The organism is Planobispora longispora (genome assembly GCF_016863135.1).
In the GTDB taxonomy this organism is placed as follows: Bacteria; Actinomycetota; Actinomycetes; order Streptosporangiales; family Streptosporangiaceae; genus Planobispora; species Planobispora longispora.
Genome location: NZ_BOOH01000042.1, coordinates 113,306 through 162,355, shown reverse-complemented (window position 1 = coordinate 162,355; position 49,050 = coordinate 113,306). Strand labels below are relative to the sequence as shown.

Sequence of the window (49,050 nt, the reverse complement as noted above, 5' to 3'; positions counted from 1 at the left end):
CTACGGCTTCGCGGAGGGGGCGCGGCGGATCGCCTTCGGGCTGCTGGACGCCGCCAAGGCGCTCGGCGGGCGGCTGCCGGAGCTGTTCTGCGGGTTCGACCGCACGGAGTTCGGGGTGCCGGTGCCGTACCCCACCTCCTGCTCCCCGCAGGCGTGGGCGGCCGCGGCCCCCATCCAGCTGGTCCGCACCCTGCTCCGCCTCGACCCGTGGGCCCCGCACGACCAGGTGTGGCTGGACCCCGTCGGGCTGAAGAACCTGCGGATCTCGGGACTGCAGATCGGGAGCTCCCGGGTCACGATCGAGGTCGGTGACACAGGTGTATCCGTCACAGGTCTCCCGGAGGGGGTGACGCTGTTCCACGAACCGCGGAGTCCCGTGACCGCCGCGCTGCGGTAGGTCTTGTCGAACGCTGTGCCCGGACCGTGCCCGAGCCGTGGCTGAGGGGCCGGCGGGCCGTAGGTGAGGGTGACAATGGTTTCCACGAGGGATCTGCCGAAGCGGCGCGCCGGGCTGCGGATCGCGATGATCGCGCCTCCCTGGTACGAGGTGCCGCCCCGAGGTTACGGGGGAATCGAGTCGATGCTCGCCGAGCTGGTGGACGGGCTGTCCCGGCGCGGGCACGAGGTCACTTTGATCGGGGTGGGCAGGACGGAGACGAGCGCGCGCTTCCTGCCCACCTACGAGCGGCCGCCCTCCGAGCGGATCGGCGAGGCGCTGCCCGAGCTGGTGCACGCGGCCAGGGCGCACGAGCTCGTCTCGGACCTCGACACCGACATCGTCCACGACCACTCGATGGCCGGGCCGCTGATGGCGGCGGCGCGGTGCGTGCCGACCGTGATCACTTGCCACGGCGACGTGGACGGCGAGCTGGCCGACTACTACCGGGCGCTCGGCGGCGAGGTCTCGGTGGTGGCCATCTCCGAGGCCCAGCGGCGGGCCGTGCCCGACCTGAACTGGGCGGGCGTGGTCCACAACGCCGTCAAGACGGACTCCTTCCCCTTCCGCGAGGACAAGGAGGACTGGGTCCTGTGGCTGGGCCGCTTCAACCACGACAAGGGCGCCCACCTGGCGATCGACGTCGTCCGTGAGACGGGCCGGCGGATCCTGCTGGCGGGCAGGATCACCGAGCACGTGGAGCAGGAGTACTTCGACCAGCAGATCAAGCCGCGCCTCGGCCCGGACGCCGAGTACGTCGGCGAGGCCGACGCGGTGCGCAAGCGCGAGCTGCTGTCGGCCGCGAGCTGCCTGCTCTTCCCGATCCTCTGGGAGGAGCCGTTCGGCATGGTCATGATCGAGGCCATGGCCTGCGGCACCCCGGTCGTCGCCCTCGGCAGGGGGGCCGTTCCGGAGGTGGTCGTGGACGGGGTCACCGGATTCGTCCGGGACGAGGTCGACGACCTCGCCGAGGCCGTCCGGGCCGCCGCCGGGCTCGACCCGGCGGCCTGCCGGGCCCACGTGCGGCGGAGCTTCGACGTCGAGGTCATGACCCGCGGGTACGAGCAGATCTACCGCGAGGTCCTGGCGGGCCGGTCCGCCCCCCGGGAGCACGCGGTGCGGGACTGGGGGACGACGCTGCCCACCGGCCGGGACGGCTCTATGTTGGGGTGACGATGTTCGGGCGGCGCCCCGGTCCGCGCGGCGGCCGAGGGCGCCCACGGTGGAGAGGACGGCCATGGGTGAGTTCGTGCGAGTCGAGACGGCCGACGGGGTGGCGACGATCAGGCTCGACCGGCCGAAGATGAACGCGCTCAACGGGCAGGTCCAGCGGGAGATCGGCGAGTGCGCCCGGCAGGTGGACGCCGACCCGGAGGTCTTCGCCGTGGTGATCTACGGCGGTGAGCGGGTCTTCGCGGCGGGCGCCGACATCAAGGAGATGGCCGCCATGTCCTACGCGGACATGGCGGCGCACTCCAGGGTGCTGCAGGACTGCTTCACCGCGGTCGCCCGGATCGGCAAGCCGGTCGTCGCGGCGGTCACCGGGTACGCGCTCGGCGGCGGGTGCGAGCTGGCGCTGTGCGCCGACATCCGGATCGCGGGCGAGTCGGCCAAGCTCGGCCAGCCGGAGATCCTGCTGGGCATCATCCCCGGCGCGGGCGGCACCCAGCGGCTGCCCCGGCTGGTCGGCCCGGCCAGGGCCAAGGACCTCATCTTCACCGGCCGCCACGTGAGCGCCGCCGAGGCGCTGGAGATCGGGCTGGTCGACCGGGTGGTCCCCGACGCCGACGTCTACACCGAGGCCCTCGCCTACGCCGCGAAGTTCGTCGGCGGCCCGGCGGTGGCCCTGCGCGCCGCCAAGCAGGCGGTCGACCACGGCCTGGAGGCCGACCTGGACACCGGCCTGGAGATCGAGCGGCTGGCCTTCTCCGGGCTGTTCGCCACGGACGACGCCAAGATCGGGATGAGCGCCTTCGCGGAGAAGACCCAGGCGAAGTTCACCGGCCGCTGACGGTTGACCGCGCTTTCTTGATATGTCCTGGTAGATCAAGCTTTACCGGTATCGTGCCCGATTATGGTGCGGTTGGTGAAGCGTGCGCTGATTCCGGCACGCCTGCGGCGGATCGTCCGTGGGTGGTTCGACTCCCGGTACATCTCCCGGGCCGACCATCGCCAGGACATCAGGGACGCCCTCTGGGAGGTCCAGACGCTCCGCCGCGAGGTCGCCGCGCTCGGCGCGGAGGTCGAGCGGCTCCGCGCCGGGGCGGGCGGGACCGGAGCCCGCGCCGGTCAGGACAGGGCCGGGGTCCGGGTCACCCAGGACCAGGTGAGGCGCTGGGACGACGCCCACCGGCTGGCGCAGGAGACCGCGGCCGCGATGGACCGCGTGCTCCAGAACGAGGTGCTGCTCTGGCAGGCGGTGGACCGCCTGCCGGAGGGAGCCCTGTCCGAGGGAGCCCTGCCCGCCGGGGGCGCGGTCCCGGTCCGGGCCGTGCCCGAGGGGAACGGGGCGCCCAAGGGGACCGTCTCCGCCGACGGCAGGGTGTGAGGACGCGGCGGCGTGAGAGTCTTCTGGACGGCCGACGGCGGTGACCGGAGCACCGTCCGGCACTGCGCCTTCCGGCTGGACGCCGAGGACGCCATCATCGGGTTCTGCGCCGACGGCCAGGCCCTGAAGCTGGCCACCAACACGTTCCGGGTGGAGCTGCCGCGCGGGCCGTACGAGATCCACCCGGATCTGCTCGCACTCGCCGCGTGGACCGTCGTCGCGCCGTGGACGCGGCGGCGGGTCGTCTTCGACCGGCCCGTCTCCGCGGAGCTGGCCGGGGCCATCGAGGAGGGCTGGGGGATCGAGGCCGGACCGGTCGGCGGCTCCCCCCGCGCCGGGAGCAGGCTGGCGATCTCCTACAGCGGCGGGGCGGACTCCGCCGCGGTGGCGGCGATCCTGCCCGACGCGCCGTTCGTGCACTTCCAGCGGGTCTCCCACCCGCGCGTGCCCAACCGCTGGTCCCACTACCGGGCCGACGTGCTGGCCCGGCTCGCCGCGGAGACCGGGCGGGAGCTCACGATCGCCCGCTCCGACCTGGAGTTCACCCTCGCCGAGCCCCGGCCCGGTTACCCCGAGCACCACGCGGTGGCCGCCGGGGCGCTGCTGCTGGCCGACGAGCTCGGGCTGGGCGGACTGGCCCTCGGCTACGAGCTGGGGTCGCGCTGGCTGGGCGGTGATCGCTATCTGCACAGGTACACCCCCGACAACCCGATGTGGGCGCCGCACGGCGCCTGGGGGCAGGCGTTCGCCGCGGCGGGCGTGCCGCTGGTCCTGCCGGTCGGCGGCGTGAGCGAGGCCGTCACGATGCGCCTGGCGCTCGCCTCGGACCTCGGGGAGCGGGTCCGCTGGTGCCTGCGCGGGATCGACGGCCCCTGCGGGACGTGCGGCAAGTGCCTCTACAAGGAGCTCATCCACGCCGCCGTCGAGCGCCGCCCGCTGCGCACCGGGGTCACTCCCGAGCGCGGGGTGGCGCGCAAGTGGCGGCGGCCTCCGCCGTACGGCGGGCAGGAGATGGTCGAGTACGGCTGCGCCCGGGTGCCCGGCATCGAGGACACGGTCTTCGGCGAGGCGGCCGGGTTCCTGAACGCGACCGAGGAGTCGACCGCGTGGCTGGAGCGCTGCTACCCGCCGGCGGTGGAGGAGATCCCCGGGCCCTGGCGCGGGCGGGTCCGCGACTTCATGGCCGCGGAGGTGGGTTTCATGAGCGACGATGAGGCACGTCGCGTCGAGACGTGGGGGATCGGGACGGCGGAGGCGACGCCGGAGCTGACGGCGGAGACGGCGTCGGGGGTGTCGTGAAGGTCGTGGAGGTGCTGTCGTGAAGGTGCCGCGGTGAGGGGTTTGCGATGAAGGTGCTGTCGTGAAGGTGTACGTGTCGGTGGACATGGAGGGCGTCACCGGGCTGACCGACCCCGAGGAGATGCACGCCGGGGGCCGCGGCTACGAGCGCGGCTGCGAGCTGATGACCGGCGACGCCAACGCGGTGATCCGGGGCGCCTTCGAGGCCGGGGCGGAGGCGGTGCGGGTCAACGACGCCCACGGGTCCACCAAGAACCTCAGGATCGACCTGCTCGACGAGCGGGCCACGCTGATCCGGGGGCCGGGCAAGCCGCTGCGGATGGGACAGGGGCTGGATGAGACCTACGCCGCCGCGTGCTTCGCCGGCTACCACGCGCGGGCCGGGGTCCGGCACGGCGTGCTCAACCACACCTGGATGGGCAAGGAGATCCAGAACGTCTACCTCAACGGTGACATCTGCGGGGAGACCCGGCTGGTCGCGGCGTTCGCCGGGTCGCTCGGCGTGCCGGTGGCGCTGGTGACCGGGGACGAGGCCGTCTGCGAGGAGGCGCACGAGCTGCTCGGCGACGTCGAGACGGTCGCGGTGAAGAAGGGCATCGACCGGTTCTCCGCCGAGCTCCTGCCGCCGTCGGTCGCCCAGGCCCGCATCCGCGAGGCCGCCGCCCGGGCGCTCGGGCGGTTGGAGGAGCTGCGGCCGTACACGGTCCGGCCTCCCTACACGCTGGGCGTGGAGTGGAACTCCACCGCCATCGCCGCCGGATGCGCGCTCATCCCGGGCGTGCGGGCCGCAGGCCCCCGCCACACGGAATTCGCCACCGACGACTTCGGGCAGATCATGTCCCTGTTCGGGATCTTCGCCATGATCGGCGGCCAGGTCGCCTGCGGCAGCGGGGTCTATGGGTGATCATGGACGAGTCTGGCATGGGCGACGAGAGCGCCGGGGAGAGAACCGCGCGCGCCGGATCGGCCGGGGGGATGACGCGGCGGGCGCTGCTGGTCGGCCTGGGCGCGGCCGGGGGCGCCGGGGCGATGTTCGCCGCCATGGGGGCGCTGGGGCTCGCCCCCGACTCCCAGGAGAGGTCCTTCACCCCGCCGCGGCGGTCCGACTTCGCGCTGAGCGGCAGGGCGTCGGCGGAGGTCGTGGTCCTGGGCGCCGGGGTCGCCGGGCTGACCTGCGCCTACGAGCTGGGCAAGGCCGGATACGAGTGCACGGTGCTGGAGGCGGCCGACCGGATCGGCGGCAGGAACCTCACGCTCCGGGGCGGGGACCGGCTGCCCGAGCTGGGCGGGCGGACGCAGGTCGCGGAGTTCGGGGAGGGCGTCTACTTCAACGCGGGCCCCGCCCGGATCGCGTCGTGGATGGTCACCATGGACTACTGCCGCGAGCTGGGCGTGCCCGTCGAGATCTTCGTCAACAACAACGCCTCGGCGTACATCTACACCCAGGGCATGGCCGCGCCGGTCCGCGCCCGCACCGCCCGCGCCGACATGTACGGATATATCGCTGAATTGCTGGCCAAGGCCACCGACGCGGGCGCGCTGGACCGGACCCTCACCGGGGACGACCGGGAGCGGCTGCTGGAGTTCCTTCGCCACTTCGGCGACATCGGCCGGGACCTGTCCTACCGCGGTTCGGACCGCCGCGGCTTCGCCGTCTATCCGGGCGCCGCCGCGGGCACGCCCCTGCCGGGGCCGTCCTCCCTGGGCGAGGTGCTCGCCGCGGGGACGGGGCGGGCGATCACCCTGGACTTCGGCGTCGACCAGGCCATGCCCATGTTCCAGCCGGTCGGCGGGATGGACGCGATCGTGACCGCGCTGGCCCGCGCGGTGGGAGAGGACCGGATCAGGACCGGCGCCCGGGTCACGGAGATCAGGAACCTGCCCGACGGCGTGGAGGTCGTGCACTCCGGCGGCGTCACCCGCGCCGACTACTGCATCGCCGCGCTCCCGCCGCACCTGCTCGCCGGCCTCCGGCACAACCTCGGCGCCCAGGTCACCGCCGCTCTGCGCGAGCCCGTGGCGGACGCCGCGGGCAAGATGGGCCTGGAGTACGGCAGGCGCTGGTGGGAGATCGACGATCGCATCTACGGCGGCATCACCGAGACCGACCTGGACATCACCCACATCTGGTACCCCTCCCACGGCTACCACGGCGAGCGCGGCCTCGTGGTGGGCTACTACAACATCGGCGCGGAGGCCGAGGCGTACGGCGGGCTCACGCACGACGAGCGCCGTGACCGCGCGCTCGCCCGGGGGGAGAGGATCCACGGTGAGAAGTACCGCACGGAGCTGCGCTCCAGCGTCTCCGTCGCCTGGAGCCGCCAGCCGCACATCGAGGGCGCCTGGGCCCGCTTCCCCTTCCACGGCGGCGGCTTCGCGCTGCTCCAGAGTCCGGCCGGGCGGGTGTACTTCGCCGGGGACTGGCTCAGTCACCTGATCGCCTGGCAGGCGGGCGCGATGGAGTCGGCCAGGAACGCCGTCACCGGCCTTCACCGGCGCGTTCTCGCCACGGAGTAGAGAACCTTCCACGGAGCGGGAAACCCGTCGGCGAGCGGGGAAGGGACGCGGCGGCCGGTCGCGCACGGCCCGCGGACCGCGCGGGTTTACGGTCGCCATAGGGTTCCCCGGCTAGGGTTTCCGGCGCGAGCGTGAGGAGACGGCGATGGGGATCGGGACGCTGGAGTGGACCGGGGCCGGGGAGCGGCTGGACCTGCTGGCGGAGCCGGTGGCGCGGGCGGTGAAGGGGCTCGCCGCGGACGCCGGCGTGCGGGTGGCGGAGATCGACCCGGCGCTGGCGGACACGGCCGCCTTCTGCGAGCGGTACGGCGTGCGCCTCGACGAGTCGGCCAACTGCGTGATCGTGGCGGCGAAGCGGGGCGGGGAGGTCCGCTACGCGGCGTGCATGGTGCTCGCCACCGCGCGCGCCGACGTCAACGGCGTGGTCCGGCGGCGCCTGGACGCCCGGAAGATCTCGTTCGCGCAGCAGGAGGACGCGGTCAGCCTGACCGGGATGGAGTACGGAGGCATCACGCCGCTGGGACTGCCGGAGGGGTGGCCGGTCCTGGTGGACGAGGCGGTGGCGGCTCACCCGGGGGTCGTCATCGGCAGTGGCGTTCGTCACTCCAAGCTCGCCGTCGCGGGCGCGGTGCTGGCGGGCCTGGAGGGCGCCGAGGTGCTCCGCCTGGCAAACTGACGCCGAAATGAGATTGCCTGTTACCCGCCCTTGGGAAACCGTTGAGGCGTAGCAGACGTTATTCGGACGGGGAATGTGGCCTGATGGTTCATCTCATAGGCGGGGATTAAGCCGGTATGGTGCTTCATGCCATGAATCAGGACGACCGACTGGGGCCATACCGACTGCTGAGGCGGCTCGGTGAGGGTGGCATGGGCGTGGTCCACCTCGCCGTCGATCCGCAGGGGCGGCAGGTCGCGGTGAAGGTGCTGCGCGCGGAGGTCGCGGGGGACGACGTCGCGCGCCGCAGGCTCTCCCGTGAGGTCGAGACCATGCGGAGGGTGCGCAGCGAGTACATCGCCGAGGTGCTCGACGCCGACGTGACCGGCCACCGGCCGTACATCGTCACGCGCTACGTCCCGGGCCAGCCGCTGGACGAGGTCGTCAAGCAGGACGGCCCCCTCGGCCTGCCCGCGCTGCTCAAGATCGCTCACGGGGTGGCCGCGGCGCTGGCCTCCGTGCACTCCGTCGGAGTGATCCACCGCGACCTCAAGCCCGGCAACGTGCTCATCCTGGACGGCGAGCCGGTCCTCATCGACTTCGGCATCGCGCAGGCCGTGGACGCCACCCGGCTCACCCAGACGGGCATGTTCATCGGCACCCCCGGCTACCTCGCCCCGGAGATCATCGAAGGTCACGAGGCGGGCCCCGAGGTGGACGTGCACGCCTGGGCGGGCACACTCGTCTTCGCCGCCACCGGCGAGCCCCCGTTCGGCAAGGGCACGCTGGAGATGATCTTCTACAACATCACCGCGGGCAAGGCGAACGTGGCCGGCGCGCCCCGGGAGCTCCAGCCGGTGCTGCGCGCCGCCCTCCAGCGCGACCCCGCCAGGCGGCCCTCGGCCGCCGAGCTGGTCGAGCAGGTGACGCGCCTGATGCCGAGGGCGAGCCAGCCGAACCGGCACCGTCCCCCGGACGAGATCACCACCGTCCCGCGCTTCGAGGACTCCGGCGGCTTCACGGGGTCGCGCGGCCCGGCGGGATCCGGCGTGCGGCCGGGGCCGGGCGTCCCCGGCGTCCCGGTCGCGGGACCCGCCACCGGGTCGCTCCTGCCCCCGGATCCGGGAGAGGTGGCGACGCCGGTGGCGTCGCGCCCGGCGGGGACGAACCCGGCCACCCCGTGGCCTCCGGCCCCCGCCACCCCGCCGCGCGAGTACGTCTCGCTGCTCGGCGAGCAGTCGCCGGCCGACAACTGGCCCACCCGCCGGGTGACGGCGGAGGAGCTGCGCCAGGTGGCGGCCGAGCAGGGCCACAAGAGCCAGCAGGCCCAGCCGGCCTCGCACGAGCTGCCCACCGGCATGCTCGGGGAGGAGGACATCCCCACGGGCAGGGTCCGCGACCGGGCGACCGGTCAGGGCCGGTCGGGGCAGGCACGGCCCGCGCAGGGCGGCTCCGGCGTGACCGGGGAGCCCGGCGCCACCGCCCCGGTGGCCGACGGGGACATCCCGACCCAGCGGGTCCGCCCGCACGAGCTGCCGGAGTACATGCGCGGCCGCACGCCGTCCCAGCAGCAGTCCCCGCCCTCCCAGGCGGGACGCCCCGTCGCGCGTCCGCAGACGCACGGGCAGCAGGCGCACGGGCAGCAGGCGTCCGGACGGTCGCCGGGGGCCTTCGATCAGCAGACGCCGCACGTGCGGCCCTCCGCGGCGCCGCCGTCCCCCCACGGGTACGCGTCGCCGCAGCAGTCTCCCTACCAGCAGTCCCCCTATCAGCCGCCCGTCCAGCAGGCCCGTCAGGGACAGCCGGCGGGGCAGCCCACCGGGGCGCACAGCGCGGTGAGCCTGCTGCTGCTCGCCATCATGACGGTCGCCGCCGTCATCTCCCCCGTGCTCGTCGCGGCCGTGGCGATACCGGTCGCGATCCTGCTGCGCGCGGCCGACATCGCCCAGCCGGGCCTGAACACCCGGCTGGGAGTGGGCCGCCCGGCCGTGGGCGACGTGTTCCGGGTGTTCTCCCACCCGGGCGCGCTGCTGAAGTCGATCGGGGCCACCGTCGCGCTGGTGCCGTACGCGCTGATCCTCGGCCTGCCGGTGACGCTGCTGCTGGCCGTGCTGGTCCCGGCGATGCCCGAGGCCAACGCGCTCGCCTGGGGGGCGGCGATCGCGCTGTGGACGGTCTGCGCCGGACCCGGTGTGGAAGCACCGGGACGACAAATGCGACGTACTCTGGCATCACTGCTTCCCTCCCGGGGCGCGGCCGTGGGGACGGCCGCGGCGCTGGGGGCGGTGGCCGTGCTGATGGCCTTCCTCGTCATGGGCACCGTGGGTGACCGGGCGCGGGAGACGACGTGGGCACCGGTCGACGTCGGGACGGTGGTGGACGAACTGGAGAAACTACGGGAGCGAGCGCGATGACGGGGGACACGCGGGCGCCTGAGCGGCTGGGACCGTACCGGCTGCTCAGCAAGATCGGTGAAGGCGGCATGGGAGCCGTCCATCTCGGGCTCGACGAGAACGGGCGGGAAGTGGCCGTCAAGGTCCTGCACTCGCACGTGGCCGCCGATCTCAAGGCCCGCGACCGGCTCACCCGCGAGGTGGAGACCATGCGCCGGGTGCGCAGTCCGTACGTCGCGGAGGTGCTGGACGCGCAGCTGACCGGGGCGCAGCCGTACATCGTGACCCGCTTCGCCCCCGGCCGCACGCTCGAGGACACCGTCCTGCAGGACGGCCCGCTCCCCGACGACCAGGTGATCAGGCTGGCCCGGGGGCTGTGCGCCGCGCTGGTGGCCATCCACGCCGCCGACGTCGTCCACCGCGACCTCAAGCCGGCCAACGTGATGCTCGTCGACGGCGAGCCGCTGGTCATCGACTTCGGCATCGCGCACCTGGTCAACGCCACCCGGCTCACCCAGACGGGCATGTTCGTCGGCACCCCCGGCTACCTCGCCCCGGAGATCATCCGTGACTCCGAGATCACCCAGGCGGCCGACGTGCACGCGCTGGCCTCGACGGTCTTCTTCGCCGCGACCGGCAAGCCGCCGTTCGGCACGGGGGCCTTCGAGGTCGTCTGCTTCAACATCATGGAGGGCCGGGCCAACTTCGACCTGGCCCCCGCCTGGCTGCGCGGCTGGCTGCGCCAGGCGCTGAACGTGGACGCCGCGGCCCGGCCGGGCGCGCAGCAGCTGCACCGCATGGCGCGCGCCCTCGACCCGGCGGTGACGGCCTTCCACGAGGAGCCGCCGCCGACCGCGGTGCTCGACCCCGGCACGAAAGTGCTCGACCCCGGCACGAAGAGGTTCGGCGACGGGCCCCCGGACGGCGCCCGCGGGCGGGGCGGCGAGGCTCCCGCGTCGCCGAACGGTCACACCCCGCCGCCCGGCGTGCCGGCGAACGGCACCCGCGTGCTGCCGCAGGACGGCGGCTACTCCGACCTGCTCCCGCCGGTGGAGTACGCCAAGCCGGAGCGGCGCGAGCGCAAGCCCCGCGAGTCCCGGAGCGAGCCGAAGCAGAAGGGGCGGGCCGCCGCCGCGCCCCCGCCGCCGTACGTGCCGGCCGGACCGCCGCCGCCGTACGTCCCGGCCCCGCCGGCGGCCCGGCAGCCCGGGTTCGCGCCGCCGCCCTACCCCGACCAGCGGGTCGCCGGATACCCGGCGCCGCGGCAGGCGGGTCCGGCGCAGCCGGTCGCGCCCCCGCCCGCCCGGCCCCGGCCGAACACCCCGCCGGCCGCGCAGGCCCCGGCACGCGCGCCGTACCGCGCCGCCCACCCGCTGGCCGGGGCGCTGCTGCTGGCGATCGTGGTCGCGCTGGCCTGCGTGCTGCCCGTCATCGTGAGCGCCTCCGCGCTGGTCGCGGTGGTCTGCCTGCGGGTGGGGGAGTACCTCTTCGGAGACCTGGCCGACCGCCGCTCCGCGCGGGGCAGCAGCGCCTCCGACCCGCTGCTCGCCGTGGTCGGCACGCCCTGGGCGCTGATCAAGGCGGGGGCGGCGACGCTGATCACCGCCCCGGTCGCCGCGATGTTCGGCATGTGCGTGTGGGGCGCCCTGGTCTACATCGGCCAGATGGGCACCGACAAGGCCGCGGCCTACGCGGCCGGGGCCTTCGTGGCGGGGCTGTTCGTGCTGCCCGGCGGCGGCAAGCCCCGAAAGGCCGTCTCCCGCGTGCTGACCGGGGCGATCCGCAGCCCCGGCGCCGCCATGGTGACCACTCTCATCCTGGGGACGATCGCCTTCTTCACGGTGATGGCCGCGATCGGCATGATCCCGTCCTTCACCCCGTGGGATCCGCCCTCCGAGGTGGTGGCCCGGCTGACCCGGGAGTGGAAGGCCCAGGCCCACGAGAGCGCCATGGGCGTGATGGACCTCATCGGCGGCCTCGTGGACGACCTGCTCAACAAGCTCGGCCTCGGGTTCCTGACCTTCTGGAAGTGAGTCCCCCGCTGGAGGCCGGGCTGGTGGGCGACGGTCATCTGCTTCTCCTTCGAGCTCCTGTGAGACCTGCGGGATCCTCCGGGGCGCTGCCAGGTTGGCCCGGACATCTTGGGCGATTCTTGGCAACTCACCCCAAGCCCGCTTCAAGTCCGGTTTCCGGGAGGGGAGAGCGGGACCGCTCACGGTGCGTTCCGTGTCCGTGAATGGGTGGGTTCTTGCAATCTCTCAGTGCGAGACGGCCCGGTCTGGGGCACGATGAAGGAGACAGGCCGGAGGGAGTCGCATGGGAGCGCCGGACGGTGATTGTCTTGGCCCGTACCGCCTGCTCTCGCCGTTGGGGGCGGGAGGCTTCGGAGAGGTCCACCTCGCACTGGACCCCGAGGGCCACACGGTGGCCGTCAAGATCCTGCATCCGCACGTCGCCGCCGACGAGGTGGCCCTGACCCGCCTGGCCCGCGAGGTGGAGGCGATGCGCAGGGTCCAGGGGCCGTACGTCGCCGAACTCATCGAGGCCTCGCTGCAGAGCGAGCGCCCCTACCTCGCCACCCGTTACGTGCAGGGCCGGCCCCTGTCGGCGGTGGTCTCCGGGGACGGCCCGGTCGGCGGCGAGGTCCTGGTGCGCCTGGCGCGCGGCCTGGCCGAGGCCCTGGCCGCGGTCCACGCGGCGGGGGTGATCCACCGCGACCTGAAGCCGGGCAACGTGATCCTGACGGACGGCGAGCCGGTCCTCATCGACTTCGGCATCGCGTGCCTGCTCGACTCGGCCACGGTCACCACCTCGGGGGCGGTGCTGGGCACGCCCGGCTACCTGGCCCCGGAGATCCTGGAGGGCGGGGAGACGGGCCCGGAGGCCGACGTCTTCTCCCTCGCCGCCACGCTCGCCTTCGCCGCCACCGGACGCCATCCGTACGGCACCGGCCCGGCCTCGGCGATCGGCTACCGGGTCGTCCATCACGAGCCGGACCTCGACGGCGTCCCGCCCTGGCTGGAGCCGCTGCTGCGGGAGTGCCTGGTCCCCGATCCGGCGGCGCGTCCGCCCGCCGCGGCGCTGCCGGCCCGGCTGGCCGCCGTGGCGCCGGTCGGACGGGTCGCGGGCTCCGAGGGCTCCGCGACCGTCCCGAGCTCCGCGAGCTCCGCGGGCTCCGCGGGCTCCGCGGCCCCGGTGGGCCCGGGGGTCTTCGCGAGCCCTCCGCCGCCTCCCGCGCCGCCGCGGCCGCGTCCCCCCTTCTCCTCCTGGCGGGGCGGACGCCCGCGGGAGGACCGGGAGAGCCGGCGGAGCCGGGAAGACCGCGAGAGCGGCGTGCACGGCCTCACCACCCGGGAGTGGCGTCCCGGCCGCCGCGGCCGCTCGCGGCTCGACGCCTCCCTTCCGGAGTCCGCCCGCGAGCACCGCCGCGCCGTGATCCACCGCCGCTGGGTGATCGGCACCGGCCTGCTGGTGGCGCTGGCGGCCGCGGCGGCCAAGAGCCCCCTGCCCGAGGTGTCGCTGCTGCTGTTGACGGTCTACGGCGCGGTCATGATCATTGATGGGGGCGTCGCCCTGTTCGCCCGGCAGAACCGCCCGCGGCTGGTCGTGGACCTGGCCGGCGCCGGGGGCTCGGTCGCGCTGTGGGCCGTGCTCGGCGCGTTCTTCAGCCCGCTCACCCTCGGCCTGGCCCTGGGGACGGTGGTCTTCGTCCTGGTCGTGATCCTGCTGAGCAGCTGATCCCCGCCGGGAGGGGATCCGCCCGCCGTCTCCGGAACATAGTTCGGTATGGTGGGGGAGTGGTTGTCGGGATGGCGCGGCCGCGGGCCGTACGGCCTGGTGGTTTGCGCCTAAGCTACCGATGGGTAACATGTTGCCGGGGGACCAGGGAGGGCATATCCCGACCGGGCCACCCGCTGTCATAACGCCCTCGGGCACCTGGCAGTCTTGGCATCACGCGCACGTGCCCCGCGTGCGCGTACCGAGCATCCGGCGCCAGCCGTGAACGGTGGCGCACGCGAACACGGGAGGTCGGCCACCGGCCATGAACATCGTCGTCTGCGTGAAGCAGGTCCCCGACACGGCGACCGAGCGCAAGCTGAGGTCCGATGACAAGACGCTCGACCGCGACGCCGCCGACGGCGTCGTCAACGAGCTCGACGAGTACGCGGTCGAAGAGGCGCTGCGGCTCAAGGAAGCCCACGGCGGTGAGGTGACCGTCCTCACCATGGGTCCCGACAAGGCCAGCGACACCATCCGCAAGGCCCTGGCCATGGGCGCCGACAAGGCCGTCCACCTGGTGGACGACGCCCTGCACGGCTCTGACGCCCTGGGCACCTCCCACGCCCTGGCGCAGACGCTGAAGAAGATCGGGTTCGACCTGGTCGTGCTCGGCTCCGAGTCCACCGACGCCCGCACCGGCGTGCTCGCCGCGATGCTGGCCGAGCGCCTGAACGTGCCGCAGCTCACCTTCGCCAACAAGGTCGAGGTCAACGGCTCGGCCATCGCGATCCAGCGCGTCACCGACTACGGCTACGACAAGGTCGAGGCCTCGCTGCCCGCCGTCGTCTCCGTGGTCGAGAAGATCAACGAGCCGCGTTACCCGTCGTTCAAGGGCATCATGGCCGCCAAGAAGAAGCCGGTCGAGAAGCTGGGCGTCGCCGACGCCGAGATCGACGCCGCGCAGGTGGGCCTGGCCAGCTCGTGGAGCGAGGTGACCGACTTCGCCGCCGCCCCGCCGCGCGCGGCCGGCACGATCGTCAAGGACGAGGGCGACGGCGGCGCGAAGGCCGCCGACTTCCTCGCGTCGAAGAAGTTCATCTGAGAACGGGAGGTTAGCTGAGATGTCTGAGGTCCTCGTTCTCGTCGAGCACGTCGAAGGCCAGGTCAAGAAGGTCACCCTGGAGCTGCTGACGCTCGCCCGCAAGCTGGGCGCGCCGTCGGCCGTCTGGGCCGGCCCCGGTTACTCCGCCGAGGCCAAGGCCAAGCTGGCCGAGTACGGCGCCGAGAAGATCTACGTCGCCGACTCCGCCGACATCGCCGACTACGTGGTCGCCCCCAAGGCCGAGCTGCTGGCCCAGCTCGTATCCACCGCCTCCCCCGCCGCGGTGCTCGTCGCCGCGACGGCCGAGGCGAAGGAGATCGCCGGCCGGCTGGCCATCAAGATCGACTCCGGTGTGCTGACCGACGCCGTCGGCATCGGGGAGGACCTGGTCGCCGACCAGTCCATCTTCGGCGGCGGCGTCAACGTCCGGTCCCGCGTGACCAAGGGCACCCCGATCATCGCGGTCCGCCCGAACGCGACCCCGGTCGAGGCCGCCGCCGGCGCGGGCGCCGAGGAGCAGGTCTCCGTGGCCGTCTCCGACACCGCCAAGACCGCCAAGGTCGTGGACCGCGTCAAGGAGGAGAAGGGCGCCCGCCCCGAGCTGACCGAGGCCGCGATCGTGGTCTCCGGCGGCCGTGGCGTGGGCTCGGCCGAGAACTTCTCGATCATCGAGAAGCTGGCCGACTCGCTCGGCGCGGCCGTCGGCGCCTCCCGCGCCGCCACCGACGCCGGCTGGTACCCGCACCAGTTCCAGGTCGGCCAGACGGGCAAGACCGTCTCGCCGCAGCTCTACATCGCGGCCGGCATCTCCGGGGCCATCCAGCACCGGGCCGGCATGCAGACCGCCAAGACGATCGTCGCGATCAACAAGGACCCCGAGGCGCCGATCTTCGAGCTCGCCGACTACGGCGTCGTGGGCGACCTCAACCAGGTCGTCCCGCAGCTGACCGACGAGATCGCCAAGCGCAAGTAGGCTTCCCGGCCCGCGCGGGCCGCGGAACGTGAGAACGGCGTCGCACGGGCAACCCGTGCGACGCCGTTCTCGTTCGTGCGGGCATATGGAGCCGCTTGTCCGGGGCCGAGAGCTCTCGGGGGTCTTCCGGGCGGCCGCGGCGTGGCGGACGCTGCGGCGCTCCGGACGGCCGTCCGGCCGTCTCAGAGCCTCAGCCTCAGCCTCAGAGGGCCGCGGCGGCCTCGGGGCGGGGAGCCTCGGCCGGGGCGGCGGACGCCGTACCGGACCGGGGCAGGAACCGGCCGGCCACGGCGATCAGGACGCCCAGCAGGGCGGCGACGCCGAGCGCGATCCGGAGCGACGCCAGGTCGGAGAGGAAGCCGATGATCACCGGGCCGAGCAGCAGGCCCGCGTAGCCCAGCGCGCCCGTCTGGGCGATGGCCGGGCCCGGGGTGGTGGTCGCGTCGCCCGCCAGGGAGAAGGCGACCGGTGAGATCGTCGCCACCGACAGGCCCACCAGCAGCATGGCCGGGACGGCGATCGCCGCCGAGGAGGACGCGATGGCCGCGGCGAAGGTCGCGGCGGTGGCCAGCCCGGAGGCGATGATCATGTTCCGGGCGCCGAACCGCATCCGGACGCGGTCGCCGGCCAGGCGGCCGATCAGCATGCCCGCCTCGAAGATCGGGTATCCGAGCGCGGCCACGGCCTCGGCGGCGCCGAGCTCGTTGCGCAGGTAGAGGCCGTTCCAGTCGGCCACCGCGCCCTCGACCATGAAGGCGCAGAACGCGATCACGCCCAGCAGGTAGACCACCGGCGGCATCCGGCGGCGGGTTCCGTCCCCGGTCTCCTCGTGCTCGGGGGCGGGGTCGGGCAGGTACGTGCGGCTGAGCATGAGCGCCGCGGGCAGCGAAACCAGGGCGATCAAGGCGAGGTGGGTCGTGAACGAGAGCCCGGCCGCGATGGCCGCGGTGCCGAGCACGCCCGCGGAGATGGCGCCCACGCACCAGCCGGCGTGCATGCCGTTCATCAGCGGGAGGCCGTGGGCGCGTTCGACCGCCGCGCCCTGCGCGTTCATCGCGATGTCCAGCGCGCCGAACGCCAGGCCGAACAGCACGGAGGCGACCAGCAGCAGCGGGAACGACGGCGCGAACGCGAGGACGGCGAGGGTGACGGCGCACAGGGGCGCGGCGACCCGCAGGATGCTCCGGCTGCCGAAGCGCGTCATCACCCCGCGCATCGACTGCATGGTCACCAGCGCGCCCAGGCTCCACGCGAGCAGGGAGGCGCTGATCGACGCCTCGGACAGGCCGAGTTTGTCGGACAGCGCGGGCAGGCGCACGGTTATCGATCCACACATCAGTCCGCCGAGAACAAAGGTGAGGATCGCCCCGTTACGGGCAGTCCTCAGGTCGCGGGTCATCACGCAATCCCTTCAATGGAGGTTTCCGGGTGGTGCCAGGCGGGCACAGAAAAGCCGGTCGCTTCCGTGCGCGCGGAAGCGACCACCAATGTTTACGGAGAGTGACATCCGGCCGGGCGCGATCGGGCGCCGGGCCGTCCGGGCGGCGGAGGTCAGCCGGGCAGCAGCGCCAGCAGGCGCCGCTCCAGATCCGTGTAGAGACCGTCGTCGTAGAGCTCGGGGTCATGGCTGGCCACGTCCCACAGTCCTTCGCAGGCCAGGCGCACGATCTGTGCGGCCGCCGGGTCGGGCTCGGATTCCAGGCCCTCGCGGTGCCAGCGCGCCATCGCCTCGCGCAGCGGGGCCAGCAGGTAGAGGTTGCCGGAGGCGCCGGTGACCACCGCCCAGCGTCGCAGCCGGCCGCTCCGCACGGCGATGAACGTGGCCGCGAGATAGCGCTTGGTGTAGGTGTCGCCCTCCTGCTCGGCGACGAGCTCGTCGAACTCCTCGATCAGCCGCTCGACCATGCCCTTGATGAGGGCTTCTTTGGTGCTGAAGTGATAGAGCAGGCCGCCTTTGCTGCAGCCCGCGCGTTCGGCGACGGCGGCCAGGGTGAGCGCCGAGGAGCCCTGGTCGGACAGCAGGTTCTCGGCCGCGTCCAGTAGGTCCTCTCGTCTCATGCTCTTTACTGTACCGTCCGGACGGTACAGTAGTCAACGCGGGGATGGCGGCCCTCAGGAGCGCGGATACCCTGAGAAGGCTGAAAATAAGTTGCGAAGGGGAGTGCGGCTGTGGAGTCGGCCTATCTCGATCATGCGGCGACCACGCCGATGCTTCCCGAGGCCCTCGAGGCGATGACCGCTCAGCTCGGCCAGGTCGGCAACGCCTCGTCCCTGCACGCGGCGGGCCGCCGCGTGCGCCAGGTCATCGAGGAGTCGCGCGAGACGATCGCGGACGCGCTCGGCGCCCGGCCCAGCGAGGTCGTGTTCACCTCCGGCGGCACCGAGGCCGACAATCTGGCCATCAAGGGGCTTTACTGGGCTCGCCGCGCCACGGGGGCCGACCGCGTCCTGATCAGCGCGGTCGAGCACCACGCCGCGCTGGACCCCGCGCACTGGCTGGGCGACCGGCAGGGCGCCACCGTCGAGCTGCTCGACGTCGACGAGTTCGGCCGGGTGCATCCGCAGACCCTCCGCGACGCCATCGAGCGCGACCCGGGCAGCGTCGCCATGGTCAGCGTGATGTGGGCCAACAACGAGGTCGGCACCGTCCAGCCGGTCCCGGTGCTCGCCGCGATCGCCCACGACCACGGCATCCCCTTCCACACCGACGCGGTCCAGGCGATCGGCCAGCTCCCCGTGGCCTTCGCCGACTCCGGAGTGGACGCCCTGACCCTCTCCGGCCACAAGGTCGGCGGCCCGATGGGCGTCGGCGCGCTGCTGCTGGCCCGGGGGGCCGATCCGGTGCCGGTCCTGCACGGGGGCGGCCAGGAGCGCGACGTCCGCTCGGGAACGCTCGACGCGCCCGCGATCGCCGGTCTCGCGGCGGCGGTGCGGATCGCCGTGGCCCGCCAGGCCGGGACGGCGGCCCGGCTCTCCGAGCTCCGTGACGACCTGATCCGCCGGGTACGGCAGGCCGTCCCCGACGTGATCCTCAACGGCGACCCGGTGAACCGGCTCCCCGGCAACGCCCACTTCTCCTTCCCCGGATGCGAGGGCGACGCCCTGCTCATGCTCCTGGACGCCAAGGGGGTGGAGTGCTCCACCGGGTCGGCCTGCTCGGCCGGGGTGGCCCAGCCCTCCCACGTCCTGCTCGCCATGGGCGCCGACGGCGTCCGGGCCCGCGGCTCGCTGCGCTTCTCCCTCGGCCACACCTCGACCGAGGCCGACGTCGACCGCCTCGTCGACGTGATCGGCCTGGTCGTCGAGCGCGCCCGCCGCGCCGGCCTGTCCTGACGGCGGGTGAACGCCTCCGCGGGGGCGGTCACTTCTCGTCGGCGGGGAGGGTGAACAGGCGGATGTACACCGGACGGGCGTCGGACGGGGCGTCGTCGGCCCGGTGGCCGTACCTGTGCAGCAGCGCCATGTAGGCCTCGAAGAACTCCTCGAACTCCGCTTTCGTCATCCGCCTCAAGCCGCGCGAGGCCTTGACCCAGCTCGGGTCGCGCTCGTAGGCCGCGGGGAGGAGGTCCAGCAGCTCGCGGTCCTCCCGCAAACCGATCCGGTGGAACTCGGCCAGCACGGGGCGGTCCTCGGGAGCGAGCTGGTCGGGTGTGGGCAGGCGGATGTCCCGGGGGCTGTCGGCCTTGCGCCACCAGCGCTCCCGGCCGGCCGATCGCTCGGGAATCTCCTCGATGAAGCCGTACTTCTCCAGCTGGCGCAGGTGGTAGCTGGTCGTTCCGGTCTTGGCGTCGAGGAGCTCGCCGATCGTCGTCGAGGTCGCCGGGCCATGCAGGTTGAGGTGGCGCAGGATGCGCCGGCGCATGGGATGGGCCAGTGCCTTGAGCCTGGCGGGGTCGTCGAGGAGGAGCGGCTCGTCATCCTTCATGAGGATCACTCTAGTCCTGCAGAAGGATATCTGCAGATGTTCGTTTGCCGAGGAATGTCTGCAGAGTACTTTCGGCATATGAGATCAACCTCCAGACTCCTGGCCGTCGTCCTCTGTCTCCTGGCCTCGTCCGTGGCGGGGGCCGCACCTGTATTGGGCGCCACGCCCGCGACGCGGGCCGTACTCCTGGCGGAGCCCGAGCCTCCACCCGCCACCCCCGCCGATCTGGTCACGAAGGAGGTGGGCTTCCACGGCAGCGGCGGGCTCGCGATGCGGGGGACGGTGCTCTCGTCGGCGAAGGCGAAGCCCGGCCGGCCGGGCATCGTCCTGGTCCACGGTTCGGGCACCGGCACCCGCCGGACGAAGCTGATGGAAGAAGCTGTCGCGTTCGCCCGCCAGGGGCTGTCCGTGCTGATCTACGACAAGCGTTCCAAAGGTTACTCGCTCTTCCGGCGGTCCTACGCGCAGCTCGCCGGTGACGCGCTCGGGGCCGTGGCCGCGCTCCGTTCCCAGCCGGGAGTGGACCCGGCCAAGGTAGGCGTCTGGGGGTTCAGCGAGGGCGGCTGGGTGGCGCCGATCGCGGCGTCACGCTCGGCGGACGTCGCCTTCGTCGTGCTCGTGGGCGCCAACGGCATGCCACCGTTGCGGCAGCAGACCTGGGCCGTGGCCGCGGGGCTGCGTCAGGCGGGGGTGTCGGGTTCGCTGGTCGACCGGGCCGAGCCCGCCATGTACCGCACGATCGCCGACGGCGGCATGTTCCCCGAGCCGTACTACGACCCCGGGCCGACCCTGGCCGCGGTGCGCCAGCCGGTTCTCGGCATCTGGGGCGTCCACGACCTGCTCACCCCGCCCAGGGAGAACCCGCCGCTCGTGGCCCGGGCGCTCGAGAAGGGCGGGAACCGGCACTACGCGTTCCACTTCTTCCCCGGCGCCGATCACGCCGCTCACCGGACCCCGGACGGCGGTATCACGCGACTGCCCGAGCTCGCCCCCGGCTACGCCGATCTGGTCGGTTCCTGGGTCCGTGACGTCACCGCGGGCAGGGCGCCGGTGGCCCGGACCTCGGGACCGGCCCCGGTGCAGACCTCGCCGACCGTCCCGATGGAGCCTCCGGCCTGGTGGGGGTCCGCGCCGGTGCAGCTTGCGGTTCTCACGCTGATCATGGCGGCGTTCACCGCCTATCCGATGATCGCGCTGATCAGGCGCCTGCGCGGCCGACGGCGGCCGTCGGTGACCAGAGCGGCGCGGCTGCTCGGCTCCGCGGGTCCGGTTGTGGTGCTCGGGTCGTTCTTCTACCTGTTCTATCTACTGATGAACGGCAGCAAGCTGGCGGCACCGGGACCCTTGGTAGCGGGGCGCCCGCTGATCTGGCTGGCGCTGCAGGCCCTCGCGGTGGCCTGCGTCGCGGCCACGGTCCTCACCGCGCTGGCCTGGCGCCGCTCCCGCGGTCCCGCGGCGCGTGGGCGGCGGGGAGAGGCCGCGAGGCCGGGCGGACCCGGAGTCGGGCTCGGCGAGAAGATACGGCTCGGCCTCCTGATCGCCGGCGGGACGCTGTTCGTCCCGTGGGCTGCCTACTGGGGTCTGCTGCTGCCCTGACCGTGAGGAGGGGGTGAAAGCCTCTCCCGGCGACCACCACCGGTTGCGGCACCGGGTCCGGGATCCGTTGGCTAGATTCGGGTGGTGAGCGAAACGATCATCGTGGCCCGTGCCGTCGAGGTCGCGCTCGGCGGCAATCCCGTGCTCCAGGGAGTCGACCTCGACGTCGCGCGCGGTGAGATCGTCGCCGTGACGGGGCCGAACGGCGTGGGCAAGTCGACGCTGCTGCGCTGCCTGGCCGGGCTCCGGACGGCGGACGCGGGCGAGATCGCCGTCCTCGGCGGGCCGCCCCGCGACGAGCCCGCCTTCTGGCGCGACGTCGCCCAGGCGGGCGACGAACCCGCCTGGTACCCCGGGCTGACCGTCCGAGAGCACCTGGAGCTGATGGGCGCGGTCCACTCCGCGCCCCGGATGACCGTCGGGGCTGCGCTGGCGGCGTTCGGCCTGGAGCCCCGGGCGGACGCGGCGCCGTTCGCCCTCTCGACCGGCCAGCGGCAGCGCCTCACGCTGGCGATGACCCTGCTCCGGCCGAGCCGGGTGCTCCTGCTGGACGAGCCCGAGCGGGGGCTCGACACGGAGTTCAGGGAGCGGCTGGCGGCCATCCTGAGGGACTACGCGGCCGGGGGCGGGACGGTGGTGATGGCCACCCACGATCCCGGGCTCGCCGAGGCCGTCCGGAGCCGCCGGGTCGTCCTGGCCGACGGGCGCGCGAGAAGCACCGTATGACCCCGCCCTCCGCTGCCCGGCGAGAGCGCCTCGGCGCCCGGGCCGGGAACACGGCCCATACCGGGAACGCAGCCCATACCGGGAGCGTACGGCGATCGCCGGTCGTCCGGCGGAGAGAGATCTCGTGAACTCGTGAGGAAGGGAGATCTCGTGAGGAAGGGAGATTCCGTGGGCTCTGTCGCGGAGGTGAGGGCCTTCGTCCGGTCGCGGGGCCGCAGGCCCCGGAACTGGCTCGATCTCTACTCGGCCGGGCTCGGGCTCGCGGTGGCCGCGGCGGTGCTGTCCCAGCCCGCCTCCGCGATCCTCGCCGCGGCCGCCCGGCAGGCGGATCCGGCGCGGATGGGGGCCGGGATCGCCCTGGTCGTGCTGGCCTACGCGGGCTTCCTCGCCGCCGCCCGCATGATCGGTCCCGTCGCCCCGCCGCCCGCCGACGCGGCCTGGCTCCTGCTCTCCCCGCTCGACCGCCGGGCCGTGCTGCGGCGGCCGGCGGGCGTCCTCCTCGCGATCTCCGTCGTGATCGGCGCCGCACTCGGCGCGGGTCTGCTCGCGGTGCTCGGAGCCCCGGACCACACGACCGTGCGGCTGTCCGCGGCGACGGTCCTCGGCGTCGCGGCGGCCACGGGCGGCATGGCCCTGGCCGTGCTGGCGCAGGCGTTCCGGACCTGGGACGCGTGGGCGGGCCCGGTGATCGTCACGACGGTGGCGCTGGCCGCGGTCGTCGCGCTGCTGGGATCCGGTCCCGCGCGCCGCTTCCTCGCCGCGGCGGCCTCCGCGCCGCCGACCCTCGGCGCGGCACTGGCCGGCATCGCCGCCGCGCTCGCCGCCCTGCTGGTACGGCTGGCCTGGACGGCGCTGGACCGGATCCCGGCCCGCACCCTGCTGACCGCCTCCGCCGGGACGGGGCGCGCGGCCGGTGCCGCCGTCACCATGGACCCCGAGGCCCTGGCCTGGAGCGTGGAGGACGAGCACTGGCGGGGACGTGCCCTGCGGTCCCGGAGGTGGCCCGCGCTGCCGGCCCCGATGGCGCTGGCCTGGCAGGACTGGCGGCGGCTGGGACGCCGCCCCGGACGGCTCGCCGTACTGCTCATGACCGCCGCGCTGCCCGCGCTCGCCGCGCAGACCGGCGGTGGATCCCTGGAGGCGCCCTCCGCGGTCGTGGCGCAGACCGGTGGCGGGTCTCTGGAGGCGCCCTCCGCGGTCGTGGCGCAGATCGGCGGGGGATCCCCGGCGGCGACCGCCGTGTCGGCCGCGCCGGTGGACGCGGGCGGTCTCACCGGTCTCGTGCCGGCCGTGGGCCTCATGCTCACCGGCGGGCTCGCCGCCGCGGCGACGGGGACCTCGGGCGCGCGCAGGGACGGCGACAACCCGGCGCTGGCGCGGTTGCTCGGCGTCGGCCCCCGCCGGGCTCTCGCCGCCCGGGCGCTGCTGCCGGGGCTGCTGGGCGCGTCCTGGCTGGTCCTCGTGCTGGGCGGGCTCACGGTGACCGGCGCGCTGCCCCCGGGCCCGTGGTGGCTGCTGGGGGTGGCCGCCGCTCCCGCGCTGGCCGCCGGGGCGCTGCGGGCGGCGCGCCGCAGGCCCGTCGATCACACGATGCCGGTCATCGACACGCCGATGGGGGCGATGCCCACGGGAGTGCTCCTCTGGGCGCTGACCGGCATCGACCTCGTGGCGCTCGGTTGTCTCCCCCTGGCGGCGGCGCTGTTCTTCCAGCCCGTCGCGCTGGGCGGATTCCTGGCCGGGCAGGCGCTCCTCGGCACGGCCGTCCTCGCGGCCTGCCTGGCGGGGGCGGGAAGGCCGCGAGAACGCTCTCATGATCCGGGGGCGCGCCTCTCCATGAAGGCGCGGCTCCGGGATCACACGGCGGGAGCGAGGTCACACGGGGAAGCGGGGCCATACGGCGGGAGCGAGGTCACGGCGGGAGGGGGCGGAGGCGTCCGGGCCTCCGGATCAGCTGAGGAAGGGGGCGACGGCGGTCCAGCCGGGGTCGGCGGCGACATCCACCCGGGGCCGGCCCTCCTCCCAGCTGATGATCAGCTCCTTGGCGTGGATCGCCGCCTCGCCCGCCGGGTCGGCGTAGACGTGCAGCACCCGCTGGCCCTCGGCGCTCATGTGCGCGGCGAGGACGGCGGCGCCGCTCAGCTTGCTGATCCGTCCGGCCAGGCGCTCCTCGAAGTCGCGCAGCGCCTCCAGGGAGGGGCCGGTGGGCAGGCCGTCGGGGTCGCGGTTCAGGTAGGGAAGGGTGATCGCGATGTGCTGGTCGAACAGGGGATAGTCGACCGAGCGGAGCGGGTAGCGGGTGGTGGCGATCAGGCGCGAGCCGTTGCCGGTCTCGCCTTCGAGCAGCGCCCACTGCTCGTCCTGGAACTCGGAGGCGAGGTCGGCGACGACGCTGGGCAGGTGGACGGCGGGCACCGCGTCGATCGGCGGGAACTCGACGGCGGAGATCTCGCCGACCCAGCGGGCCACGTCGTCCTCGCCGAGCAGCCAGTCGAGGGCGAGCAGCGTCGCCTCGGTCCTGGTCTCCTCGTCGATGGCGCCGAAGATCGGATGGTGGGCGACCACGTCGACGCGGGGGTTGCCGTGCGGGGCCCGCAGGCCCAGCACGAGCTTGCTCAGCGCGAACTCGTAGCCGCCCACGTCGATGGTGAGGTCCACGGCGTGCGGGTTGGCCTGCCGGGACGGGTGGAACTCCCACAGGGCGTCGGGCGGCGGGGCGGCGGCGGCCCAGCGGTGGGCGACGGCGCGCAGCTCGGGGTCTCCCGCGGCGGTGACCACCAGCGCCTGGTCGGCGGTGCGCCCGGGAGCGATCTCCCACACCAGGGAGGGGTGCACGACCTGCACCGCGGGACTGATCCACTCGGCCAGCCGGTCGGCCTCGCCCGCGGCGACCATCGCGTCCAGCTCCGGTCTGGCCTCGGGCCACCACGACCAGAACTCCTCGGTGCCGTCGGAGGGTTCCGGGGTGGGCTCGCTCTTGCGCCCGAACAGTCGCATAGCCCTGGATTCTCCCAGTCCGGCGAGAGCGGTGCCAACAGCGAGGCCGGGCGTGCACGGCCCGTACGGCCCGGCGGAGTGCCCGCCGACGTGGGTACCCTGAGAGGGTTATGACTCTTCGTGTGCTTGCCGCCATGTCCGGGGGCGTCGATTCCGCCGTGGCCGCCGCCCGCATCGCCGAGGCGGGCCATGACGTCACCGGCGTGCATCTGGCGCTGTCGGCCAACCCGCAGTCCTACCGGACCGGCGCCCGCGGGTGCTGCACGATCGAGGACTCCCGGGACGCCCGCCGGGCCGCCGACGTGATCGGCATCCCCTTCTACGTCTGGGACATGGCCGAGCGGTTCCACCGCGACGTGGTCGAGGACTTCGTCAGCGAGTACGCCGCGGGCCGTACGCCCAACCCCTGCCTGCGCTGCAACGAGAAGATCAAGTTCGAGGCGGTGCTCGACCGGGCGCTCGCCCTCGGCTTCGACGCCGTGGCCACCGGGCACCACGCCCGGCTCGTCGACGGCGTGCTCAGCCGGAGCCCGGACGCCGCCAAGGACCAGTCCTACGTGCTCGGCGTGCTCACCCGGGAGCAGCTCAAGCACGCGATCTTCCCGCTGGGCGACTCGACCAAGGCGCAGGTGCGCGAGGAGGCGGCGCGGCGCGGCCTCATGGTCGCCGACAAGCCCGACAGCCACGACATCTGCTTCATCGCCGACGGCGACACCCGCGGTTTCCTCGCCGACCGGCTCGGCGCGGCGGAGGGCCCGATCGTGGACGAGTCGGGCCAGGTGGTCGGGAGCCACCAGGGCGCCTACGGCTTCACCGTCGGCCAGCGCAAGGGCCTGCGCATCGACCGCCCGTCCGCCGACGGCAGGCCGCGCTACGTGCTGTCCATCGAGCCGGTCTCCAACACGGTCACGGTGGGCCCGCGCTCGGCCCTGGAGGTCACCGCCATCGTGGCGGCCCGGCCCGTCTGGAACGGCCCGGCGGACGCCCCGCGCGAGCCGCTGGCCTGCACGGTCCAGCTCCGCGCCCACGGGGAGGTGTACGGCTGCCGCGCCCAGCTGTCCGGAGACGACCTCCACATCACGCTGGACGGCCCGGCCACCGGGGTCGCGGCGGGCCAGGCCGCGGTGCTGTACCTCGGCGACACCGTGATCGGCTCGGCCACCATCGCCTCGGCCTCCTGAGCCCGGCCCCGCCCGGCGGGGCCGGCGCGAGGTCACGGCGCTGTTCTGGCACCGGAGATTCTGCGCGGTTTCTTGACATGCGCCCGCCTAAATCTCCATTTTTCCCTGAAATGATCCTCTTCCCGAAGGCACAACCTCCCGTGGAGAGGATCACGACTCCATGAAACGATGGGCCGCCCTGGTGGCCGCCACACTGATCGCATCCGTGTCGGTCGTCGTCACCCCCGCCGCCGCGCAGGTCGCCCCCGCCGATCCGACGCGGGCGCTCAGGCGGCAGTTCCATCCCGAGCGCGGCGTTCACATCGCCGAGGTCACCCGGTACGTCTTCGACGACAAGGACTCGATGAGGGTGCGGGCCAACGGCAGGGTGCAGTTCGCCCGCTCCGGGCCGGTGGCCTCCGACGCGACCTGGCGAGTGGTCGTCGACCCGTCCCTCAGGAAGTGGCTGGAGGAGGACGAACTACGGGCCGTCGCAGAGGAACCGGCGCACTGGATCGTCGTCGGCGGATACAGGTACGTCTCCGACGGCTTCAGGGCGACGCCCCTTCCCGAGGGCAAGACCTGGGTGCGCAGCAGGCATTTCGCCCTCGATGCCGACATCACCACCGAACAGGTGATCAACGTCTTCGACCCCGCCGTCCTGAAGACCATCCTCAAGGGGGTGACGGGCGGACCCGTCCCCGGTGGTCTCCTCTACCGGGGCACGGTGAGCTACCGGCAGCTGGCCGAGGCGTCCGAGAACCCCTCGAGGGTGGCGGAGTCCAGAACGCTCCTCGGCGAGGGCGACGAGAAGATCGCATGGCGGTTGTGGACCGACGGCACGGGCCTGCCCACCCGCCTGATGACCTCCCGCAAGGCGTACCTCAACTCGAGAACGCAGGTGACCCAGCGGACCGACACCCGCTACAGCGACTGGGGATCGCACGTCGTGGTCGTCGCCCCGCCCGCCGACGAGGTCGTCGACGAGCACGAGCTCCACGGGTAGCGGGCGGGAACCCGCCGCCTCCCCGGGCTTCTCGGGGCGGCCGGGGAGGCGCTTCCCGGGGAGTCCTAGGGCAGGGTGACGGACTCGCCCGGCTTCAGACGGCGGATGTCGGCGCCCTGCTTGTCCGCCTCGATCTCCAGCCACCGGTCGACCAGCCCCAGGCCGAGGTCGTTGAGCAGCCCGTCGTGGGTGGAGAAGGCCCGGGCGGGGCGGACCTCGCGCAGGTAGGCCACCATCTCCGGCGCCTTCATCCACGGCGCGTTGGCGGGCACCAGCAGCGTGGGCACCTCGACCCCCGGCGGGGTGAGCGCGTCACCCGGGTAGAAGACCTCCTCGTCGACGAGGAAGCCGACGTTCTGCACGATCGGCATGTCGGGGTGGTTGGGGGCGTGCCACTCGCCGACGGTCTTCACCGCGAAGCCCGCCGCGCTGAAGGCGTCGCCGTCCCGCACGGTCTGGATCTTCGCCGGGACGTCGGTGAGCGTGGCGGCCACGCCCTCGCAGGTCCAGATCTCCAGGGCGGGGTTGGCCGCGGCGGCCCGGCGCAGCCGCTCGGGCTCCACGTGGTCGAAGTGCTCATGGGTGATGAGTACGGCCTGCGCGCCATCGAGCGCGGACTCCTCGCTGAAGGCGCCCGGGTCGATGACGAGGACCGAACCGTCCTTCTCCAGGCGGACGCATGCGTGCCCGAACTTCGTGAGTTCCATGCCCTCACCCTACGGCGGGGAGGCGGGCCGCTCCGGGGACCGCCCTTCGCCGTCAGGCGGCCGGGGCCGGCGGGTCCTAAGCTGGACCTTCGTGAACACGTTTCCGTGGAGTGAGGCGACCGCGACCGGTGTCGGGTCGCACCCGGGGGAGGACCACGCCGAGGCGGTCAAGGTCGTCTTCGGGGAGGTGCCCGCGCTGCCGTACCTCCCGGAGCTGCCCGGGCGCGGTGTCGGCGCGGACATGATCGGCAGGGCCGCGTCGCTGCTGGTGGAGCTGCCGGTGGAGGTGCAGCCGTCGGGCTGGCGTTTCACCGACCGGCCCGGCCGGGACGCCAAGCGGGCCCGCGACCACCTCGCGCGCGACCTCGACGGGCTGGAGGAGGGGGCCCAGGGATACGAGGGGCCGTTCAAGATCCAGGCATGCGGGCCGTGGACGCTCGCGGGCGCCGTCGAGCTGCGCCACGGGGACAAGACGCTCGCCGACGCGGGAGCCGTGCGCGACCTGGTGGAGTCGTTCGGCGAGGGGCTCGCCGCGCACGTCGCGGAGGTCCGCAGGCGGGTGCCGGGCGCCACGGAGATCGTGGTCCAGCTGGACGAGCCGGGCCTGCCCGGCGTGCTGGCGGGCACCGTGCCGACGGCCTCGGGCTTCGGGCGGCTGCGCGCCGTCGAGGCGCCGGTGGCGGTGGAGCGGCTCCGCGAGACGCTGGCGGCGCTGCCCGGCGGGACGTTCCCGATCGTGCACTGCTGCGCCCCCGGCGTGCCCTTCGAGGTGATCCGCCGGGCCGGGGCCGGGGGCGTCTCACTGGACGCCTCGCTGCTGCGGCGCCGCGACGAGGAGGCGATCGGCGAGGCGGTCGAGGCCGGGATGGCCTTCTTCCTCGGCGTCGTGCCCGGCGTGGACGCGGCGCTCCCGGACGTCGGCGTGGTCGCCCGGCCCGCCGTCGAGCTCTGGCGGCGCATGGGCTTCTCCCCGGCGACCCTGGCCTCCCAGGTCGTGCTGACCCCCTCCTGCGGGCTGGCCGGGGCCTCGCCCGCGTACGCGCAGGCGGCCCTGTCCCGCTGCCGCCGGGCCGCCCTCGTGCTGCGGGAGGACCCCGGCGAGGAGTAGCGCGCGGAGAGAGCCGCCGGCGGAGGGCTCCCGGCGGAGGGCGCCGGAGGAGGCCGGTCGGCGCGGAAAGGCCCGGGATGCCTGGGGAAAGGCCCGCGAGGCCCGGAGGGCAAGGACCCGCCGGGCAGGAGGGGCGGGAGGGGGAGCCGGTTCGCGGAGCCTCCACCGGGATTCAAGTGGCGTGCAAGTGTGGGGCCTTATTTATTGACATGTCCTGAATTACAGCTACATGTCTGGAGTTTTCATGCGCACCGGCTTCCGCGTCCTGCTCGGCCTGACCGCCGCCGCGGCCCTCACCCTGGCCGGCTCCACCGCGGCCTCGGCCGAGACGGCCGCCTCGGCCTCCGCGAGCACCTGGAAGTGGGGCCCGATCCACTCGACCGACGGCCACGCCACCGCCAAGGGGAAGGTCGTCGTCACCCAGCACTCGTTCCAGGTCAGGGGCAGCCTCTCCGACACCCGCGGCAAGGGGTGCTCCTGGGTGATCCTGCGCTGGCAGAGCTCCGGCAACGGCAAGTGGAGCTCGGCGGGCTACTGGAACTGCACCCCGGGCACGGGGACGTTCCGCAAGAACGTCGGCCTCCCGCTCAAGATCAAGGCGAAGGTCTGCCGGGGCAACTCCAGCCGTCCGACCGGCTGGTGCACCTCCTGGAAGACCATCTACACCCAGGGCGGCTGATGCCCGCTCGCGTCATCTCCTCCCGCCGGCGTCCGATGCGCCGGGCACCGCTGAATGTCGGTGGTCGGCGATAGATTTTCCCTGGTGCCGGACGAGGAGAGAGGCGGACGATGAGCGCTGAGGTCGAGGGCGTGCCGGTGACCGCGCTGGAGCGGCACGCGGAGCTGAGCGAGCTGGTCGAGGAGGCCAACTGGCGCTATCACGTGCTCGACGCGCCGACGGTCAGCGACGCGCAGTACGACACGTGGATGCGCGAGCTGTGGGCGCTGGAGGACGGGCACCCGAGCCTGCGCACCCCCGACTCGCCGACGCAGAAGGTCGGGGCGCCGATCTCCAGCGAGTTCACGCCGGTCGCCCACCTGCGGCGGATGGAGAGCCTGGACAACGCCTTCAACGCCGACGACCTCGCCTCCTGGCAGGCGCGGGTGGAACGGCTGGCCGAGCGCGACCCCGCCCCCTACCTGTGCGAGCTGAAGATCGACGGCCTGGCGATCGCGCTGGTCTACGAGAAGGGCCGGCTGGTCAGGGGGGTGACCCGGGGCGACGGCCGGATCGGCGACGACGTGACGGCCAACGTCCGCACGGTCGCGGGCATCCCGCACCGGCTGACCGGCGACGACGTGCCCGACCTGCTGGAGGTCCGGGGCGAGGTCTACATCCCGGTGGAGGACTTCAAGAAGCTCAACGAGCAGCTCGTCGCGGCGGGCAAGGCGGCCTTCGCCAACCCGCGCAACTCGGCGGCGGGCTCGCTGCGGCAGAAGGACCCGCGGATCACCGCGCAGCGCCCGCTGCGGATGATCGCCCACGGGGTCGGGGCCTGGGAGGGGACCGCCCCGCCGCGCGCCCAGTCGGAGATCTACGACCGGCTGCGGGAGCTCGGCCTGCCGGTGAGCGACCTCTACAAGGTCGTCGACGACCTCGACGGCATCAACGCGTTCATCGAGTTCTACCGCGAGCACCGCCACGACCCGGCCTACGAGATCGACGGGGTCGTGGTGAAGGTGGACCGCATCGAGCTCCAGCGCAACCTGGGCTCCACCAGCAGGGCGCCGCGCTGGGCGATCGCCTACAAATACCCGCCGGAGGAGGTCAACACCAAGCTCCTCGACATCCAGGTGGGCGTCGGCCGGACCGGCCGGGTCACGCCGTACGGCGTCATGGAGCCGATCGTGGTGGCCGGCTCCACGGTCGAGCGGGCCACGCTCCACAACGGCTCGGAGGTCGCGCGCAAGGGCGTGCTGATCGGCGACACCGTGGTGCTGCGCAAGGCGGGCGACGTGATCCCGGAGATCGTCAAGCCGGTCGGGGAACTGCGCGACGGCACCGAGCGGGAGTTCACGATGCCGACGCACTGTCCCGAGTGCGGCACCGAGCTGGCCTACGAGAAGGAGGGCGACGCCGACCTGCGCTGCCCCAACACCAGGGCCTGCCCCGCCCAGCTCCGCGAGCGGATCTTCTTCGCCGCCGGCCGCCGGGCCTTCGACGTCGAGGGCCTGGGATACGTGGCGGCCACCGCGCTGACCCAGCCGCTGCCGCCGCACGAGCCGCCGCTGCGCACCGAGGCCGACCTGTTCGACCTGACGATCGAGCGGCTGCTGCCGATCGAGTCGGTCGTCCGCGACCCCGACACCGGCCTGCCCAAGACCGACCCGGAGACCGGCGAGCCCAAGGTCGTGACCTTCTTCGCCAACAAGAACGGCACGCCCAGCAAGAACGCCGAGAAGATGCTCCAGGAGCTGGATAAGGCCAAGGCCCAGCCGCTCTGGCGGGTGCTGGTCGCCCTGTCCATCCGGCACGTCGGCCCGCCCACCGCGCAGGCCGTCGCCGCGGAGTTCCGCTCGATCGACGCGCTCGCCAAGGCCACCGAGGAGGAACTCGCCGCCGTCGAGGGCGTCGGCCCGCGCGTGGCCGCCGCGATCCGCGAGTGGTTCGAGATCGACTGGCACCAGGAGATCGTCACCCGGTGGCGGGCGGCCGGTGTCCGGATGGAGGACGAACCCCCGGCCGACCTGCCGCCGCAGACCCTCGCCGGGCTGACCTTCGTCGTCACCGGCACGCTGGCGGGCTACACCCGCGACGAGGCGGGGGCGGCGCTGGCGGCCAGGGGCGGCAAGGTGTCCGGCTCGGTGTCGAAGAAGACCTCCTTCGTGGTGGTGGGCGAGAACGCCGGGTCCAAGTACGACAAGGCGGTCAAGCTGAAGGTGCCGATCCTCGACGAGGGCGGTCTGGGGGTCCTCCTGGCCGAGGGGCCGGAGGCCGCGGCGGCGGTGGCGGTCGAGCCGGAGGAGTGATCGGCGCCGGGGCGGCGGTCCGCGGGGGAGAAACCGGGGGTGCGGTTCCCCGGGAAGAAGCCGGAGCGGCGGTCCGCGGGGGAGAAACCGGGGCGGCGGGAGCGGAGCGGGGGGCGCGCCGGGGCGGGCGAGACAAGATGCACAGTGACGGAACGTGCCCAACCGGTTTCGCGAAGTGGTCCGTAGGCCGTACTCTCCCATAGTGAACTAATGGGGGTTTTGTTACTCATGGCTGACCCAACCGATACCCGCGACATCGGACCCCGACCCGGCTCACCGCTGTGGACCTACCTGACGGTCGTCACCGTCGTCGGGTTCACCGTCCTCGTGGCGGCGCAGTGGCTGACCAGCCCGGCGGAGCTCGCCGACGCCGCCTCCTCCGCGCAGTTCTGGACGCTCGCCGTCCTGGTCGTGCTGGGTGAGCTCCGGCCGGTGATGCTCTCGTCGTCGACGGCGGTGGGCGGGACGTACCCGTCCACGATGTTCACCTTCGCCGTCCTCCTGCACTACGGGCTGCCGGTCGCCGTGCTGATGCAGACGGTCGGCATCCTCGTCAACGGCGCCGTCACCCGCAGGGCGGCGCACCGGATCCTGTTCAACGTCGCGCAGGTGACGTTGGCCTACGCGGCGGCCGGGGCGGTGCTGGGGGCGTTCGGGCACCGGCCGGCCTCGCTGGCCGCCCGGGTGCCCACGGGCACCGACATGCTCGCGATCGGGCTGGCCGGGCTCGCCTACTTCGTGGCCCGGGCGCTGCTGGTCTCCGGCGCGGTCGCGCTGCACGAGCGCCGGTCGATCCACCGGGTGATCAAGACCACGATCGGCCACCAGAGCCTCGTCTACGCCGGTCTGCTCGGGCTGGCCCCGCTGGTCGTGGTCGTCATGAACTACTCCCCGGCGCTGGTCCCGCTCTTCGTCGCGCCGCTGGCCGCCGTCTACTTCACCGCCACCCTGTCGGTCCGCCGCGACCACCAGGCGATGCACGACGGGCTCACCGGCCTGCCCAACCGCAAGATGCTCGTGCTCCGGACCGAGGAGGCCCTGGCCGAGGCGCGGACGCGCGAGGGCGAGCGGGTCGGCCTGCTCCTGCTGGACCTGGACCGGTTCAAGGAGGTCAACGACACCCTCGGGCACCCGGTCGGCGACCGGTTGCTGCAGATGGTGGCGCACCGGCTCACCCACAGCGTACGGCCCGGCGACGTGGTCGCCCGGCTCGGCGGCGACGAGTTCGCGGTGCTGCTCCCCTCGGTCCGGGACGCCTCCGCGGCCCGGGAGGTGGCCGCCCGGCTCCGGGTGGCCCTCACCGAGCCCGTCCGGCTGGAGGGCATGACCTTCGACCTGGACGCCTCGGTCGGCATCGCGCTCTACCCCGACCACGCGCCGGACTTCGAGCTGCTGCTGCAGCGCTCCGACGTGGCGATGTACCTGGCGAAGGAGGGCCGGACCGGCGTCGAGCTCTACCTCGCCGACAAAGACCGCAACAGCCCCGAGCGGCTCAACCTCCTCGGCGACCTGCGCCGGGCCATCGACCGCTCCGAGCTGAGGCTGTACTACCAGCCCAAACTCGACCTGGCCGTCGGGGAGGTCCGGGGGGTGGAGGCGCTGCTGCGGTGGCGCCACCCGACCCGGGGGATGGTCGGTCCGGATGAGTTCATCCCGCTGGCCGAGCAGTCCTACCTCATGCGCCAGCTCACCGAGTACGTCATCGACGCGGCGCTGGAGCAGGCCGCCCACTGGTGGCACACCGGCGTGCACGAGCAGATCTCCGTCAACGTCTCGGCCCGCGACCTGCTCGACTCCGCGCTCCCGGAGCGGCTGGAGGCGGGGCTGGCCCGCTACCGGCTGCCGCCGAAGGCGATCCAGCTGGAGGTCACCGAGCGCATCCTGATGACCGACCAGGCCTACACGGCCGACGCCGTACGGGCGCTGGCCTCGCTGGGCGTGCAGCTCGCGCTGGACGACTTCGGCACCGGCTACTCCTCGCTGGTCCGCCTGCAGCGGCTCCCCGTCTCCGAAGTCAAGATCGACGCCTCGTTCGTGGGCCGGATCTGCGAGTCCAGGGACGACGAGCGGATCGTCCGCTCCATCGTCGACCTGGTCCGCTCGCTGGGCCTGCGCTCGGTCGCCGAGGGCGTCGAGTCGGCGGAGGTGGCCAAGCGCCTGGCCGAGATGGGCTGCGACCTCGGCCAGGGCTGGTGGCTGGCCGAGCCGATGTCGGCGGTGGACGCCACGGAGTGGCTCCGCAAGCACCGCGACCAGCGGCCCGTCCCGGTGAAGCCCCCGTTCGAGGTCGACCCCGCCGACGTCCTCGACCCCCAGACGGCCTAGCTCCAGGCCCGCATCAGGTCGTCGGGGTCGTAGGCGGCGGCCAGGCCCGAGCAGGCGACCCCGTCGCGTGACAGGGCGACCAGGGGGACGGGTTCGTCGGTGAGGGCGGCGCGGTGCCGGGCCAGTGCGGCGAAGTCGTGGTCGTCGAAGGGGGCGTTCTCCAGCCATTTGACGGACCCGAGGAAGCGGAGCTCCTCGGCGATCGGCCCCCGATCGGCTCCGACGACGTCGATTTCCACGTCGTTGCCCCGGCCGAGCATCCGCTGGATTTCCCGGGGATTGAGCGGTCCGATGACCATCTCGGTTCCGCGCTGGTGGAAGGGGCGTTCGTAGCTGTTCAGCGCCTCCATCATCGGCAGGTCCGACCCGATGAGGATGAGCAGGACGGGCTTTCGGCTGAGAAACCGGTCCCAGGCCCGTTGGAGCAGTCTCTCGAAGGCGTCGACCCGTTCCATGAGATAGGGGACCTCATCGATGACGACGATTGACGGGCTGTCGTCCGGCAGCGTGTCGGCCAGGAGAGCGTGTCGGCCAGGAGAGCGTGTCGGCCAGGAGTTGGAGAGCGCTGTTCCAGGAGCCCGGAGCCGCCTCGGCGAACATGCTCCGCCCCGGCAGGTCGGAGGAGAGGACGTCGGGGCGGTCCCCGGTGGCGTGCGGCGGCCGGAGGTGAGCGGGTGACGGCAGGGCGCAGTGGGAGCCACGGGGTAATGAAGTCGGGCCTGCGGGGCCGTGCGCCCTAGGATGACAGTGTCCAATTGCCACTCCACGAAACGGGTTCAACGACTCATGTCCGCCATAACCCGCGACGAGGTCGCGCACCTCGCCCGGCTGTCCAGGCTGGCGCTGTCCGATGAGGAGCTCGACCACTTCGCCGCCCAGCTCGATGTGATCATCGGTGCGGTCGCCCGCGTCGCCGAGGTGGCGGCCGACGACATCCCGCCCTCCTCGCACGCGCTCCCGCTCACCAACGTCTACCGGCCCGATGCGGTACGGCCCGGCCTCACGCCCCAGGAGGCGCTGTCCGGCGCTCCGGCCGTCGAGGAGGACCGCTTCCGGGTCCCGCGCATCCTCGGGGAGGAGGCATGAGCCTGATCCACAAGACCGCCGCCGAGCTCGGCGCGCTGATCGCGAGCGGCGAGGCGTCGGCCGTCGAGGTCGCCCAGGCCCACCTCGACCGGATCGCCGCCGTCGAGCCGAAGGTCAACGCCTTCCTGCACGTCGACGCCGAGACGGCGCTGGCCCAGGCCCGCCGGGTCGACGAGCGCCGGGCCGCGGGCGAGGAGCTCGGCCCGCTCGCCGGCGTGCCGATCGCGCACAAGGACGTCTTCACCACCACGGACATGCCGACCACGGCCGGGTCCAAGATCCTTGAGGGCTGGCGGCCGCCGTACGACGCGACCGTGACCCGCCGCCTGCGCGAGGCCGGGCTGGTGATCCTCGGCAAGACCAACCTCGACGAGTTCGCGATGGGCTCCTCCACCGAGAACTCCGCCTACGGCGTCACCCGCAACCCGTGGGACCTGTCCCGCATCCCGGGCGGCTCCTCCGGCGGCTCGTCCGCCGCGGTCGCGGCCTACCAGGCGCCGCTGTCCACCGGCACCGACACCGGCGGCTCGATCCGGCAGCCCGCCGCGGTCACCGGCATCGTCGGCATGAAGCCGACCTACGGCGGCTCCTCCCGCTACGGTCTGATCGCCTTCGCCAGCTCCCTGGACACCCCGGGCCCCTTCGCCCGGAACGTGATGGACGCGGCGCTGCTGCACGAGGCGTTCTCCGGCCACGACCCCATGGACTCCACCTCCATCGACGCCGCGGTCCCGCGGGTGGTCGAGGCGGCCAGGGAGGGTGACGTCGACGGGCTGCGCATCGGCGTGGTCAAGGAGTTCGGCGGCGAGGGCTACCAGGCGGGCGTGCTGGCCCGCTTCCAGGAGACCGTGGAGCTGCTGGAGTCGCTGGGCGCGAAGGTGATCGAGGTCTCCTGCCCGTCGTTCACCACGGCGCTGCCGGCCTACTACCTGATCGCCCCGTCGGAGTGCTCGTCCAACCTGGCCCGTTTCGACGCGATGCGGTACGGCCTGCGCGTCGGCGACGACGGCACCCGCTCGGCCGAGGAGGTCATGGCGCTGACCCGCGCCGCCGGCTTCGGCCCCGAGGTCAAGCGGCGCATCATCCTGGGCACCTACGCGCTGTCCAGCGGTTACTACGACGCCTACTACGGCCAGGCGCAGAAGGTCCGCACGCTCATCGCCCGCGACTTCGAGGCGGCCTTCCAGCAGGTGGACGTGCTCATCTCGCCGACCACGCCGACGACCGCGTTCCCGATCGGCGAGCGCGCCGACGACCCCATGGCGATGTACCTCGCCGACCTGTGCACGATCCCGACCAACCTCGCCGGCAACGCCGCCATCTCGATCCCGTGCGGCCTGGCCGACGAGGACGGTCTCCCGGTCGGCCTGCAGATCATGGCTCCGGTGCTCGGCGACGACCGCTGCTACCGGGTCGGCGCCGCCGTGGAGCGGGCCCTGAACGACCGCTGGGGCGGCAGCCTGCTGTCCAGGGCGCCGGAGCTGTAGGACCGGCGGGCACGGCGGGGCGGAGAGGAAGAACGGCGGCGTGATCACTCGGATCGAGATCGACGGGTTCAAGTCATTCCTGGACTTCGAGCTCGACGTGCCGCCGTTCCTCGCGCTGGCCGGCCCCGCGGCCGGCGGCAAGTCCAACCTGCTCGACGCCCTCGCGTTCGTCGCCGACGAGGTCGGCGGCCCCGGCGGGCTGCTCGGCGCGGGCCGGGGGGCTCCGCACGAGCAGTTCCACCGGATCGCCGGAGGGGAGCCCGTCCCCGCCTTCGCCGTCGCGGTGGAGACCCTGGTCGCTCCGGAGCCGGGCGCGCTGCTCCCGGTCCGGTTCGACACCGGGGCGGAGATGGTGCTGCGGATCCCGAGGTCCACCGGGGCCGTCGTCAGCCACGCGGTCCGGGGGCTCCCCGAGGAACTGCTCCGGTTCATCGTCGCCGACCCGGACCCGGAGACCACGCCCGGCCGCACGGTCGCCGCCTGGCGGCGCTGCGCCCCCGTGCCGCAGGCCATGCGCGGCCGGTGCGCCCCGGCCGACCGGGGCCCGCTGGCCGCCGACGGGGCGAACCTCGCGGCGGTGCTCGGCCGGATGGCGGGCACGGCGGCGCTGGCCGACCTGACGGCCGACCTCGCCGCGCTGGTGCCCGACGCCGCCGTGCTCGTGCCCCGGCTGGAGCGGGAGGCGTCCACCTTCGACCTGGTCATGGACGGCCAGGGCGCGGTCCCGGCGGCGTTGTTGTCGGACGGGATCCTGCGGGTGCTCGGGCTCCTGGCCGCCCTGCACGATCCGGACCACCCGGCCACCCTGCTGGTGGAGGAGATCGAGCGCGGCGTGCACCCCGCGCGCCTGCCCGAGCTGCTGCGCCGGGTCCGGCAGCGGGTCGCCGAGCCCGGCGGCACGCAGCCGTACCGGCAGGTGATCCTGACCAGCCACTCGCCGGTCGTGGTCGCCGAGCTCTACCGGACCGCCCCGGAGGCCCTGACCTTCCTGGACGCCGTGGCGCGCGTCGATCCCGAGCACGGCCGGGTCTCGCGGGTGACGGTCGCCAAGCCCGTGCAGGCGGACGGCGAGCCGGGCACGTTCGTCTCGCCCCGGCAGATCCGCGAATACCTCGGGGCGGCGGCGTGAGCGGGCGGGTCATGGACGCGGCGCGGACGCGGCTCCCGGAGGGGGTCGCGTGAGCGGCGCACGGGCCGTCAGCCGTCCCCTGGTCCCCGGCCTGGTCGCGGAGAACCCGGCCGACCGGGGCTTCCTCGACGTGGTGATCTACCGCCAGCTCCGCGAGCTGGCGGCGGAGTCCCCGCATGCGGTGGACGTCGAGGCGACGAGGGTCGTCGTGTGCGACCGCGCCCACGTGGTCGCGGCGCTGGAGGAGCTCGCGGCGGACTGCCACCTGATCTTCGCCCGCCGCGGCGGCCGCGAGCGCGGCAGGGCGGACGGCCTCCGCTACCACTCGCACTACCTGGTGCCGGTGGTCGGCCTGGGCGACACCGAGGGCTGGCCGCTCGCCGACCCCGCGGTCTGGGCCGGGCTGACCGGCAGCGACCCGGCCCGCCTGCCCGCCCGGCCCGGCGACGTCGAGAGGATCGCCGACCCCCGGGAGGCCCTGGCCGCGACCGTCCCCCGGCGGGGGAAGCCGGCCGGCGACTACTTCCACTACATCGGACGCACCATCGACCTCGCCGTACTGGCCCAGGTCCCCGGCTACGCCGGCTGGGTCGCCGAGACGAGGAACGCACTGAAAGGACTTGGTTACCTGTGAGCACCCACACGCTCATGCCGTACGACGAGGCGCTGGAGCGCTTCGAGCCGGTGCTGGGCCTGGAGACGCACATCGAGCTGGGTACGGCCTCGAAGATGTTCTGCGGCTGCCCGACCGCCTTCGGCGCCCCGCCGAACACCCACGTCTGCCCGGTCTGCCTGGCGCTGCCCGGCTCGCTGCCGGTGGCCAACGCCACCGCGATCGAGTCCACCATCCGGATCGGCCTGGCGCTGAACTGCTCCATCGCTGAGTGGTGCCGCTTCGCCCGGAAGAACTACTTCTATCCGGACATGCCGAAGAACTACCAGATCAGCCAGTACGACGAGCCGCTCTGCTTCGACGGCTACCTCGACGTCGAGGTGGACGGCAAGACCGTGCGGATCGAGATCGAGCGGGTCCACCTGGAGGAGGACACCGGCAAGTCCACCCACGTGGGCGGCGCCACCGGCCGCATCCACGGCGCCGACTACTCGATCGTCGACTACAACCGCGCGGGCATCCCCCTGGTGGAGATCGTCACCAAGCCGATCGCGGGCACCGACCGGCTCGCCCCCGAGGTCGCCCGCGCCTACGCCACCGAGCTGCGCGAGGTCATGCGCGCCCTCGGCGTCTCCGACGTGCGCATGGAGGAGGGCTCCATGCGGTGCGACGTCAACGTCTCGCTCATGCCGCGCGGCTCCGCCGAGTGGGGCACCCGTACCGAGACCAAGAACGTCAACTCGCTGCGCAGCGTCGAGCGGGCGGTCCGCAGCGAGATCGAGCGCCAGGCCGCGATCCTGGCCGGGGGCGGCCGGATCATCCAGGAGACCCGTCACTTCCACGAGGACACCGGCTCCACCACCTCGGGCCGGTCCAAGGAGGAGGCGCAGGACTACCGCTACTTCCCCGAGCCCGACCTGGTGCCGATCGCGCCGGACTTCGCCTGGGTGGCCTCGCTCAAGACCGCCCTGCCGGAGCTGCCGCGCCTGAAGCGCAAGCGGCTCCAGCAGGAGTGGGGCGTTTCCGACCTCGACATGGAGGCCATGCACAACGCCGACGCCATCGACCTGGTCGAGGCGACGGTCTCCGCCGGGGCGCCGCCCGCCGACGCGCGCAAGTGGTGGATGGGCGAGCTGGCCCGCCGGGCCAACGAGGCCGGCGTCCCGCTGAGCGCCCTGGAGATCACCCCCGACCAGATCGCCCGGGTGTGCGCGATGGTCGCCGGCGGCGCGCTCAACGACAAGCTGGCCCGCCAGGTGCTGGAGGGCGTGCTGAACGGCGAGGGCGGCCCGGACGAGGTGGTCGCGGCCCGCGGCCTGCAGATCGTCAACGACGAGGGCGAGCTCTCGACGATCATCGACCAGGTGCTGGCCGACAACGCCGACGCGGCCGACAAGGTCCGCAACGGCAAGATCGCCGCGGTCGGCGCCCTGGTCGGCGGTGTCATGAAGGCCAGCCGCGGCAAGGCCGACGCGGGCCGGGCGCGGGAGCTGATCCTGGAGAAGCTCGGCGTCTCCGAGTAGCCCTCCGCGATCGCCCCCGCGGCGGTGCGCACCGCGGGCCCACCGGTCGTCCGACCGGTGGGCTCGCGTTTTTCCGTTATTCCGGTATTCCGTACATTCCGGACTTTCGACTGCCGGGAGCCGTGCGATCGCGCACGGGCCACCGGACCACCGGGCGGGGTGGGGCCCGGTCGGGCCTCCTAGGCGTCCTCCTCGCAGGACAGCTCCGCCTCGGCGGTGCAGAAGTCGGTGTTCGTGCCGCCGATGGCCTGGTCGGAGGCGCCGTCGTTGCCGATGAGGATGTCGCTGCCGCCCCTGCCCTCGAGCCGGTCGTTGCTCCCGTCGCCGTTGACGAAGTCCCGGGCCGAGCCGCCTATGAAGGTGTCACTGCCGGGGCCGAGGAACACCCTGGACTGCAGCGTGGTGTTGTTGGTCACCGTGTCGGCGCCGCCCTGCGAGTTCACCAGGATGTTGGTGATCCCCGCACTGTTGCACCGGACGGTCCTGGCGTCCACGTTGGTGCAGGTGAAGCTGCCCGCCGTGATGGTGTCGTTGAAGTTCCGCACCACCAGGCTGCCGTTCTCCACGTTGATGGTGATGTTGTCGCCGACGTTGCCGGCGTTGACGGACAGCTTCCCGCTGATCGCCGTCACGTTGGTGAACGTCTGCGCCTGCGCGGGTGCGGCGCCGGTCGCCGCCGCCGAGATGAGCAGCAGTGCCCCCGTGGCGAGAGCACGGAAACCGGCCCTGCGCGAAATGCTGAGATTCATGTGTCTCCTTGAGAGTCGTGGGCCCCCTGGCCCGCGAGGTAGTACATCGCGCCCAGCTCATGGAAAACACGTCCAAATACCCCCTCGTTCACGGGCGATGTCCATGGACACCCGGACCGGCCGCCCCCGCCGCATCCGGGACGGCCGGGAAACGGCTCGCTCCGGCGCGCGGCGGGGCCGTACCGTCACCCGCATGAAGCTCCTCTCCGTCAACATCGGCAGGCCCCGGCCCAACCCGTGGAAGAACCTCGGCGCGACGGGCATCGACAAGCGCCCCGCCGACGGCCCGGTCGCCGTCCGCGACCCCGGCCCCAAGGGCACCGGCGCCGTCGGTCTGGCCGGCGACCGCGTCTACGACGTCAAGCACCACGGCGGATCCGACCAGGCCGTCTACGCCTACGCCCGGGAGGACCTCGACCGGTGGGAGGGGGAGCTGGGCAGGCCGCTGCCGAACGGCTCCTTCGGGGAGAACCTCACGACCGCCGGCCTCGACGTCAACGCCGCCCTGATCGGCGAGCGCTGGCGCGTCGGCCCCGACGTGATCCTGGAGGTGTCGTGCCCCCGGATCCCCTGCGGGACGTTCCAGGGCTGGCTGGAGACCGAGGGGTGGATCAGGCGGTTCACCGAGGCGGCGAGACCGGGCGCGTATCTGCGCGTGATCGAGCCGGGGGACATCCGGGCCGGGGACCCGGTCGAGGTCGTGCACCGGCCCGATCACGACGTGACCGTCGCGCTCGCCTTCCGCGCGCTGACCCGCGAGCCGGACCTGCTGCCGCGGCTGCTGGCCGCCGACGCGCTGCCGGAGGAGGACAGGGAGCTGGTCCGCAGGCGCACGGGCGCGTGACCAGCCTCAGGACCGGTCCGCAGGCGTACGGGCGCGTGACCAGCCCCCAGGACCGGTCCGCAGGCGTACGGGCGCGTGACCAGCCCGCACGACCGGTCCGCACGACCGGTCCGCACGCGCCGTCGTCCGGTCCCGGGGTCACCCCGCTCCGGGACCGGACGGCGATCCGGGCGTCACTCCCCTCCGGACCCGGCCGACGGTCCCGGCGCCACCCCGCTCCGGGTCCTGGCGGCGGCCAGCTTCCTGACCAGCGGGGCGAGCAGCGCCAGCGCCGCCAGGCCCAGGAAGACCGCCGCGATCGGGCTCCGCACCAGGACCGTGGCGTCGCCCGCGCCGATGGCCAGGGCCCGGCGGAGCTGGACCTCCGCCATCGGGCCCAGGATCATGCCGATCACCGCGGGTGCGATCGGCAGGCCGAAGCGGCGCATCGCGAAGCCGAGCAGGCCCAGGATGTACAGCACGACCAGGTCGATCCAGGAGGCGTTCAGGGCGTAGACGCCGAGCGCGGCGAACAGCACGATCCCGGCGTACAGGTAGGGCCGGGGGATGTGCAGCACCTTCGCCCAGACCGGGGCCAGCGGCAGGTTGAGCACCAGCAGCATGGCGTTGCCCAGGAACAGCGAGGCGATCATGCCCCAGACCAGGGCCGGGTTGTGGTCGAAGAGCTGGGGGCCGGGCTGCAGGCCGTACTGTTGGAAGGCGGCCAGCAGGATCGCGGCCGTGGCGGAGGTGGGCAGGCCCAGGGCGAGCAGCGGGACGAGGGTGCCCGCGGCCGAGGCGTTGTTGGCGGCCTCGGGGCCCGCGACGCCCTCGATCGCGCCCTTGCCGTACTCCTCGCGGGCGACCCCGCGCGCCAGGCGCTGCTCGACGGAGTAGGACAGGAACGTCGGGATCTCCGCGCCGCCGCCGGGCAGCGCGCCGAACGGGAAGCCCAGCGCGGTCCCGCGCAGCCACGGCCGCCAGGACCGGGACCAGTCGGAGCGGCCCAGGAACGCCCGGCCCACCGGGATGATCTCGGGTTCGCCGTGCCGGAGCCGGGAGGCGACGTACAGGGCCTCGCCCAGGGCGAACAGGCCGACCGCGACGACCACCACCTCGATGCCGCCGAGCAGCTGGGGGATGCCCAGGGTCAGCCGGGCCTGCCCGGTCTGCTCGTCGATCCCGACCAGGCCGATGACCAGGCCGAAGCCCAGCGAGGCCAGGCCGCGCACCACCGAGCGGGACAACACCGACGAGACCGCGGTGAACGCCAGCACCGCCAGCGCGAAATAGTCCTCCGGGCCGAAGGAGATCGCGAAGTCCACGACCGCGGGCGCCGCCACGACCAGCAGGCCCGTGGCGATCGTGCCCGCCACGAACGACCCGATCGCCGCCGTGGCCAGCGCCTGGGCGGCCCGGCCGCGCCGGGCCATCTTGTTGCCCTCGAGCGCGGTGATCATCGAGGAGCTCTCGCCGGGCGTGTTGAGCAGGATCGAGGTCGTGGACCCGCCGTACATGCCGCCGTAGTAGATCCCGGCGAACATGATGAACGCGCTGGCCGGGGGGACGCTGAAGGTGATCGGGAGCAGCAGGGCCACGGTCATGGCCGGGCCGATGCCGGGCAGCACGCCCACCAGCGTGCCCAGGGTGACCCCGACCAGCGCGTAGAGCAGGTTGACCGGGGTGAGCGCGGTGGCGAACCCGTCGAGCAGGAGCTGGAGCGACTCCACCTAGATCACTCCCGAGAGCAGGCCGGCGGGCAGCGTCACGCCCAGGCCCTTGACGAAGGCGAGGTACGACAGGGTCGACAGGACGATCGCGATGACGCCCGCGCGCAGCCGGTGCTCGGCCCCGAGCGTCACCGCCAGGCCGAAGAACAGCAGCGCGCCCGCGATGATCCAGCCGAGCAGGTCGACGAGGCCGGCGAAGGCGAGGAAGATCACGCTGAGCAGCGCCACCGTCTTCCAGTCCGCCCGGGCGCCGGAGTCGACGTCCTCGCTCTCCTCCGGGTCGCCGTGGCCGCCCCGGACCACGTCCAGCACGTAGAAGACCCCGATCAGCAGCAGCGCGGAGCCGACCAGCACGGGGAAGAAGCGGGGCCCGAGCCCGAGCGCGGAGCCCGCGGCGGTGACGTCCGCCGTCCCGGCGATCACGAACACGCCCAGTCCCAGCACGACCAGGGCCATCACCAGCTCCGGCCGCCGCCATCCCCACCCGGCGGGCTCATCCGTCCGGGACGCCGGTACGGCGGGCCCGCCCGAGGCGCCCTCCGGCGCCTCGGGACCGCGGCCCACCTCCGGTTCTTCGTGAGCGGACATCAGGAGACGAGTCCCATTTCCGCGATGATCGCCTTGACCTTGGTCTGCTCGGCCGCCAGGAAGTCGGCGAACGGCTGACCGGTCTGGAAGACGTCGGTCCAGCCGTTCTTGGCCACCGCCTCCTTCCACGCCGGCGAGTCGTGCATCTTGGTGACCGCGTCGATCAGGTTCTTCTTCGCCTCCTCGTCCAGCCCGCCGGGCGCGACGAAACCGCGCCAGTTGGCCAGCTCGACGTCCAGGCCGGCCTCCTTCAGCGTGGGCGCGTCCACATTGGCCAGCCGCTCCGGAGAGGACACGCCGAGCGCGCGCAGCTTGCCGGACTTCACGTGCTCGGCGAACTCTCCGATGCCGGAGATGCCCATCGCGACCTTGTTGCCCAGCAGCGCGTTCAGCGCCTCGCCGCCGCCGGAGTGCGCGACGTAGTTGACCTGCTTGGGGTCGATCCCGGCGGCCTTGGCCATCAGCCCCGCCACGATGTGGTCGGTGCCGCCGGCCGAGCCGCCCGCGATCGCGATCTTCGCCGGGTCGGCCTTCCAGGCCGTGACCAGGTCGCCCAGCGTCTTGTACGGCGACTCGGCCGGGACCACGACGATCTCGTACTCCTCGGTCAGCTTCGCGATGGGCGTGGTCTCGGCCAGCGTGACCTTCGACTTGTTCTGCTCCACCGCGCCGACCATGACCAGACCCATGGTCATCAGCAGGTTGCCGTTGCCCTTCTCACCCGCGAGCTGGGCCAGCCCGATGGTGCCGCCGGCGCCGGGGACGTTGTAGACCTCGATCTTGCGGGACGGGTCGACGGCTTTGAAGGCCTGCTCGGCCGTGCGGGAGGTCTGGTCCCAGCCGCCGCCCGGCGAGGCGGGGGCCATGATTTTCAGCGCGGTGGTGCCGGAGCCCGACCCCGAGCCGCACGCGGTGAGGGCGGTCAAGGACAAGACCGCCAGGGCGGTGATTCTCCGAAGACGCATGGTCATCTCCCAACAGCGAACGAAACAGCGTGGTGAGGATGCTGAGCGGTGCGGGTCACAGTGTCGATGCTTTGCGTGCTTGCCGTCGTATCGGTCGTATTGGTCACGCCGGCACCCCTCCGCCCGCGACCGCACCGTTACCTCTGGATGCTTTTATGAGTACCCTGACCAGGGAGTTCACTCGTGCGACGCATCCTCAACGCCTCCCTCGGCACCCAGCTGTTCGTGCTGCAGATGATCATCGTGCTGGTCGCGGTGGGCGGTACGGCGGGCGTCTGGGTGGAGCACACCCGTGACCAGCTCGACCGGCAGCACCAGCAGCGGGCCCTGGCCATCGCCGAGTCCGTGGCCGGGCTGCCCCGGGTCCGCGAGGCCTTCTCGGAGTCCCGGCCGGAGCTGATCCTGCAACCGATCGCGATGGGCGTGCAGGCCGCCACCGGCGCCGACTACGTGGTGATCGCCAACCGGGACCAGATCCGCTACGCCCACCCCAACCCGGCGCTGATCGGCAAACGGCTCTCCACCGACGCCTCGGGCATACTCACCACCGGCCGCGCCTGGACCGGCACCCAGACCGGCACCCTCGGCCGCTCCGTGCGGGGCAAGGCCCCGATCCGCGACGCCGAGGGCAACGTCATCGGCCTGACCTCGGTCGGCGTCCTGGAGGAGACCGTCGCCGACCAGCTCGGCGACGCCCTGCCGCCGCTGCTGTGGACCGTGCTGGCGGTGCTCTTCGCCGGGTCAGCGGGCGCCGCGCTCATCTCCCGGCGGGTCCGCCGGCAGACCTTCGGCCTCGAACCCCGCGAGATCGCCGCCCTGCTCGAACAGCGCGAGGGCGTGCTGCACGGCGTGAAGGAGGGCGTGCTCGCCCTCGACCTGCAGGGCCGGGTGACGCTGATCAACGACGCGGCCCGGGAGCTGCTCGGACTGTCCGGCCGCGACGTCGGCCGGAGCATCGCGGAGATGCCGCTGTCGGAGCGGATGCGGGACGTGCTGGCCGGAGACGACCCGGGCGACGACCGGGTCGTCCTCCACCACGACCGGGTGCTGGTGCTCAACCGCATGCCGGTGGCCGTACGGGAGCAGCGCAGCGGGTGGGTGGTCACCCTGCGCGACCGGACCGAGCTGGTACGGCTGGCGCGCGACCTCGACCAGGCCAGCAGCACGACCGACGCGCTGCGCGCCCAGGCCCACGAGTTCGCCAACCGCATGCACACCGTGGTCGGCCTGCTGGAGCTCGGCGAGCACGAGACCGCGATCGGCTACATCACCCAGACCACCGAGGCGTACGGCGACTACTCGGCCGGCGTCCGGGAGAAGGTCGCCGACCCGACCCTGGCCGCGCTGCTGCTGGCCAAGTCCGCCGAGGCGGCCGAGCGCGGCGCGTCCCTGGTGCTCGCCGACGACTGCCGGGTGGAGGAAGGCGCGCTCGGCGACCCGCAGGACGCCGTGCTGGTCGTCGGGAACCTGGTGGCCAACGCCCTGGACGCCCTGGAGGATACTGGGGGCACGGTGGAGGTCTCGGTCCGCGCGGAGAAGGACGGGCTGCACGTCCGCGTCGGCGACTCCGGTCCCGGGATCAGCCCCGGCCTGGCGGAGGAGGTGTTCCGCCAGGGCTTCACCACCAAGGTCGCCCGCTCCGGGCCCCGCGGCCTCGGCCTGGCCCTGACCCGCCAGGCGTGCCTGCGCCGCGGCGGCTGGGTTCGCGTGCACAACGCCGGCGGCGCCGTGTTCACCGCACTCCTCCCGCATCGAGAGGATGTGTCATGAGCGGCGAGGCGAACCTCCGGCCTCCGGCGCCCGAGCCGCGGCGCGGGGCGCCGATCAAGGTGCTGGTGGTCGACGACGACTTCATGGTCGCCAAGATCCACAGTGGATACGTGGCGAGGGTCCCCGGGTTCACGGTCGTCGGCACCGTGCACACCGGGCGGGCGGCGGTGGCGGCGGTGGCTCAGCACCGGCCCGACCTGGTGCTGCTCGACATCTACCTGCCGGACATGTCCGGCCTCGACGTGCTCGGGACGCTGAGAGGCGTGTCCCACCCCGCCGACGTGCTGGTCATCACCGCCGCCCGCGACACGGCCACGGTCCGCGCGGCGATGCGCGGCGGCGCGGTCAACTACCTGATCAAGCCGTTCACCGCCAGGGCGCTCACCGAGCGCCTGGAACGGTACGCCGACATGCGCAGGCAGCTGGCCACCATCGGTCCCGAGGCCCGCCAGGACGAGGTGGACCGGCTGTTCGGCGCCGGGGACGGCCCGCCGCCCCTGCCCAAAGGGCTGTCGGCCACCACCTGCGCCCTCGTCGCGGACGCGCTCAGAGAGGCGGACACCGACCTGTCGGCGGCCGAGGTGGCGACGATCACCGGCCTGTCCCGGGTCAGCGCCCGGCGCTACTTGGAGCACCTTTGCGCGGCAGGTCAGACGCAGCTCCGGCCGAAGTACGGCACCGCCGGAAGGCCCGAGCACCGTTACCGCTGGACGGGCTGAATTTGTTATTTCTTTGACGGCGGCTTGCGTCGTTGTGGTTTATGGTGGCCGGGACAGAGCTCGCGGAGCTCACGAAGCAGGAGGAGACGGAAACCGTGCGGAACGCCGGAAGGTCCATCGACCCCCCGACGGATCCGTTCGCGGCGGTTCCCCTGCCCGCACGCCCCGTCCGGCCGGGAGCCGACGCCGGGGCCCGCCGCCCGCAGCCCCCCGCCGGTGACGCCCCGGACGGCAGGCCGCGCCTCCCCCCGGGCGTCTCGCCCGACATCTTCGCCGCCCCCGGCTTCGAGCAGCCCCCCGGCCCCGCCGCGCCCCCCGCTCCCGGAGCGCCGGGCCTGCCCCCGGCCCCGCCCCCGCCCCAGCCCTGGCGGATGGCCGCGCCGCCGCCGGAGCCCCCTTTCCGGCAGAGACCGCCGCGAGCCGATGTCGCGCCCGAGGCCGGCGAGCAGCCCGGGCCCTCCGCCCCCCGTTCCGGGGAGCGGCCCCCGCGCCGCCGCCGGAGCCGCGTGTTCCTCGTCGTCGCCGTGCTCCTCATGCTGCTCGCGGGCCTGGCCTACGCCGTCCCCGCGATCGCCATGTCCGGCAAGATCCTGCCCGGCACGCGCGTCCAGGACATCGACATCGGCGGGCTGACCGCCACCGAGGCGGCCGACCGGCTCAGGGAACGGCTGGCGGCCAAGGCGCGCGCGCCGATGACGCTGGAGGCCCTCGGCAAGCGCTACACGCTGGACCCCGCCCAGGCCGGTCTCGAACTCGACGTCGTGGCCACCATCGGCCAGGCCCCCAGCGACTTCCCCAACCCGGCGGAGGTCTGGCGCGCGCTCACCGGCACCACCACCCTGTCCCCGAAGGTCTCCGCCGACCCGGAGAGCATGCAGGACGCCGTCAAGGACCTCGCCAAGCAGATCGACCGGAAGGTGGTCGAGGGCGAGGTCGGCTTCGAGGGCGTCAAGCCCGTGTCCGTCAAGCCCCAGGACGGCCGGGAGCTGGAGCGGGAGGCCGCGGCCGCCGCCATCGAGAAGGCGTTCCTCGGCTCCGGCGGCCCGGTCGAGCTGCCGATCACCGTGATCAAGCCCAAGGTGACGGCCGACGTGGTGGCCGAGACCGCCGCCTCCGCGCGCGAGGCCCTGTCCGGTCCGATCACTCTGACCAGCGGGGACAAGCAGACGCAGCTCCCGGTCGAGACCATCGCCGCGCACCTGACCTTCCGGCCCGACGGCTCCGGCGGCATGCGCCCGGTGTTCGACGCCGAGCACGCCATCGCCGCCGTGGAGAAGGACCTCGTCGACCCGGCCCAGGCCCCCCGCGAGCCCGCCTTCCAGATCGTCGGCGACAGGCCGAAGCTGGTCGCCGGCCGCAGGGGCAAGGGCGTGGACGACGAGAAACTCGCCGAGGACGTGGCCAAGCTGGTCGCCGAGGGCGGCAGCCGGACGATCCCGGTCACCCTCACGACCGTCAGACCGCGGACCTCCCTGGCCGAGATGCGCAAGCTCGGCGTCAAGGAGAAGATCAGCGAGTTCACCACGATGTACCCGTGCTGCGCGCCCCGGGTGACCAACATCCGGACGATCGCCAAGCTCCTGGACGGCCACCTGGTCAAACCCGGCGAGACCTTCTCGCTCAACGGCGTGGTCGGCCAGCGCGACAAGGCCCGCGGCTTCGTCGAGGCCCCCATGATCCAGGGCGGCCGCCTGATCCCCTCGGTCGG

At 73.2% G+C, this 49,050-nt stretch carries 41 protein-coding genes and 2 pseudogenes (1 of these 43 running past the window's edge); 32 read left to right on the top strand and 11 right to left on the bottom strand.

Going from position 1 to position 49,050, the window contains the following annotated elements:
- From Plo01_RS25655 to Plo01_RS25595, 13 genes and pseudogenes are all read left to right on the top strand, one after another.
- Positions 1-397: pseudogene (locus Plo01_RS25655) on the top strand (glycogen debranching N-terminal domain-containing protein); the annotation flags it as partial.
- Positions 398-472: 75 nt separating this feature from the next.
- Positions 473-1,609: a glycosyltransferase family 4 protein gene (locus tag Plo01_RS25650; RefSeq protein ID WP_203893240.1), complete on the top strand. Its 1,137-nt coding sequence runs from the start codon at positions 473-475 to the stop codon at positions 1,607-1,609.
- A gap of 64 nt (positions 1,610-1,673) precedes the next feature.
- Positions 1,674-2,447, top strand: coding sequence for an enoyl-CoA hydratase/isomerase family protein (locus Plo01_RS25645; protein ID WP_203893239.1), 774 nt, complete (start codon positions 1,674-1,676; stop codon positions 2,445-2,447).
- Positions 2,448-2,522: 75 nt separating this feature from the next.
- Positions 2,523-2,984, top strand: a complete 462-nt coding sequence (locus Plo01_RS25640; protein WP_239317037.1) for a hypothetical protein — start codon at positions 2,523-2,525, stop codon at positions 2,982-2,984.
- A 12-nt stretch (positions 2,985-2,996) separates the two neighbouring features.
- Entirely contained in the window at positions 2,997-4,283 is a 1,287-nt protein-coding gene (locus Plo01_RS25635) for a DUF6395 domain-containing protein (protein ID WP_203893238.1), read from the top strand.
- 61 nt (positions 4,284-4,344) lie between these two features.
- Positions 4,345-5,187 carry a M55 family metallopeptidase gene (locus Plo01_RS25630; protein WP_203893237.1) on the top strand — a complete coding sequence of 281 codons (843 nt, stop codon included), beginning with the start codon at positions 4,345-4,347 and terminating at the stop codon, positions 5,185-5,187.
- Positions 5,188-5,189: 2 nt separating this feature from the next.
- Complete coding sequence (locus tag Plo01_RS25625) at positions 5,190-6,800, top strand: flavin monoamine oxidase family protein (protein ID WP_239317034.1); 1,611 nt, start codon at positions 5,190-5,192, stop codon at positions 6,798-6,800.
- Between the two features lie 145 nt (positions 6,801-6,945).
- The gene (locus Plo01_RS25620) at positions 6,946-7,476 is read left to right on the top strand and encodes a YbaK/EbsC family protein (protein ID WP_203893236.1); all 531 of its coding nucleotides are present in this window, start codon (positions 6,946-6,948) and stop codon (positions 7,474-7,476) included.
- A 116-nt stretch (positions 7,477-7,592) separates the two neighbouring features.
- Positions 7,593-9,869, top strand: a complete 2,277-nt coding sequence (locus tag Plo01_RS25615; RefSeq protein ID WP_307837402.1) for a serine/threonine-protein kinase — start codon at positions 7,593-7,595, stop codon at positions 9,867-9,869.
- Positions 9,866-11,881, top strand: a complete 2,016-nt coding sequence (locus tag Plo01_RS25610; RefSeq protein ID WP_203893234.1) for a serine/threonine-protein kinase — start codon at positions 9,866-9,868, stop codon at positions 11,879-11,881. Before Plo01_RS25615 ends, Plo01_RS25610 begins: the two co-directional genes overlap by 4 nt.
- Positions 11,882-12,164: 283 nt before the next feature.
- Positions 12,165-13,586: a serine/threonine-protein kinase gene (locus Plo01_RS25605; RefSeq protein ID WP_203893233.1), complete on the top strand. Its 1,422-nt coding sequence runs from the start codon at positions 12,165-12,167 to the stop codon at positions 13,584-13,586.
- 304 nt (positions 13,587-13,890) lie between these two features.
- Complete coding sequence (locus Plo01_RS25600) at positions 13,891-14,670, top strand: electron transfer flavoprotein subunit beta/FixA family protein (RefSeq protein ID WP_203893232.1); 780 nt, start codon at positions 13,891-13,893, stop codon at positions 14,668-14,670.
- Between the two features lie 19 nt (positions 14,671-14,689).
- Positions 14,690-15,643, top strand: a complete 954-nt coding sequence (locus Plo01_RS25595; protein WP_203893231.1) for an electron transfer flavoprotein subunit alpha/FixB family protein — start codon at positions 14,690-14,692, stop codon at positions 15,641-15,643.
- Positions 15,644-15,845: 202 nt separating this feature from the next.
- On the opposite strand, the gene Plo01_RS25590 is transcribed toward Plo01_RS25595, so the two are convergent.
- Positions 15,846-17,042: an MFS transporter gene (locus Plo01_RS25590; protein ID WP_203893230.1), complete on the bottom strand. Its 1,197-nt coding sequence runs from the start codon at positions 17,040-17,042 to the stop codon at positions 15,846-15,848.
- Positions 17,043-17,194: 152 nt separating this feature from the next.
- Positions 17,195-17,701 carry a TetR/AcrR family transcriptional regulator gene (locus Plo01_RS25585; protein WP_203893229.1) on the bottom strand — a complete coding sequence of 169 codons (507 nt, stop codon included), beginning with the start codon at positions 17,699-17,701 and terminating at the stop codon, positions 17,195-17,197.
- Between the two features lie 111 nt (positions 17,702-17,812).
- Between Plo01_RS25585 and Plo01_RS25580 the strand changes: the two genes are divergently transcribed.
- Positions 17,813-18,976 carry a cysteine desulfurase family protein gene (locus tag Plo01_RS25580; RefSeq protein WP_203893228.1) on the top strand — a complete coding sequence of 388 codons (1,164 nt, stop codon included), beginning with the start codon at positions 17,813-17,815 and terminating at the stop codon, positions 18,974-18,976.
- 28 nt (positions 18,977-19,004) lie between these two features.
- Here Plo01_RS25580 and Plo01_RS25575 read toward each other — a convergent pair whose 3' ends face one another.
- Positions 19,005-19,568 carry an ArsR/SmtB family transcription factor gene (locus Plo01_RS25575; protein ID WP_203893227.1) on the bottom strand — a complete coding sequence of 188 codons (564 nt, stop codon included), beginning with the start codon at positions 19,566-19,568 and terminating at the stop codon, positions 19,005-19,007.
- Positions 19,569-19,646: 78 nt separating this feature from the next.
- Between Plo01_RS25575 and Plo01_RS25570 the strand changes: the two genes are divergently transcribed.
- The 3 genes and pseudogenes from Plo01_RS25570 to Plo01_RS40520 all read left to right on the top strand — a co-directional run.
- Positions 19,647-21,164 carry an alpha/beta hydrolase family protein gene (locus Plo01_RS25570; RefSeq protein ID WP_203893226.1) on the top strand — a complete coding sequence of 506 codons (1,518 nt, stop codon included), beginning with the start codon at positions 19,647-19,649 and terminating at the stop codon, positions 21,162-21,164.
- A gap of 84 nt (positions 21,165-21,248) precedes the next feature.
- Entirely contained in the window at positions 21,249-21,890 is a 642-nt protein-coding gene (ccmA, locus tag Plo01_RS25565) for a heme ABC exporter ATP-binding protein CcmA (RefSeq protein ID WP_203893225.1), read from the top strand.
- A 339-nt stretch (positions 21,891-22,229) separates the two neighbouring features.
- Positions 22,230-22,991, top strand: a pseudogene (locus Plo01_RS40520) (DUF6297 family protein); the annotation flags it as partial.
- Positions 22,992-23,473: 482 nt separating this feature from the next.
- Here Plo01_RS40520 and Plo01_RS25555 read toward each other — a convergent pair.
- Both Plo01_RS25555 and Plo01_RS25550 read right to left on the bottom strand, forming a co-directional pair.
- Positions 23,474-23,647: a hypothetical protein gene (locus Plo01_RS25555; protein ID WP_203893223.1), complete on the bottom strand. Its 174-nt coding sequence runs from the start codon at positions 23,645-23,647 to the stop codon at positions 23,474-23,476.
- Between the two features lie 190 nt (positions 23,648-23,837).
- Positions 23,838-24,884, bottom strand: coding sequence for a DUF695 domain-containing protein (locus Plo01_RS25550; RefSeq protein ID WP_203893222.1), 1,047 nt, complete (start codon positions 24,882-24,884; stop codon positions 23,838-23,840).
- A gap of 110 nt (positions 24,885-24,994) precedes the next feature.
- On the opposite strand from Plo01_RS25550, the gene mnmA reads away from it, so the two are divergent.
- Both mnmA and Plo01_RS25540 read left to right on the top strand, forming a co-directional pair.
- Positions 24,995-26,065, top strand: a complete 1,071-nt coding sequence (gene mnmA / locus Plo01_RS25545; protein ID WP_203893221.1) for a tRNA 2-thiouridine(34) synthase MnmA — start codon at positions 24,995-24,997, stop codon at positions 26,063-26,065.
- A 160-nt stretch (positions 26,066-26,225) separates the two neighbouring features.
- Positions 26,226-27,050, top strand: a complete 825-nt coding sequence (locus tag Plo01_RS25540) for a hypothetical protein (RefSeq protein WP_203893220.1) — start codon at positions 26,226-26,228, stop codon at positions 27,048-27,050.
- Positions 27,051-27,115: 65 nt separating this feature from the next.
- Here the strand turns inward: Plo01_RS25540 and Plo01_RS25535 are convergent, their stop codons facing one another.
- Positions 27,116-27,757 carry an MBL fold metallo-hydrolase gene (locus tag Plo01_RS25535; RefSeq protein WP_203893219.1) on the bottom strand — a complete coding sequence of 214 codons (642 nt, stop codon included), beginning with the start codon at positions 27,755-27,757 and terminating at the stop codon, positions 27,116-27,118.
- 91 nt (positions 27,758-27,848) lie between these two features.
- Here Plo01_RS25535 and Plo01_RS25530 point away from each other — a divergent pair, with 91 nt between their 5' ends.
- The 4 genes from Plo01_RS25530 to Plo01_RS25515 all read left to right on the top strand — a co-directional run bounded on the left by Plo01_RS25530 (position 27,849) and on the right by Plo01_RS25515 (position 34,160).
- Positions 27,849-28,865: a methionine synthase gene (locus Plo01_RS25530; protein WP_239317026.1), complete on the top strand. Its 1,017-nt coding sequence runs from the start codon at positions 27,849-27,851 to the stop codon at positions 28,863-28,865.
- 244 nt (positions 28,866-29,109) lie between these two features.
- Positions 29,110-29,544, top strand: a complete 435-nt coding sequence (locus tag Plo01_RS25525) for a hypothetical protein (protein WP_203893217.1) — start codon at positions 29,110-29,112, stop codon at positions 29,542-29,544.
- 110 nt (positions 29,545-29,654) lie between these two features.
- A complete protein-coding gene (gene ligA / locus Plo01_RS25520) occupies positions 29,655-31,835 on the top strand; it encodes an NAD-dependent DNA ligase LigA (protein ID WP_203893216.1) in 2,181 nt (726 codons plus the stop codon).
- Positions 31,836-32,063: 228 nt separating this feature from the next.
- Positions 32,064-34,160, top strand: coding sequence for a putative bifunctional diguanylate cyclase/phosphodiesterase (locus Plo01_RS25515; protein ID WP_203893215.1), 2,097 nt, complete (start codon positions 32,064-32,066; stop codon positions 34,158-34,160).
- On the opposite strand, the gene Plo01_RS25510 is transcribed toward Plo01_RS25515, so the two are convergent.
- Positions 34,157-34,615 carry an ATP-binding protein gene (locus Plo01_RS25510; protein ID WP_203893214.1) on the bottom strand — a complete coding sequence of 153 codons (459 nt, stop codon included), beginning with the start codon at positions 34,613-34,615 and terminating at the stop codon, positions 34,157-34,159. The genes Plo01_RS25515 and Plo01_RS25510 overlap by 4 nt on opposite strands.
- A 331-nt stretch (positions 34,616-34,946) precedes the next feature.
- Here Plo01_RS25510 and gatC point away from each other — a divergent pair, with 331 nt between their 5' ends.
- From gatC to gatB, 5 genes are read left to right on the top strand one after another with little or no spacing between them, the layout of a single operon-like run.
- On the top strand, positions 34,947-35,246 hold the full coding sequence (gene gatC, locus Plo01_RS25505; RefSeq protein WP_203893213.1) for an Asp-tRNA(Asn)/Glu-tRNA(Gln) amidotransferase subunit GatC: 300 nt from the start codon (positions 34,947-34,949) through the stop codon (positions 35,244-35,246).
- Positions 35,243-36,733 (top strand): Asp-tRNA(Asn)/Glu-tRNA(Gln) amidotransferase subunit GatA, encoded by a 1,491-nt coding sequence (gene gatA / locus Plo01_RS25500; protein WP_203893212.1) that lies wholly within the window; start codon positions 35,243-35,245, stop codon positions 36,731-36,733. The genes gatC and gatA overlap by 4 nt, the downstream gene beginning before the upstream one ends.
- Positions 36,734-36,773: 40 nt before the next feature.
- The gene (locus tag Plo01_RS25495; RefSeq protein WP_203893211.1) at positions 36,774-37,862 is read left to right on the top strand and encodes an AAA family ATPase; all 1,089 of its coding nucleotides are present in this window, start codon (positions 36,774-36,776) and stop codon (positions 37,860-37,862) included.
- Between the two features lie 49 nt (positions 37,863-37,911).
- Positions 37,912-38,496 (top strand): hypothetical protein, encoded by a 585-nt coding sequence (locus Plo01_RS25490; RefSeq protein ID WP_203893210.1) that lies wholly within the window; start codon positions 37,912-37,914, stop codon positions 38,494-38,496.
- 14 nt (positions 38,497-38,510) lie between these two features.
- Positions 38,511-39,998: an Asp-tRNA(Asn)/Glu-tRNA(Gln) amidotransferase subunit GatB gene (gene gatB, locus Plo01_RS25485; protein ID WP_203893248.1), complete on the top strand. Its 1,488-nt coding sequence runs from the start codon at positions 38,511-38,513 to the stop codon at positions 39,996-39,998.
- Positions 39,999-40,177: 179 nt separating this feature from the next.
- Here the strand turns inward: gatB and Plo01_RS25480 are convergent, their stop codons facing one another.
- Positions 40,178-40,747: a hypothetical protein gene (locus tag Plo01_RS25480; protein ID WP_203893209.1), complete on the bottom strand. Its 570-nt coding sequence runs from the start codon at positions 40,745-40,747 to the stop codon at positions 40,178-40,180.
- A gap of 193 nt (positions 40,748-40,940) precedes the next feature.
- Between Plo01_RS25480 and Plo01_RS25475 the strand changes: the two genes are divergently transcribed.
- Complete coding sequence (locus Plo01_RS25475; protein WP_203893208.1) at positions 40,941-41,591, top strand: MOSC domain-containing protein; 651 nt, start codon at positions 40,941-40,943, stop codon at positions 41,589-41,591.
- Between the two features lie 173 nt (positions 41,592-41,764).
- On the opposite strand, the gene Plo01_RS25470 is transcribed toward Plo01_RS25475, so the two are convergent.
- The 3 genes from Plo01_RS25470 to Plo01_RS25460 are packed head-to-tail and all read right to left on the bottom strand — an operon-like array spanning position 41,765 to position 44,853.
- Positions 41,765-43,300, bottom strand: coding sequence for a tripartite tricarboxylate transporter permease (locus Plo01_RS25470; RefSeq protein ID WP_203893207.1), 1,536 nt, complete (start codon positions 43,298-43,300; stop codon positions 41,765-41,767).
- Positions 43,301-43,888, bottom strand: coding sequence for a tripartite tricarboxylate transporter TctB family protein (locus Plo01_RS25465; protein WP_203893206.1), 588 nt, complete (start codon positions 43,886-43,888; stop codon positions 43,301-43,303).
- Positions 43,888-44,853, bottom strand: a complete 966-nt coding sequence (locus Plo01_RS25460) for a Bug family tripartite tricarboxylate transporter substrate binding protein (RefSeq protein ID WP_203893205.1) — start codon at positions 44,851-44,853, stop codon at positions 43,888-43,890. Before Plo01_RS25460 ends, Plo01_RS25465 begins: the two co-directional genes overlap by 1 nt.
- A 183-nt stretch (positions 44,854-45,036) precedes the next feature.
- Here Plo01_RS25460 and Plo01_RS25455 point away from each other — a divergent pair, with 183 nt between their 5' ends.
- The 3 genes from Plo01_RS25455 to Plo01_RS25445 form a co-directional block, all read left to right on the top strand.
- Positions 45,037-46,623, top strand: a complete 1,587-nt coding sequence (locus Plo01_RS25455) for an ATP-binding protein (RefSeq protein WP_203893204.1) — start codon at positions 45,037-45,039, stop codon at positions 46,621-46,623.
- Positions 46,620-47,342, top strand: coding sequence for a response regulator (locus Plo01_RS25450; RefSeq protein WP_203893203.1), 723 nt, complete (start codon positions 46,620-46,622; stop codon positions 47,340-47,342). The genes Plo01_RS25455 and Plo01_RS25450 overlap by 4 nt, the downstream gene beginning before the upstream one ends.
- A gap of 95 nt (positions 47,343-47,437) precedes the next feature.
- Positions 47,438-49,050, top strand: the 5' portion of a protein-coding gene (locus Plo01_RS25445) for a VanW family protein (protein ID WP_203893202.1). It continues 469 nt past the right edge of the window; the window shows 1,613 of its 2,082 coding nt (coding positions 1-1,613); the start codon lies at positions 47,438-47,440; its stop codon lies beyond the right edge, outside the window.

Coding starts and splice junctions, on each gene's coding strand:
- gatC (WP_203893213.1), top strand. CDS start 34,947: ATGTCCGCCATAACCCGCGACGAGGTCGCGCACCTCGCCCGGCTGTCC.
- Plo01_RS25550 (WP_203893222.1), bottom strand. CDS start 24,884: ATGCGACTGTTCGGGCGCAAGAGCGAGCCCACCCCGGAACCCTCCGAC.
- Plo01_RS25515 (WP_203893215.1), top strand. CDS start 32,064: ATGGCTGACCCAACCGATACCCGCGACATCGGACCCCGACCCGGCTCA.
- Plo01_RS25650 (WP_203893240.1), top strand. CDS start 473: ATGGTTTCCACGAGGGATCTGCCGAAGCGGCGCGCCGGGCTGCGGATC.
- Plo01_RS25480 (WP_203893209.1), bottom strand. CDS start 40,747: ATGAATCTCAGCATTTCGCGCAGGGCCGGTTTCCGTGCTCTCGCCACG.
- Plo01_RS25525 (WP_203893217.1), top strand. CDS start 29,110: ATGCGCACCGGCTTCCGCGTCCTGCTCGGCCTGACCGCCGCCGCGGCC.
- gatB (WP_203893248.1), top strand. CDS start 38,511: ATGCCGTACGACGAGGCGCTGGAGCGCTTCGAGCCGGTGCTGGGCCTG.
- Plo01_RS25625 (WP_239317034.1), top strand. CDS start 5,190: ATGGACGAGTCTGGCATGGGCGACGAGAGCGCCGGGGAGAGAACCGCG.
- Plo01_RS25605 (WP_203893233.1), top strand. CDS start 12,165: ATGGGAGCGCCGGACGGTGATTGTCTTGGCCCGTACCGCCTGCTCTCG.
- Plo01_RS25615 (WP_307837402.1), top strand. CDS start 7,593: ATGGTGCTTCATGCCATGAATCAGGACGACCGACTGGGGCCATACCGA.
- ligA (WP_203893216.1), top strand. CDS start 29,655: ATGAGCGCTGAGGTCGAGGGCGTGCCGGTGACCGCGCTGGAGCGGCAC.
- Plo01_RS25595 (WP_203893231.1), top strand. CDS start 14,690: ATGTCTGAGGTCCTCGTTCTCGTCGAGCACGTCGAAGGCCAGGTCAAG.
- Plo01_RS25590 (WP_203893230.1), bottom strand. CDS start 17,042: ATGACCCGCGACCTGAGGACTGCCCGTAACGGGGCGATCCTCACCTTT.
- gatA (WP_203893212.1), top strand. CDS start 35,243: ATGAGCCTGATCCACAAGACCGCCGCCGAGCTCGGCGCGCTGATCGCG.
- Plo01_RS25610 (WP_203893234.1), top strand. CDS start 9,866: ATGACGGGGGACACGCGGGCGCCTGAGCGGCTGGGACCGTACCGGCTG.
- Plo01_RS25540 (WP_203893220.1), top strand. CDS start 26,226: ATGAAACGATGGGCCGCCCTGGTGGCCGCCACACTGATCGCATCCGTG.
- Plo01_RS25645 (WP_203893239.1), top strand. CDS start 1,674: ATGGGTGAGTTCGTGCGAGTCGAGACGGCCGACGGGGTGGCGACGATC.
- Plo01_RS25475 (WP_203893208.1), top strand. CDS start 40,941: ATGAAGCTCCTCTCCGTCAACATCGGCAGGCCCCGGCCCAACCCGTGG.
- Plo01_RS25460 (WP_203893205.1), bottom strand. CDS start 44,853: ATGCGTCTTCGGAGAATCACCGCCCTGGCGGTCTTGTCCTTGACCGCC.
- Plo01_RS25510 (WP_203893214.1), bottom strand. CDS start 34,615: ATGGAACGGGTCGACGCCTTCGAGAGACTGCTCCAACGGGCCTGGGAC.
- mnmA (WP_203893221.1), top strand. CDS start 24,995: ATGACTCTTCGTGTGCTTGCCGCCATGTCCGGGGGCGTCGATTCCGCC.
- Plo01_RS25585 (WP_203893229.1), bottom strand. CDS start 17,701: ATGAGACGAGAGGACCTACTGGACGCGGCCGAGAACCTGCTGTCCGAC.
- Plo01_RS25535 (WP_203893219.1), bottom strand. CDS start 27,757: ATGGAACTCACGAAGTTCGGGCACGCATGCGTCCGCCTGGAGAAGGAC.
- Plo01_RS25570 (WP_203893226.1), top strand. CDS start 19,647: ATGAGATCAACCTCCAGACTCCTGGCCGTCGTCCTCTGTCTCCTGGCC.
- Plo01_RS25600 (WP_203893232.1), top strand. CDS start 13,891: ATGAACATCGTCGTCTGCGTGAAGCAGGTCCCCGACACGGCGACCGAG.
- Plo01_RS25575 (WP_203893227.1), bottom strand. CDS start 19,568: ATGAAGGATGACGAGCCGCTCCTCCTCGACGACCCCGCCAGGCTCAAG.
- Plo01_RS25465 (WP_203893206.1), bottom strand. CDS start 43,888: ATGTCCGCTCACGAAGAACCGGAGGTGGGCCGCGGTCCCGAGGCGCCG.
- Plo01_RS25450 (WP_203893203.1), top strand. CDS start 46,620: ATGAGCGGCGAGGCGAACCTCCGGCCTCCGGCGCCCGAGCCGCGGCGC.
- Plo01_RS25620 (WP_203893236.1), top strand. CDS start 6,946: ATGGGGATCGGGACGCTGGAGTGGACCGGGGCCGGGGAGCGGCTGGAC.